Here is a 48,913-nt window from a genome sequence, read left to right on the forward strand (position 1 = left end):
CGTTGCGGAGGGGCGGGTCGGCTACGGGCCGATCTATGTGAGCCATTGACCGGTGGTGCGCGGCGTCAGCCCCAGAAGCTGCTGGGCGCTGTTGTGCGCACTGATGATCTTTCCGGCACAGTGGCGAGGCCCTCGTACAGTGCGGTCAGCGCAGCCGCTCCTGCGTCTCCGGCGGCGGGGAAGGAGCGGGCCGGTGCGCCACCGGCACTGGGTGAGGTGTCAGCGGGTGTGCGGGTCCGGCAGAGTGATGGGCTCGCCCTGGGTGGGCCAGTGCAGCGGGACGCCGGCGGCGTCGAAGACTTGCTGGACGTGGCTGCGGTCTTCGGTGTAGTGCGCCCAGCCCTCGGCGTGCACGGCCACCACGAGGGGGTCGCCGAGCAGGCGGCGGGCCTCGACGGCCTGGGTCGCGGTCAACGACAGTCGTATGTCACCGAATGCCTCGAAGCCGGCCGCGCCCAGGTGCAGCAGCGCCACGTCGATGCGGTACCGGTCGGACAGGGCGCTCATCGCGTCCAGGTCGACGGTGTCACCGGAGACGTACACCGTCGGTGCCGAGCCGTCGTCGGTGTGCAGGAGGAAGCCGGTGACCGGACCGGTGAGGTCCTCGGTGCCGACGGGACCGTGGCGGGCGGGGACCGCGGTGATGTTCAGCGGCGTGCGGCCCGGCGGCTTCGACAGGATCCGGGTCTGCCAGGGCTCCAGGCCGACGGCTGCGCCCCCGAGATCCTCGGCGCCGGCGACGGTGGTGAACACCTCCGAGGCACCGGACAGCACCGTACGCCCGGTGGCGTCGAGGTTGTCCTGATGCCCGGTGTGGCTGACCACGACGGCGTCGAGAGCGGGCAGTTCCCCGGGCTTCAGCGCCGGGTCGGCGGTCTTGCGCACCATGACCGGGCCGTCCTGGTACTCGGTGCCGGCGGCGTCGAAGGTCGGGTCGGTCAGCAGCGTCCAGCCGGCCAGGCGGATCAGCACGGTGGGGCCGCCCAGCACCGTCACGGTGTTCGCGGCGCGGGTCACGGCAACGTCGGTTACCACAAGTACTCCTTGACGATCAGGGGTTGGCTCACTCACTCTGACCGAGTTACTTTCTCCTGGGAAGTACATACCTTTAGGTGAGGTGAGCACGTGCAGGAAAGCGCGCGGGGCAACGTCCGTAATCCGGCCTGCCCCGGCAGGCAGCTGTTCGACCTGGTCACCGCCCGGTGGGCCGCCCTGGTCCTGGTCGACCTCATGGACGGCCCGCAACGCTGGTCCGAGCTGCGCCGGCGGGCCGGCGGCGTCAGCGACAAGATGCTCGCGCAGACCCTGCGCGACCTCGAAGCCGGTGGACTGATCACCCGCACCGTGCACACCAGCCGCCCACCGACGGTGCAGTACGCCCTGACCGACCTCGCCCGCGGCGCCACCGCCGCACTGCAACACCTGCAGGACTGGGCCGAACAACACACCAGCGACTACGCCCACCACCGACACACCCACACCACCGACCCGAAGCCCTGAAAAGGCAGGCTCGGTGTGCACACGTCACCGTGCTTCCGCCGTATCGAGCGCTCTGACCAGCATGAACTGCGTGCAGAGCTCAGGGCTCGACAACGGCTCGCCGTCACTCACGGTAAATGCGCAACGGCTTCTGACGGCTACGACAAGCACCGCGGCCACGGCGACACCAGGACCCTGGCCCGCCGCGTCGATGGAGCCTTCGATGCCATCCCGGCGAGCCTTGCCTTGGATCTGCACTCCACCCCAGCGCCGCAATAACCGTGCCCCACCAGGTGGTCATCCGCGTTGGTTCAGGGCCCGGGTCAGCTCACGGTTCGCGCTGCGGGCTGCCTTCTCGCTCCAGAGAACTGGCCATGGCCCGTATCGAAGGAGCTGGCGTCCCTCGCACACCCGCGCACAGCAGCTCGGTTCATGTGCGCCTGTGCGAGACCAGCCACGCAGCGCCGGCTACTGCTGCGCCGATGGCAACGGCCACGCCGAGCTGGTGGATGGGCAGGTCTGCGCTCTTCCCGTCGGTTTTGCTGCTGGCCCTCATGGTCACCACGAACAGGTAAGTGCTCGCCGCGGCCAGCCCACAGGCGAGCGCGACAAGCGACCTGGTGGTGGTCAGGGCCGACTTGGCTGACCGGATCGCCGCGAGCACACCGACGGCTTCCATGGCGAACGCCAGCATGTACAGGCCGAGTGCGGTGGAGGGAGAGGTGAAGCCGTCGGCCGTGCCGTCGAGGGTGAAGTGCGTTGCCATCCGGGCAGGCAGCGAGTCCCGGAGCAACAGGAAGGCGACGGCTGTGGCGAACGCTCCTGCGGCAAAGGGCACGGTCACCAAGGCAGTGCGCCGTAAGTGGACCATTGCTGCTCCGCGGTTGGCCGGCATGGAAACTCCTTCGTCAGGTGCTCAGTGGCCGCGCGGTTCACAGTCCCGTTCCGTTGTAGGGGCGTCGGTCCCGTCGGTTCCCGTGGTGACGCGGCGGTAGGCGGCGCGGGCGTGGAGGAGGCGGGCCAGAGTCATACCCAGGAGGATGGCGGTGCGAAGGCAGGTGAGCCAGAACGGGTCGCCGCCGGTCGTCTTGATATCGACGCTGCACAGTGGCCCGTCTGCCCAACTCGCCTGCGCATCGTCTCCGAGGCGGGCACCCTGTTCGCTCATGCCACCGGCGCGTGCCCACCACGGAAGCGCGACCTACCCGGCCGTCCGCAACCCCTACCTGCGAGGACCGGAGACAGCAAGGGGGGCGGCAGGGGCAGCCGGAACCGTAGGGATCAGCTGCGACGGATCACGGTGAGCCGCCCCATCGCGCTCCTCGGCAGCGTGCGGCGGGGCACCGGAACCGGCGAGGCCAGCGAGGACGCGAAAGCGGCGACCAGGTCGTAGGGGACGCTGGCGCTGAAGCTCGCACACCACAGGTACGGGGCACCGAGGACCGGCTGCGCCCACGCCTGCCAGCCCAACAGGTCAGGGCGCGGATCGGCGTCCTGGATGAGGGGCGGCACCATCTCCAGGGAGACGCTGGAGCAGAAGCGGGGTCCGTGACCGTTGTCCTGGGCCGGTCGCGGTCAGCACTGCCTCTGGCCCCATGACACCGGCATCGGGCATGTCCCGTGCATCGAGCGCCACCAGGAGATCGGTGACCGCCTCATGTGGCACGCCGGTGGTGAAGTACGCGTTCCACTCCGTCATCGCGGAGGCCGCGTGCGTGCGGGCGCTCAGCTGCAGGGCGACAGGCAGTCCGCCGAGCTCGAACGGGCAGCTGGCGAGGATCCACTCTGCGCCACGCAGCTCGTCCCGGCTCACGTACAGCAGCGTGTGGCGGGACGTCGGCCACACGCGCCAGCCGAGGCCGGTGAGGGTGTCGCCGATCCGCTCGGTGAGCTCGCCGTCGTCACCGGCAAGGTGGCGTGGGGTGACCCAGTACACCGGGTCGGGCTGGGAGGGATGGCTGGCATGGTGCGGGGACAGGGGCGCCTCCAGAGGCTTGGGAATGGGGCATTCGTTGTCGAGATGACTGGCTCCCACCGCGGTGAGACCCTGGTGCCGCGGCGACTGCAGCTCCTTGGGGAAACGGCTGGTCATCCAACGGGCGATGCGTGAGCGATGCGTGAGCGGACGGTGCGGCACAAGGTGGATTCAGCGGCAGGCACCGACGAGCCCGCAAGTCGCTGATCAGGGGAAACGGGATCCAATGTGATGATGCGGCACCGGCCGCCACGACCCCGCGAGCCCTCGTAATGCGTAGGTCTCGGGTTCGAATCCCGAAGGCGGCTCTGTGGTGAACCCCAGGTCGGGCCTCTGACCTGGGGTTTCTCTGCTTCGTTGACCTTGGAATTCTGGCTAATCGAACACTCGTGGCCTACGCATCGCAATGCGTAGGCCTGAGGTTGACGGCCCGTGACTGTTTCGGTTTGCAGGGCTGTGAACTGGCCTTTTGTTCATTGCGGCCGTCTGCTCGGCGCGACGCGGTGGCCATTTGGTGGCCAAGCGTGCAGCGACCGTGCAGATGGGCCCCCAGCCCGCCTTGCAGCCGCAGGTGCGCATGCACCGCGTGGTGATGCCATCCGGACAATCCCACGATCAGTCTGTGGTCTCCCCTGGGGCCTGATGGAGTCGGGTCGCTGGAGAAATGACCGTCCAGTAGTCATCGGAGGGCGTCATGCCCAGAACGCGACAACGCGCCCGACCGGCAGCAGGCGCCGCCGTTGCGCATTCGGCGTGAGGAGTATCAAAGGGCTGATCTCGGACTGCCGATAAAGGTGCTGATCACGGCCCGGCAGGTGCGCTCGTCAGGTGTGCTGAGGGGCTGGCGTGAGCTGCGTAGACGGCCGCGTAGCTACCGTGCGCAATGTTGCATGAGATGCAATTCATCCCGTTTGACTTCGGCCGCGAGGGCCGGCCTCAGCTCCAAGCCGCGGAACGGCCTGGCGAGGTACACCCGGTCCAGGATCAGCAGGTCCCCGACCGGTGAATCGATCGCCTCCATGAAGGCGTCGCTGTACTCTCTGCCGGCCAGCCCGCTCTCGGCGATGCCCAGCAGCTCGGCAGACTAGCCGTCCGCGGCCTCGATCCGGCTGAAGCCGGTGTAGTCACGCAGTTGGAAAGGCTCAGCTCACTGGCTGTGGGACCGTCCTCATCACCGTCGCCCGGCTGCGCGCGACGGACACCGTCAACCTCCTCAGCGTGTCGTCGTAGCCATATCAGAGCCCGTGGGGTGCCGAAATGGCGCGTTGATTGGTTCGTTGGGGTACTTGTTCAACCGGCCGGAGCCACGGGCGGCGTTCGCGCAGTTCATTGTGGGGCTGCTGGCGGAGCTACCGAAGAAGAACGGCTTGACGTTTTCCGAAACGTGCCGGGCATGTGACCGCCGACCGGATGCAGTGGCTGCTCAACGGATCGGCGCGGGACGCCGATCGGCTGCGTGACGCGGTCCGCGACGATGTCATCACGCACCCGGGTGATCCGGACGCCTCACTCGTCACTGATTGCGTCAGCGCCGCACTGCCCACGCCGGGCGCTGGCCGTGCGCGGCGGCTGCCGCGGTTTCGACGAGGTTTCGCTGGCCCGGCGTGGCCTGGCGGGTTCGCGCCTGGCCCACGAAACGGCCCAGCTCTGCCCGGATGGTGGCGGAGTCCAGATTCCGGATCGTGGGCAGGAGCGCCTCGATGGCGTGACACGCCTGATCGAGGTGATCGATACCGACCATGGCCGTAGCCTGCCGGATCGTGAAGCGGGTGCGGGAGTTGCTGTCGGGCGGGAGTGTGGGGTGGCGCTCGAGTTCGACGGCGAAAAGGGCGGCGGCCTGCTCGAAACGCCGGAGGCTAATCAGACATGACGCTTCGATGAGGCGCGGGTTTCCGTTCTCGATGCGTGGGCCCCAGCGGGTTTCGTGTCTGTTGTCCTGGTGGGCGTGGTCTCGCGAGCGCTCCAGTGCTTCGTGGCAGGACCTGTAGTCGCCGATGGACGCGTGCCCCTGGGCTTCGCGCCGCGCGGCGTGGGCACGGATCAGTGGCGTGGCCGCGGGATGGCCTTCCGCCTGGCCGGCCAGTCTGATCGCAGTAGCGGCGTCGCCGCGGTGCTCGGCTATGAATGCTCTGCGGACGAGAGCGTAAGCGGCTATCGCTTCGTCGCCGCCGTTCGCGCCCCAGCGGACCGCGAGATCGGTCCAGCGCAGCGCCTCGGCGGAGTTCCCGGTCTCTTGCGCCATCCAACCTGTGTACTCGGCAAATCTCGATGCCAGCAGCCAGATTTCGTCGCGCCGGTCGGCTTCGGCATGGGGAGCGGTATCGGTCAGGATCCGCGCGATGGACCGCAGCGAGGCGTCCACGAATCGGGGACCGGAGGATCTGCCGATGTCCTTCAGTTCCTCCAGGATCCGCCCGTATCCGGCAATGAGTGAATCGACCTCGACGGGGCTGTCAGCCGGTGCGCTGCGGCGTTCGGTTCCGGCGAGTTCGATCAGCATGCCGTCGGCGCCGAACGCCGCGTCGCATGCCGCGGCTACAGCGGACGTCGGGTTGCGACGACCGCTTTCCAGATTGCAAATCTGCCCCTCGGAGACACTCGTGCGCCGCGCGAGCTCACGCACGGTCCACCCCCGCCGTGCTCGGAGCCTCGCCAGTTCGACGCCGAAGTCGCCCATAGGAGCCAGGGTATGGAGTGGCGCGGGTGGGAGGCAACGCAGCGAGGACGTCCCGATCGCTATTCAGTTCAGGATGAATATGCGTCAAACCCCGCGGCCGGTCGATACCGTACGTGCGAACTGTTGTCAGGGTGGTCCGGAAAGGGGCGATCATGCCGCGTGTCTTCCTGAGCTTCCGCAAAGTGGATTCCCGGTGGATGCGAGACCGTGTCTACCAAGGCTTGATCGGCCGGTTCGGGGCCGGCGAGGTCTTCAAGTCGGGCGAGTCGATCCCGGCGGGTGCCGACTTCGCCGAGATCCTGCGGCGGCAGGCCGCCGAGTGTGAGCTGATGCTCGTACTCATCGGGCCGGCGTGGCTCGAGGCCCGTGGCGACGACGGGATGCGGCTCATCGATCGGGCCGACGACTGGGTCCGCGTGGAGATCGAGACGGCCCTGAAGGCGGGAAACCGTGTCGTCCCCGTCCTGCTGGGCGACGCGACGATGCTTCCCGAGGCATCGGCGTTGCCGCACGAGATCGCCCATCTCGCGCGGCTGCAGTTTCTCCGCGTTCCCGAGACTCACCTGGCCGAGGAGCTCGAGCGACTGTGTGCAGCCGTGGCAGACCTTATGCCCGATATCGGGCACGGGTCGGCGTCGCCGACGGCCCCTGCGGCGCCGGCCGCTGAACCGACGGTGACCATGACGGCGCAGGTGTCCGGTGGCGGCAGCGCGTACCAGGCGGCAGGCGATCAGACAATCAGGCTGGCTTAGGGGTGGGGGCGTTGGAGAGTCTCGAAGCGGGCGATCCTCAGCAGGTCGGGCCGTATTCCCTGATCGGAAGACTGGGCACGTCCAGTGCGGGAGAGGTCTTCGCGGGGTGCTCGGCTGACGGGCGGGCCGTCGCGGTCACGGTGGTACGGCCTGAGGTGGCTGCGGCACCGGGGTTTCGGGAGCGGTTCCGAGCTGGTGTCGGGGCTGCCCGGGCGGTGTCCGGGGACTTCATCATGCCGGTCGTGGACGCCGACCCGGACGCGCCGTCCCCCTGGTCGGCGACCGCGTTCGTTCGGGGAATGCCGCTTCGGCGGGCCGTGGAGCGGTACGGCCAACTGCCGGAGCCGGCGCTGCAGCGGCTCGCCGTCGGCCTCGCCGGGGCAATGACCCGAATCCATGCGGCCGGGCTGATCCACGGCGATGTGGGGCCGGACGCAGTGCTGCTGACGGTGGACAGACCCTATATATACGCATTGGGCACCACCGGGATCACCGAAGCCGCGGGGTCACCGATGGACGACATGTTCGACCTGGGCGCAACGGTGCTGTTCGCGGCTTCGGGAAGCGAGCCGATGTGGGAAGGCGCGTCCGAGGACGCGAGGACCCGTATCGCCGAACTGGAAACGGTGACCAGCGTCCTGCCGTCGTCGCTGCGCGAGGTGATCGGCGGCTGTCTGTACCCGGATCCCTCGACACGGCCCACCGCGGAACAGCTCATCGACTACCTCGATCGTCAGGGTCTGGCGGCCCCCACCGGCAACTGGCTGCCATCGGGGCTGAGCGCCGACATCGAGACACTCGCCGCGGCAATGCCGTCGAGCGCGGTCGCGTCGGGAACGGTCGGCGGTGGGGTCAGCCGCCGGAATCTGATCTTAGGCCTGGCGGGAGGCGGGCTCCTGATGGGTGGCGTGGCCGCAACCGCGGTCTTCTCCTCCAATGGCTCGTCACCGGCGCCCGCTGGTCGGCCTGGTGGATCCACACCCTCAACGCGGCCGACTTCACCATCGGGCGTGTCTCCCAAACCGTCATCGACGGACGGACCAGCCCTGATCACCCTGGACGCACCGGATGCGACCAAGGCATGGACGAGTGACGGGCGCAGCGCTCCGGAGTATCTGGGAGCCTCCGACAAGGTGGTCATGCTGGTCACGGAGAAGGTCACGGCCTTCTTGAGCGCCTCGACGGGCAAGAAGGCACTGCCCTCGCTGAACACCACGAGTATGTTCGTGTCGGACAGCATGACCGTCCCGACGACGTACGCAGCCGGGGTCTTCTACTACCTCGGTGACGCGCCGGACACGTACAACCTGCTGGCCGCGGTCGACGGCACCACCGGGAAGGTGAAGTGGGCGACCTCCATGGCCCGGGCCGGATCCGACGGCGGTGCCGATTCCTCGACATACTTCGCGCAATATGTGGCGGTCAACGGGAACACCGTGTACGTGTGCGGGCGCGTGAGCACCCGCTCGTCCTCGAATTCGGATACGACGACCGGTTACATCCGCGCGTTCGACAGCGCGACCGGTAAGGGACTGTGGAAGGTCGAAGGCACGGACATCAACAACGTGCTGGTGCCGCCGTCGGGCTCCTACCTGCTCGCGGCTTCAAGCACCCCAAAAGGCGGAGCCGGCCGGGTCCAGATGATCGACGCCGGCAAGCAGGGTGCCCGCGGCTGGAAGATACCCGTTCCAAAAGCTCGCTACTTCTTCCAGGCCGGCTGGCCGATGACGTGCTACGCCGCCGGGCTGTTTGTCTTTGCCGGCGGCTCCGGCGACACGCTTTTCGCCGTCGACGCGGCGACCGGCGCCGTGAAGTGGCATCAGCGCTTCCATGCGAAGAGCGGGGACCAAGTCCAACTCGGCAACCCTTTCGCGAGCCTGGACGGCACGACGGTCTACGTCCCGGTGGGCAGCGATCTCGTTTCTCTCAGCTCCGCCGACGGGAGATCCAAGTGGGTAGCGAGGCTCACCGGAGCCAGCGACATAGGCACGCAAAACATGTTCAACGCCTCCATCAGGGTTACTGGCAACAGCGCACGGTGTTCGGCCGACACCGTATTCGTCACCGACACGGCCAAAAATCTGTGGGCCATCGACGCAGCCACCGGTAAAGCCCGGTGGAAGTACAACGACCCGGGACAGCCGGACGCCGGGTTCAAGTGGACTGTCGGTGGTGACCACGTGTTCATCGCCTCAAATCTGACGTTGACCGCGATCTCGGCCCACGGACAGTAGGCGGCAAGGGGAGGGCAAGCATGGAAACGACTCCGGACATGGCCGGGGGGCTGGCATCGGCCGCCGCGGCGCGCTTGATCGACCTGCTGGCCACGGACGGCTGGGCCGCGATCAAGGCCTCGGTCCTGTCGCTGTGGCGGCATTCGCATCCTGAACGCGTGGAAGCCGAACTCGCCGAAGCCCGCGGCGAACTGGTGCAGGCCACGCAGGCCGGCGACAGCGTGGCACTCCAAGGGCTGCTGGTCGCCGAGTGGCAGGCGCGTCTCGCCAGGCTGATCGCCGCGCGACCGGACATCACCGATGAACTGCGTGCGCTGCTCCTCGATGTGCCGCGTGACGCGGGATCAACAGGGCAGCAGGCCACGGCCTCCATGACGCTGGAGGCACAAGTCTCCGGCGGCGGCGACGCCTATATGGCGGGCCGGGACATGACCATCACCAAGGGCGGGGCGGGGTGACCGAAGAGGACGAAGGCACGCGATCGAGCGGAATACCGCCCTGGCAGCCGATAAAGCTCGAGGGTTCTGCGACCGACGGCGGCAGTGTCTACCTAGCCGGCCGGGACCTGACCATCATCCGCAAGCCCGACGGCCCGCGCCGCACCCGGCCCGGCCCTGATGCTCGCGAAATGCAGTGCCCGTATCCCGGGTTGATGCCGTTCGGGGCAGAACACAAAGGCTGGTTCTACGGCCGGGACCAGATGATCCACACGGTCTTGGAGCGGATGGACGCCCGGATACTCGAGGGCGGCCCACTGGTGCTGATCGGTCCGTCAGGGGCGGGGAAGTCCTCGCTCCTCGCGGCCGGGGTGCTGCCGGCCCTGGGCGACGGTCGGCTGCCGGTTGTGGGATCGAGCAAGTGGCCGCGGTTGATGCTGACCCCGACGGCGTCCCCGGCCCTGGCGCTGGCCGCAGCCGCCGGGCTCGATGCCGACGATGCCCGGCACCTGGCCGAGTCCTGGCCGTCCGATCCCTCACGGTGTGTGGCGGATCTGCGCGAGATGACCAGCGCCGACGCCGCGGCGGAGGCCGGGGAGAGCCACGCGGCCGGCCTGATCGTGGTGGTCGACCAGTTCGAGGAGGTCTTCACGGCATGCGCCGATGAGGCCGAGCGGGAGTGGTTCGTCGAGGTACTGGACCTTCTGGCCAAGGATGCGGGCGGTGCGGTGGTACTGAGCCTGCGTGCCGACTTCTACGCCGCGTGCACGTCCTATCCGCAGCTTCGGGCGGCGTTGCAGGCCGGACCTGTGGTGCTGGGCCCGATGACCGAGAGCGAGCTCAAAGAGGCGATCCGCCTTCCTGCCGAGGACGTGGCGCTCGAGGTCGAAGACGGCCTGGTCGAGGTGTTGCTGGCCGACCTCGGGGCGGTCGGGGGCCTGGAGGGTACGGGCTCCGCGGGCCGGTTGCCGCTGCTGGCACACGCGTTGCGGGCAACCTGGCAGCAACGCAGCGGCCACAGGCTGACCGTGGACGGATACCGGGTCACCGGCGGCATCCAGCGCGCCCTCGCCAACACGGCGGAGAGGCTGTTCGACGTGCTCCGGCCGCCGAGTCGCGACATCGCGCGGTGGGTGTTCCTGCGGCTCGTCACAGTGGGACGCGATGCCGACGACACCCGCCGCCGCGCCAGATACGACGATCTGCTCAGACACGCGCCGGATCCGGAGTCGGCCAAGGCGGTCGTGGACGACTTCACCCGCGGTCGACTCCTGACCCGTGACCAGGACGCCGTGACGATCACGCACGAGGTGCTGATCCGCGCCTGGCCGCGGCTGCGGGAATGGATCGAGCAGGACCGGGACGGCAACCTGGTCCGGCAGGATCTGGAAGAGGCCGCCGCCGCCTGGGACCATGCCGGCCGGGAGCCAGGCGCGTTGTATCGCGGCAACCGCCTGGAGATCGCTCAGGCTTGGGCCGAAAAGCACACACCGGACCTCAGCACCACGGCCCGCGCGTTCCTGGCCACCGCCCGGCGCCATCAGCGCCGCGGGCAGCGGCTCCGGCGGTCAGCCGTCGCCGTCATCACGGCGCTCGCGGTGATCGCCTCTACGGCCGCGGGGTTCGCTTTCTGGCAGAACGGCCGTGCCCTGGAAGCCCGCGATCAGGCCATCAGCGCCGCTGTCGCCTCAGAGTCTTTGCGGCTGGCACCCACCGATCCCTCACTGTCCGCCCAACTCGCCCTGACCGCCTACCACATGAACCCGACCCCGCGGGCGGCATCCCGGCTGATCACCACCGAGAACACACCGCTGAACATCCGACTGCCCGGCTCGAAAGGCTCGGTCTACACCGCGGACTACAGCCCCGACGGGCACACACTCGCCGTCGGATACGTGTACCAGAACATCGTCCGGCTCTGGGACGTCTCCGACCCCAGCCACCCGGTCGCGCTGGGCCGGCCCCTTCCCGAAGATGCCTCCGTCGACTCGATCCTGTCCGTCAAGTTCAGCCCGGACGGGCGCACGCTGGCTGTCGGCGGCCATGCCAACCACGTCGGCAACGGCGGCTCCGGCGGCTTCGTCGACCTGTGGGACCTGACCAGCCCCAGCCACCCGGTCCTGCTGGGCCGGCCGGCGAGCACCGGCGTGAGTGCCTGGGACTCCTTGAGCTCCATCGACTCGCTGGCATTCAGCCCGGACGGCCGCACCCTGGCCGCCGGACGGCACGGCGGAATCGTCAGCCTGTGGAATGTCACCCACCCCGACGATGTCACCTCGGACGGCGAGGCGTACAACGCCTGCTCGCCCTCTCATTATCTTTCCTCCCTGGCATTCAGCCCCGACGGCCGCACACTCGCGACCGCCTGCGGCACCGGCACCGGCACCGGCACCATCGGCCTGTGGAACACCACCGAGCCGAGCCAGCCGACGCGCCGAGGCCGGCCTCTGAACGCCGGCAGCAAGGTCATTTCGGTCGCGTTCAGCCCCGACGGACACACACTCGCCGCGGGAGCCGCCGACAACGACGTCCACCTGTGGAACCTCACCGACCCGGAGCACCCAGCCCCGTTGGGCAAGCCGCTGAAAGGACCCGCCCAGGCGGTCATGTCGGTCGCGTTCAGCCCGGACGGCCACATTCTGGCCGCCGGCAGCGCCGATCGCACCGTTCACCTGTGGAACGTCACCGACGTCAGAGTCATCACCCCGCTGGGCCGAACGCTGAGCAGCCCCGGCGCTGGGGTCAACGCCGTAGCGTTCAGCCCCGACAGCCGCACCCTGGCAGCGGGGAACAGCGATGGCAACGTGGATCTCTGGAACCTGCCACCGACCCAGCTGATCGGCGCCGGCGGCAATGTCGCATCGGTCGCGTTCAGCCCGGACGGCGACACCCTGGCCGCCGGGAACCAGAACGGCACCGTCAGCCTGTGGAACACCGCCGATCCCGGCCATCCCGCCCCCAGGGGCACGCCCCTGACCGGGCCCACCAAACCGGTCAATGCCGTAGCGTTCAGCCCCGACGGCCACACCCTGGCCGCAGGCGACAGCGGCGGCACCGTCACCTTGTGGAACACCACCGACCCCGACCACCCTGTGACCCTCGGCCGGCCGCTCACCGGAACCAACGGGCTGATCTTCTCGCTTGCGTTCAGCCCCGACGGCCGCACTCTGGCCGCGGCCGGAGACGACATTGACAAGTCCTTTGGTATCGCCTTCTGGGACGTCAGCGACCCCGCGCAACCCACCCGCAATGGCAACATCAATACGGATCATACGAAATCCGTCCAATCCATTGCGTTCAGCCCCGACGGGCACACCCTGGCCACCGGCGGCGACACCAGCACCCACGAGGTCGGGCTGTGGAGCACAACCGACCTCGGCGTCCGCATCGGCAGACCGCTACCCCAACCCACCGGCATCAGCACCTGGGTAGCGTTCAGTCCGGACGGCCACACCCTGGCTACCGGAAACAGCAATGGCATCATCACCCTCTGGGACAGCACCGACCTCAATCACCTCACGCGAAGAGGCCGGCCCCTGACCATCCCCGGTGGCAGTCTCTGGTCGATCGCGTTCAGCCCCGACGGCAAAACCCTGGCCGCGGCGGGCCACACCAGCGTGGGCACCATCGCGCTGTGGAACGTCACAGACCCCGACCACCCGACCGCGATCGGCGAACCGTTGACCGTCGCCACCGGGCCTGTCTCCGTGCTGGCGTTCAGCCCGGATGGCCACACCCTGGCCGCCACCACCGGCGACGGCGTCGCCACCGTCTGGGACCTGAATGTCGAGGCCGCGATCCACAATGTCTGCGCCAACAGCGCCGGCTCCCTGGGAAGCAAGAATTGGAGGACGTACGTTCCGACCATCGGCTATAAGCCACCATGCCCTCAGACATGATCGGCGCAGATCACGCGAGCCGAGGCCGCACCCGATCCGAGCAGGGCGGGCACTGTACGGGAGCTGCGCTGCTGCGCATGGTGTTCGGCCCGGACAGCGCGTTCCAGGTGACGGCATCGAAGGGTGCCCTGGGCTAGAACTCTTTCGAGCAGAGCCCTTGGCAGCGGGACTGGTTAGCGGGCGGGCGCGAACCGCGGATTGTGATCACTCCCCGGCGTGGAGGTCCCGGTGGCCGGCCGGTGGCCGGACGCCTTTGGACGACGTAATACGAGGTGGCACAGACCAACCAGCCGCACGTGCTCTGATCAGGAAGAACGTCACTCGGCAGCACGACCAGGCAGGGTAGGCGTCCCAGGTCTGCTTGACCTCGGCGAGGGCGAGCACCGATGCGCAGCCGGCCTGCCCGGCGGCGGCGCGCAGCAGCGCGGCGCGCTCGGCACCGGCGCCCTTGAGCCGCTCCCAGCTCAGGCCCCGCTGGGTGTACTCGTGGTTGAGCAGATACACCAGCCGGTTCGGCGGGTCGAGGTCCCGCCTCACGTAGCGCTGCCTGGCGGGGGTGCTGAAGTGCTGCTCCAGGCAGTGCGCCAGCTCGGTGAACGGACCGGTATCCGGCGCCGAAGCACCGGCCTTGGCAAGCAGGTTGAAGGTGAGGGTCACCCGGTACCCGGATCGGACCGGGGTGACCTCGTGCCGGCAGTCGGCGTAGAAGGCGACGAGGGTCAGCTCCGTCTTCGAGGCGCGGTAGATGCTGCGCTGCCCGGCATGCTCGATGACCAGTTCTCCGCCGGTGTGCGCCGAGGGCAGGGAGAGCACCAGCGTGCCCACCATGGCGTCGTCCTTCTCCGAATCCTGATGGGGGAGGAAGAACTGGCCCTTGCCGTACACCAGCATCGCGTGCGGCTCTGCCCGCAGCCGGGCCGTCGCCGGGAGCCCGAGCGCGTCTCGGAAATGCTCCAGTGCGTCACTCAGCAGCGTCGGCCAGGAGGGGCCGGTCAGGGTGATCTGATCCGGCGAGATGTGCCAGGTGTCGCGCACATGGGTGTCGCTCAGCTTTTCCTCGCCCCGGCCGAACAACGCCGGGCGCGCCACCGCGATCAGCTTCTTGGCCTGGGGCGCGCGCAGCGGAAGACTCACCGGCCCGACACCGGCCACCTCGAGCCCGAGACCGTGCGCGGGCGCCTCCAGCCGGGCGCTGAAGATCCCCGCTGACGTCGCCCCACCGAGCAGCTCAGCCAGCCGTTCCCTGGCATTCCCCGCCACGCGTGCTCTCCCGACCCGTACGGCGTGCCGCCCTCGGCCCGATCCAGCGCTCGGAGAGATCGGAGACGGCGGGCCGCAGAGGCCTCTGCAAGATGAGGCCCCTGGCTCCAGGGTGCGGTCACATCCACAGGGCGCAGGGCTCACGCGGCAGGGGGTACGAGTCTGGTACAGATCGTCACGTGTCGGCTTCGCGACACCGGTGTTCCAGCTCGTCCTTCAGATCTCGTCGATAGCATTGCGGGACCGGCGAGTTGGGGGAGTCCAGAGTGGAACTATTGATGGGCATGGCGCTTTCGGCTGTCAGTACGGTCGCTTCGGGCGCTCTTTCCGGAGCGGGTGGCGAGACGGGCAGGCGGATCTCCGAGAGGCTCTGCGACCTGCTGAGCCGTGACCGTGCCGGGGGTGGGGAAGCCGACACCGGGGCTGAAGGGGGCGGTCTGCGCCAACTCGCCCTGCCCGTCACCGAACCCGAGCGCATGGCCGCCACGTTACGGCTGATGGAAATCGCCCGTAGTTCCCCGGAGTCCGCGCGCGCGGTGACGGAGTGGGTCCGTGAGGCCTCGTGGCTGGCGCCGAGGGCCGTGGCGCACGGTGCCTCTCGTCCGCAGATGCTGCCGCCTGCGAGTGCGGTGTTCACCGACCGCGCGGATGTGCTGGCGTGGATCACGGCATTGCTGGACGAGGAGGGCCGGCCGCCGGGTGCGCCCACGATCGCCGTTCTCACCGGGCCGGGGGGAATCGGCAAGACCGCTGCCGCTGTCCAGTGCGCGTTCGAATTGGGTGAGCGGTTTGCTGACGGTGCCCTGTTCGTCGATCTCAACAGCGCCTCGGGCACGGCTCTTTCGCCTTCCGAGGTGCTCGTGCGGTTCTTGGAGGGGCTCGGGGTTCCGACCGCCACGGTGCCGGGCGACGAGGCACGGCAGCGGGATCTGTACCGCGACTGCATGGCCGACCGGCGCATGATCGTCGTCCTGGACAACGCTCGTGACGACGCCCAGGTCGTTCCGTTTCTTCCTGCCTCGCCGGGGTGTCTCGTGCTGGTGACCAGCCGGTATCGGCTGGGGCGCCTCGTGGGCGAGTACGGGGCTCGGCCGTTGTCCCTGGGGCCGCTGTCGACCGAGGACTCCGTCAGTTTGATCAGGCGTGTCGTCGGAGACAATCGTCCGCCCGCTGCGGACGCGATCGTCCGTGCCGTGGTGGAGGCTACGGGTGGGATTCCCCTCGCAGTGTGCACTGCGGGCGCCAGCTTGGCCGTCCGGGAGCACCTCACTTGGGAGCGTGTCGCGCGGCAGCTGTCCGACCGGATCCGCGGTCACGATCAGGAAGGCGCCGCCGTGCGAGAGGGAAGATCTGACGGTTCGGGGACTCCGGCGGATCCCGTCCGTCTCGCCCAGGATGTCTCCTACAGCGAACTGACGCCCGACTGTGCTGCCTTCTACCGAGCGATCGCGGTGTGGGCATGGCCGACCGTGAGCGTCATGTGTGCCGCGCACGCCGCCGGCGTCGGAGAGGCCGAAGCACGGGCGCTCCTTGAGCAACTGGCCCGCGTGCATCTGCTGGAGGAGGTCGGGGAGGAGCGTTACCGGTTCCACGACCTGACCCGGGCGCACGCCCGTGAGCTCGCGGATGCTGAGGACGGCCACGGCCGTATGGCCGCGGCGGTCCGCCGGGTGGCGGTCGCGCATCTGCGCTTCGCGGCGGGCGCGGATTTCCGGGTCATGCCGCTGCGGTGGCGTCTCGGCCCCGCCTACCAGCGGCTCGTCCTTCCGGAACACCGCGACCGGGCGGACGGCAAACGCGCGCTGGCGGAACTGCGCCGTGAGCGGGAGAACCTCGCGGCCGTCATCGAGGCCGCCGCGCACCACGGCTTCGACGACCTCGTATGGCAACTGTGCGAGGCCATGTGGGGCCTGCATCTGAAGCTTGGTTTCCACGCGCAGTGGATCGACACGCATCTGCTCGGAGTCGAGGCCGCGCGGCGCAGTGCGGAGGAGTTCGGTGATCCGCGTGCCGTGGGCCGCATGTGGACGCAACTCGCCTTCGGCTACATGGGACTCGGCCAGGTGGGCGACGCCGAGGACGCCCTCAAGGAGGCCAGGGCCGCGGACCGGGCATGCGGCCACCACCGCGGGGAGGCAACCGCCGTCGAGGCGCTGGGGCTGCTCCGCCTGAGGCAGTGGGAGTCCGTGGCGGCCCAGCGGTGCTTCGAGGAGGCGCAGCAGATTCTGGAGCGTATCGGCCGGGGTGAAGACGGATGGGACGACCTGCCCCGTGCCACAGCCCTGCTGGAGCACCACATCGGCCGTGCCCAGACCAAGCAGCGGCACTTCACCACCGCCATCGCCCGGCTGAACGACGCCCTCGCGCGGTTCCGTGACCTGCCGGGCGGCGACCCCTACAACGAGGGCCGTGTCTACATGAGTCTGGGCGACGCACACCTGGACTCGGGAGACACGGAGCTCGCGCGTGTGTGCCTGGACAACGCCGTCAAGGCCATGACCGAGGCGGGCGCGGGACTGCAACTCGCCGACGCCCTCGTGGCGAGGGCCGAGTCCCATCGCAGCGCCGGCCGCCCGGCACAGGAAGCGGAAGATCTGCGCACCGCCGCCGCGTGCTTCGAGGAGAACGAGGACCCGGTCGGCCTCGAACGGGTGCGGGCGCGGCTGGCCGAGGCGGAGGCATGAGGGGGCGACTCACGGTGTGAACGCAGAGAGCGGCTCGACGGCGACGCGGTGCGCCGTCGTGCCCGTGCGCACGGTGATCACGGGAGTGGCCGGCGCCAGGGACCTGCCGCCGGCCACCCAGGCGTAGAACGCGGAGGCGTAGACGGCGGGATCGCACAGGTCGGGCCGCCCCTCGGGATCCGCCACAGCGGACAGCCGCACGAGGTCTCCCTCGCGGGTGCGCACGACACAGCGGTCCGGGCCGTCAACATAGGCGACCAACCCGCAGTACGGATAGCGGTCGAGCGCCTCCGACGTCCAGGCGGCCGGCGGGCCGAGCCGTGGGTCGTCCCCGGCCGCGCGCTGTACGACGACGTCGGCGACGCGCAGTCGGCCGGTCTCCCGTGTTTCCTCGTCCACCACTGTATGTGCGGTGTCGACCCGCACCGCCGGGTCTTCCAATGGATCGGGCTCGTCGCCGACGACTGCGTACCGGACGAGGGCGAGTTCCGGCGGATCCGTACTGATCTGCCGCACGAGGACGCGGATCGGCGCGGTGATGCGGGCGGGAATGTACGGCGGCAGCGGCAGCGGGTCGAGCAGCGCCGCGTGCCCTTCGGGCTCGGGTATGCCCATGAGGCCGTAGAACAGGCGGCGCAGCAGGGCAGCCGACTCTCCTGGTGACGAACTGGTCTGCTCCGCCAGTTCCTTGTAGCGGCCGGGGTTGTGGGAGGTGATCGCCCGGTCGATCTGTGCGCGGAGGCTGCCGCGGCGGAGGAGACGGGGAGCCGTGCGTCCGAGGGCGGCCACCGGAGAAAGCGGGTCGAGGTCTTCCTGGGGAAACGCTCCGAGGAGGACGGGGATGCCTATGGACGCCGCGTAGTAGGTGACGCTCGAGTGGTCCCCAAGGACGCAGTCGGCGGCGATCAGGGCCTGTCTCCACCCGTCGAGCGGCGGGATCGCCTCGAGGCCGGCTCGCCGCGCGTTGTCCAGCCACGCGCGGATCTGGCCAGGACCGTGGCCGTACCAGATATTCGGATGCAGAACAGCAGCTGTCCGGTACTCATCGGCCGGCAACTCCGTCGCCAGACGCGACAGCAGCCAGGGCAGCAGATCATCCGCACCCGGCTCGCCGGCTCCTCCTGCCTCGGCGCCGCCGAAGAGGGAACGCGGCGCCCAGGTCGAGCTGACGACGACCAGCCGTTGGCCAGGCCCCACGCCCAGTGCACGGCGGAAACGGTCCCGTTGAGGGAGAGCGGCGAGGATACGGTCGTAGCAAGGGTCCCCGGCGAGTACCGCCGTGGGCACCGCCTCAGGGCAGGCCGAGCGTAGCCTCTCCAGCTGTTCGGGGTGGGACAGCACCGTGGCGGTCGCGAGCGGACGCCCGTCCTCCAGGAGCCAGTCCGGCGACAGGCCAAAGACCGGTGTCCGGTGTCCGGTGTCCGGTGTCCGCAGCCTCTTATTGTATCCCATCCCGTGGGACAAAATGGCCAACTTGCCGCGTATCGATCCCAGTTCGCCGCCATAGCTCGCGGCCACCGCCAGATCGAACGCCGTGTCCTTGGCCTGTCCCCAAGGGAGGACAGGAAGCCCCGCCTGAGCCAACAACTCGGGCACTCCGGCGAGGAATGGAGATGAACCCGTGCAGGTGGCGAACATCTGCACGCGAATGTCGCTGTGGAAAAGCGGAAGTACGTCCAGCAGGCGAGTCGCGGACGTCACGTTGTGCACGATGAACAGGATGCGACGACAGCCCGCACGCGTGACCCACCGCTCCGCGTCCTCGCCCACCGGTACTCGCAACTGCGCCGTCCCACCTGTCACGCCGGTTCGTTCCCCTGACTTGATCGAGTGTGTTCTTCCCCTTGGTCACTGGATGCTATCGGGGTACAAACTTTGGAAATCGGGAGGCAGCAAACGCCCCTGCGGACTTCACTCAGGGCGAAGCGGTCCCTGGTCGATCCGATCCAACTCGGCCCGAAGACGTTCGGCCTCGGCTTCGGCCTTTCGCAGCGGTGCGCTCGTAGGCCAAGATCATCCGAACTTGGGGGCAGGAATAACAGAGCTGCTCAGGCTCCGGTGTCGGCCAGGCGTCCTCGAACTCGGCGGACATCTGCTGGACTCGTTCCGGAGCAGCACGACGAGGCCCAGAAGCAGGCACCCAATCCATCCGCGCCTGCGGGGCCGGCATCCACGCGAGTGGTGCTACACCATCCCGTGACCAGAACGGCGCTCACCCAGGTGGCCCGCGCCGCCCTGCGAGTCCGCGCCGTGACGACGCTGGACCGCCTGCGTCCGGACGACGTCGACGCCGCGACGATCACGGTCCTGGACGCGACGGTCGACGGGCGGGCCCTCAGGGAGGTGGGCCGGGCCCTGGACGGCCTGGGACCCGCAAGCCATGTCTGGCGTCAGGTGCACTCGTTCAAGCAGGCGGCGCCGCCGTATCGGCGTCCCCCGGCGACAGCCCCAGCCAGGAAGTCCGGAGCAAAGCCGCCCCACTGCCGCGGGAGTTGGTCCGGCATCCGGTCCGCGAAGGCTGACACTCGCCCGGTGGTGGGCTGTTGTTCCTCGGCCCGGGTGGTGTGTCGCGGTTCGGCGATAGCGTGGCGGGGCAAGCGGGGCTGCGGACAGGTTGGGCGGGCGGTTTCATGCGGATGCTGTTCGAAGCCGGGGCCGAGGAGGAGTTCGAGGCGGGATGCGGGTTGCTGGTCGACCGGCTGGTTCGTTGGGCGGGGGAACGGGGGCTGCCTGTGGACGGTTTCCTGGCCGAGGCGGCGCTGGAGTACCGGCACCGGGCGACTGTCGACGGCCGGTTGGGGCTGTGGGAGCCGAGGCATGTGAAGGAGCTGCTGCTGGTCTGGTTGCCGGAGCAGGTCACCGGACTTCCCGGGGCGGAACGTGGCGATGCGCCGGGCACGTTGCGTACGTTGCTGCGTTTTCTGCATGCCGCGCAGTTGGCGGATCCGCGCGGTCCCGCACTGGAGGACTCCCTTGCCGCGGTCGATGCGGTCGCGGAGGAGCATCCGGCGGCGATGGCGGACCGTACCCGGTGGGGTCTGGCGAAGTTCTGGATGATGACGGCCGCCGAGCAGGGCGTGGACGTCCTGGACGGGGCGGCGTTGCAGCGGTTCGCGGATCGGGCGCAGCGCGGGGAGGTCGCCTACGACCAGCAGGCCCTCGACGCGATCATGGAACGGCGGCTGACCGGCCGTGCACTGGCCGGCGTGGTCCGGGCCGAGCCGCAACTGCCCGTGGTGCTGCCCCCGGACGACGAACTGCGCCGACGGGCTGAGGCGTCTGCGGTCGTGGCGCAGTTGCGCGGGCTCGCCGAGTGGGTGGGGCGAGAGGGTCGTGCAGTGACGGCGGCGGGTCGGCTGCGGATCGCTGACGCGCGTGAGCTGGTGGATGTACTGGGCACTGGCGACAAGGTCGAGGGCGTGCGTTCTTCGGCCGACCTGCCGCGGTTGGGGCTGCTGGTGGAGTGGGCGAAGAAGGCGCGGCTGGTCCGGGTGGCCAAGGGACGGCTGTATGCGGTGGTCAAGGCCCGGCCGGTGCTCGCCGACCCGCTTCAGCTGTGGCTGCGTGCCTTCGACGCGTGCTTCGAACTGCGGCAGGCACTCATCGGGGCGCGCAGCGGATGGCACGTCGAGTCGATGCTGTTCGATGCCTACGAGGAGGTGCTGGAGGATGTACTGAACACGCTCTACAGCCTGCCGTACTCGATGCCCTGGCCACACCTGCGAGACTCCGTGCACCTGGCCTACAGCCCTCGGTTCCGGTTCGACGACGGGGCGGACCTCGAGCACAGGATGTGGTTCGAGCACGCCGACCGGGATCTGCGCACGGTGCTCGACGCGCTGGTGGACCTGGGCGCGATCGAGCGTGACAGGCGTATGGCCGAGCCGGTGTTCCTGGAGGTCGACCTCTCCGGTGCCGGAGACGAACTGCCCGCGGACATGCCGCCGGAGCTCGCGGAGCTGCTGGGCATCGCGGGAGCGCCCGAGGACGCGGACGCGGCGGCGCAGGAGCGCGCCCGCGTCCGGCGCGAGGAGCTGACGGCCGGGCCGGTCGAACTCATCCGTCTCACCGAGCTCGGCACCCGGGCCGTACGGCAGCGCCTGCTGGCGGTCGGCCGGGACGCGCCGCTGGTCGGCGAACTGGCCCAAGCGCCGGCGGCCGGCCTGCTGGGGGTGATCGCCGAGGAGTACGACCCGGATGGCGCCCGTGCGGAGCTGGCCGGCTGGATCTCGGCTCACGGCGAGCGGGATGCACTGCGGCAACTCACCGATGCCGTACGGAACACGGCCTTCCGTACGAGAGCGCAGGCGATGCTCGACGTGCTGCTGACGGCGTTGCCCGACGCCGAGGGCGAACGGCTGCTGCGTGCGCTGCGTGACGATGCCGGGCTGGCGCCGCTCGCGCTGAGCGTGCTGGTGCACCGTGAACTGCTGTCCCCCGAGGACATGACCGACGCGGAGCATCTGCTGGTGCTCGCCGAGAGCCTGCTGCAGTTCGTGGAGCTGGCGGGTGGCGGGGATGGCGCCGTGGATGCGCTGCGCGGCCAGGGTCCCGAGGCCAGGGACGCGGTGGCCGCCGCGCTGGACTCCGCGCACCCGGACCGGGCGGGGCTGGAAGAACTCAGGCAGCTGGCGGCCCGGGCCCTGCGCACTCCGGCCGCCCGCCTCGGACGCGGCCGGAAGCGCGGGCGCCGTGTCGGCAAGCATGGTCGTAAGCGCCACCGTTGACCAGGGCAGCACCGCCCGCACCTGCGGGCGCGGGTGGCACTGGCACGGAGCCGGGAGGCCGGTGGCCTTCGGCGATGTCCAACGCGACAGTTCTGACCTTGCAGCCTGCCGAACATGCCTGACCTGCCTGGTGCGGGCAGGACGCGCGTGCTGAGGCGGCAGGGAGTCATGTCAGTGCCCCGGTCCGGTTGCCGGCGCCGGAAGGGATGAGCCCGGGCTTCGAAGTGCCCCTGCTGTCCGTGCAGATCGGGCTGGCCCACGATGAGGAGGCACGTGGTGAGCCGCCGCGGCTGTGGCTGTCGGCCGCCGAGGGCACCGCCGAGCTGGACAGCGCAGGCCTGGACGTCCTTGTCGACGCTCTGGAGCACTTCGCGATGCTTCTGCGCGGGCTGAGGCACCGCCATGACACCGTCATCCGCGGCGGCGTTCCGGAAAGCGTCGATCACTACCCGTCGGCCACTCATCCTCTCGAACTCGTCGCTCCCTGCCCGCCCTGGTGTCAGTACCGGGACGAGGACGAGCACACCCCGGACAGACTGCTGGTCGACCATTTCCATGCCACGCACGAGCACACCATGGAGCTGAAACTGCAGCCCGTCGCCCGCACCAAGGACGGGCCCGACCCCGAAACCCTTGAAGTCGTCATGGAACACATGGCGCACGCCCGGTGGCCGCAGATCGACCTGACCGTTGGCGGCCTGTGGGGCTCGAAGTACGTCGCGCTCACCTTCGAGGAGGCCGACGAACTGCGCGCCAGGCTGAACGAGTTCATCGCACTGGGGCGGGAGTACGCGCAGCCCGAGACGGTCGCGTCGCTGCAGGAGCTGATCGACTACTGCGGGGTGCGGATCACCGAGAGCGAATTCGACACGAGCGCTTCTGGGGGCATGCCGTGGGCGACACGGTGCAAGGCGGGCCGGTCTGGGTGACCGTGCCCTGCGACACGGCCGGTGCGCGCCTGGAGGACCTGGTGATGTCGTTGCTGGCGAGCCTCCACGAGGAGGACGCGAAACTGATCGCTCAGACGGTGCGGAGGTCCGCCAGACGGGCCGGGTGCCGGGCGCCCACCTGGCCGGCGATGCCGGCCGCCGCGTGACGGACAGGTGCCAGACAGAGGCTGCTCCCTGCGGCGCGTGCCGCAGGGAGCAGCCGTCCTGCGCTGGGAAGGAGGGAGACGCGGCTGGGCTTGGGCTCCGGGCAGCGTCTAATAAGAGCAGATATAATAAATGCACCTATCCAAGAGAGGGTCCGTGGACAAGCCTGCTGAGATGTTCGACCGGCACTTCGAATGGGCCGAGCTGACCCGGTTCGCCGCCTTGCCCGGCCCTCGGGCCACGCTCGGCGTGGTTTCCGGCCGCCGTCGTCAGGGCAAGACCTTCCTGCTCGACGCGGTCGCCCGTGCCAGTGGCGGCTTCATGTTCACCGCCACCGAGACCACCGAGGCGGACGCCCTGCGTCAGTTCGGTGAGGCGCTGGCCCGGTATCGGGGCCAGCCCACCCCGTTCCGCTTCGCGCACTGGGACGAGGCGGTCACCGAACTCATGCGCATTGCCGACGGCGGCGACCCCACCGTGGCGGTCATCGACGAGTTCCCCTTCCTCGCCAAGGCATCTCCGTCCCTGCCCTCGATCATCCAGCGCGCGCTCGACCCCGCCGCTCAGCACACCAACACTCCGGTACGCCTGCTGCTGTGCGGCTCTGCGCTGTCCTTCATGGGCAGGCTGCTGTCCGGGAATGCTCCGCTGCGCGGTCGTGCCGGCCTCGAACTGGTCGTTCCCACCCTGGACTTCCGCCTCGCGGCGGACTTCTGGCAGATCTCCGACCCTCGTACCGCGCTGCTGACCAACGCCATTGTCGGCGGCACACCGGCCTACCGCCGTGAGTTCACCCAAGGGGACACTCCGGCCGGGCCGGACGACTTCGACGCCTGGGTGACCCGTGCCGTGCTCAACCCGGCGCGCCCGCTCTTCCGCGAGGCCCGGTACCTGCTTGCCGAAGAGCCCGAACTCCACGACACCGGGCTGTACCACTCCGTGCTGGCGGCCATCGCTGCGGGCAACGCCGCTCGTGGCGGCATCGCCGACTACCTTGGCCGTAAATCCACGGACCTCGCCCATCCGCTGAGCGTCCTCCAGGACGTCGGCATGATCACCCACGAGGCGGACGCCTTCCGCCGCAACCGCTCCGCCTACCGCATCGCCGAGCCGCTCGTCACCTTCTACCACGCGGTCATGCGCCCGGCCTGGGGCGACCTGGAACGCCCCGGGCGGGCGCCCGCCGTATGGCAGCGTGCTCAGTCCACCTTCCGCAGCAAGGTCGTCGGACCGCACTTCGAGCAGATCTGCCGGGAGTGGGCCCGTTGGCACGCAGCGTCCGGCACTCACGGCGGGCAGGTCACGAGGGTCGCCAGCGGCACGGTCAGCGATCCGGCCGCCAGGACCAGTCACGAAGTCGACGTCGCCGTCCATGGCGAGACCGACAACGGTCGCGAAGCGCTGCTCGGCATCGGTGAGGCGAAATGGAACGACGTCATGGGGGCCGGCCACCTGGAACGCCTCCGGCGCATCCGTACTCTGCTCACCACACGCGGCACCGCGACCGAGGCAACCCGGCTGCACTGCTTCAGCGGCGCGGGCTTCACCGACGAACTGCACCACCTCGCCAAGAACGACCCCACCATCCAGCTGGTCGACCTGACCCGCCTTTACCACGGCGAGTGACTGGTGATCCGCGGTCGCGGCCCTACGAGCCCAGGGCCGGGACGCCGAGTAGGACGACGGGATACGCCCTCGCCAAGCGGGGGGAATAGCCGTGCACGGTCCTCCGTCTGGGCAACACGTACCGGGTCGTCACCGTCGAGTTCCTCAAGCTGCTGCATGTTGACGTACCTGAGCTTCCGAGCACTGATCCGTCGGCCGCCGAAGCATCGTCGTCTGTGACGCGAGAAGAGGCCTCGCCCCGTTCCTGTCCAGGGCGCTGTGGCTGCTGCGCCTTGCGGTTGACTGGACACCCTCTGCTGCACGCTGATCGGAAGTCGATAGTGTGAGTGGGCTGGAGTCTGGTCGTTCAAGGGGGCTGAGTGGAAGCGGAGTTGATGTGGCTGGCCGCGTCCGTCGCGACGACCGTGGCAGGGGCGATCAGTACCGACGCATATACCGCGTTCAAGGCCCGGGTGGGAGCACTCTTCAGGCGAGGCAGGCAGGAACGGGCGGATTCCTTCCTCAGCGAACTGGAGGAACGGCGTAGCGATCTGGCCCTGGCTCGTGACAGGGGCGACGAGGCCCGTGTGGCGGATCTGGTGCCGAAGATCGAGGAGCTGCTGCGCAGCGAACTGTGTCGACTGCTGGAGGAACAGCCGTCTCTGGCGGGCGAGTTGAGGGATCTGCACACCGAGGTGAGGAACGTTGTCACCAACGGCACCTTGGTGGTGGGCGGTCAGACTCACGTGTCGAATGTGTACAACCACTACTACGACGGGGCCATGGCGATCCCACGACAGGCCCTCCCGAGCGCCTCGGTGCCGCTGCCCCGAATCACTCTGTGGCCGGTGGACCACTACGAGAACAATGCCGGTCTGCTACGGCGAATGGACGCCGTGTGGGCAAAAGGCCAGGCCGCCGGGGTTGCCGCCACCATGTATATGCAGGGCGTGCCGGGTAGTGGGACGTCCGCCGTCGCGCGTGAATGGCTGCGCAGACACCGGGACGAACTGACGGGGCCTCAACTAGAGGCGTCGCTGGGCAGAGATCCCTGGGGAAACCTGCCGGAGCCCACAGCGATCCTGGAGCGCTGGTTCCGCGAGCTGGGCATCCCAACGGGAGACGTGCCTGCTGACCCCCGTGACCGGTCGATGCACTTCCGCAGTGTCGCTGCTGAACGTGGTCCGATCGTCGTGCTGCTTGAGGATGTCGTAGTCGCCTCCCAGGTCGAACCGCTACTGCCGGGCACTCCGGGCAGCGTGGCTCTCATCACCAGCCACTCCCGCATGCCACAACTGGTCCGCACCGTCGGCGCGGAGCCGTTCGAGATGAAGCCGCTGGGTCGGGTGCACAGCCGGAAGCTGCTCGTCAAGGTCGGCAGGATCAAAGACGACGCGACGGCGTACGAGAAGGAACTGGATCTGATCGCCGACGGGTGTGGCGATCTTCCCCTCGCGCTGTGCATCGCCGGAGCGCAGCTGGCACTCGGCCATGCCGGCAGGGTGCGGGAGCTGGCGGCGGACCTGTCCGACCGAACGACCAGACTGGAAGCGCTCAACGTGGATGACGAGATCTCCGCCGCTCTGGACCCCGGTTATCGCGGTCTAGCCCCGGATGCTGCGCGTCTCTACCGTTGCATCGGCCTGCATCCCGCCGGAACGTTCGAGGCGGATGCCGTACGGGCCATGCTCCCGGACATGGACACCGCCGCCCGGAACAAGGCCCTGCGACAGCTCACCGCCGCGAACCTGATAGAGCCGGACGGGGACAGCTACCGGGTGCGTCACCACCTCATCCACGACCACGCGCGCGCGTGCGCTCTCGCCGACGAACCGGCCGAGGTCCGTGAAGCGGTGCTGGACCGGATCATCGCGCACTACGTGGAGTTCGCCGAACGCGCGGAGGCCGCTCTGTCCTCCCGCTACCGGCATGATCCGTCGGGTGCGTACGAGGCGTACGCACCCACAGGGAGCGTTGACGCACCAGGGGTGATCGCGAGCCTGGAGCGACGCCGGGAGAGCCTGGAGAACGTGGTACGCCTGGCTCACGAGAAGGCCCGGCATGACCAGACCTGGCGGCTGGCCCAGGGGCTGCACACGTTCCACCTCAAATGCGGCCTGCACAGTCCCTGGATCACGACGCACGAACTGGCACTTGAATCGGCCCACGAATGCCGTGACCAGATGGCCATCGCCCGTATGTACTTCGAACTCGGCTTCGCTCATCTTGAGCGGTGGAGCACACGCCAGGGTGACCCGCAGACCGCCCGCGAGCACTTCGAGAGTGCGCTTGAACTCGTACGCCCGGCCGACGGCAACGCCACCGAAGGTCAGCGGCGGACGGAGTCCAGCGCGCTGGAAGGCCTCGGCCTGCTGGAACGCAAGCTGGGCAATCCTGCCGCCGCTCTGGAGTACTACGAGTTGGGGCTGGACGCACTGAACGGCATCGACCACAAGCGTGGCCGAGCCCTGTTCGCCCTCCACCGGGGAGTGGCCTGCACCGATCTGCGACGTCATGACGAGGCGGCCCGGGAACTGCTCTCCGCCCGCGATCAGTTCGCCAACTTGCCGGTGCCCGACCCCTACAACGAGGCTCGTGCCCTGACCCGGTACGCAGAGGACCGGCGCGCTGCCGAGCAGCCGGGCGAGGCCGTGCGGGCGCTCGACGAGGCGATCGAGATCATGACCGTGAACGGTCCGCCCTACCAGCGGGCCGGGATCCTTCTGCTCAGGGGTGATCTGCTGAGTGCACAGGGCGACCATGCACGGGCGACGCTGGACTGGGTCACGGCGGGCGATCTGTTCCGCGAGGCGAACAGTCTGCGGGCGCAGGAGGCGGAGCAGCGCCTCGCGGATGCCACGGGGGCGGGTGACGAGGACGGCTCACAGGGCGTCGACGACGAGTAGGCCGGTCTCGGCCTCTGCGCCGATCGCTACCTGAACGCACGACGGGCCGGGGCTGCCCAGGGTGGACGTCGCGTGGTCGTGGATCACCGACGCCGCGATGGCGGCTGATGTCCACGAGGGGCGCCTGCCATCCCAGTGGGCGCGCAGGCGCACGCCGTCCCGTAGCAACGCCAGGCATCCGCCGTCGGGTTCTTCGAGGGCGAGCAGGGCGCAGCCGGGGTAGAGGGCGGCGATGGCCTCCCAGCTCACCATCCCGGAGACGTGACGCCGTCGGCCGAGCGGCATAAGCAGTACGTCCGCGGAGTGGGGCCAGCCGGCGTCTGGATCGTCGATGTCGGCCACCAGGTGGGTTCCCGACAGATGCCGTTCCATGGTGCGGCGCTGCATGGGCGCGGGATAGCGCCGCACCGTGGCCCGGCCCTCTTCGGAGGCGACGGACACGTAGACCGGCCGCTGGACGGGGGAGGAGTATCCAACCGGCACGGTGGGGGGAACCGGCACCAATCGCGACCTGGCGGGTGTCACGGGCTCGGGAAGTTCAAGCCGTTCATAGAACAGGCGCCGTAGCAGGACGGCCGATTCCCCGGGCCGTGACGTTACAGTCGCACGCAACTGGCGCAGTTCGGCGCTGTCCTGCTGGACCGCGGCTGCTTCCTCGATCTGCGGCAGGAAAGGCCGGTGAGCAGAGAAGCGGGGAAGTATCTTGCCGAGACGAGCCATGGGAGACTGAGGGGCCACCTTCGATTCTGCGAAAGAACCCAAAATAGCGGGGATTCCCAATGCGATTCCGTACATCGTCAAAGAGCCATGGTCGCCAAGAATTCCATCCGCTGCCAGAAGTGCGGCTTTCCAGGTTTCCGTGTCCGGCACCGGAAGTAGTAGTCCGTGCTCCGTAAGTGGCGCCAACCAGCTCTGTAGCTGCCAGGCGCCATGGCCGTACCAGGCATTGCAATGGACGGCCGCCAGGACACGGTATTCATCGACCGGTAGCTCCGCCAGGACACGGCGAATCAAATCCGTTTCATTCTCGTCCGACGCCAAAATCGACCCGCGTCCCCACGTGGACGAGACCACAATGAGCTTCTGGTCCGGACGGATACCCAGAGCCCGCCGGTAATTCTCGCGGAACGGACTGCTCGCCTGTAGCTGATCGAAGCAGGGGTCCCCGGCCACCACGCTCACGGGGACAGCTTCGGGGCAACTAACGGCGAGCCGCTGGCGTTGCTCATCATGAGAGAGAATGATCGCCGACGGGACAACCCGCCCTTCATGCGTCAACCATTCCGGCGACAAGCCAAAGGCTTCCCGCTTCCCGCTTCCCGCTTCCCGCTTCCCGCTTCCCGCTTCCCGCTTCCCGCTTCCCGCTTCCTTCCCGCTTCCCGCTTCCCGCTTCCCGCTTCCCGCTTCAGTAGTTTATTGTACCCCGCGCCATGTGGTGCGCCGATCAATGGAGTTCGCAGATTGTGCAGCTCGCCGCCACGACTTGTGGCAATTGCCATGTCAAATTTGTGAACAGTTGCTTCTTCCCACGGTATGTGCAGCATTCCCCGGGAATCGAAGAATTCAAGGGTCCCCTCGTCAAGAGCCGAGGATTCAGTACAGGTGAAGACCGTCTGGACGCGCCGGTCGCCCTCGAACACGCTGAGCAGGTCGAGCAGCCGCGTCGCGGATGTGATGTTGTGGACCACGCCCAGAACGGTCCGCTTCGCCGCCACACTCACCCAGCGCCCACTGTCCGACGCTATCGGCAACGGCAGCCGCCCTGCACCGCGCATGTATCGCTCCCCACTGCACCCCGTGTGACCTCGTCAGACGATAACGTGTCACCGGACAGGCGGGACTTTGCCTGCAGTTCACGGGCTGGAGCCTTGTGGCGGTCGGCTCACGCTGCCGTACCGGCCTATGACCTTCCGCGTGCGTGCGCAGGCGATGCTCGACGTGTTATAGGCGCCGACGCCGCTCGTGCTGAGCGCGTTGACCGATGCGGAGCATCTGGTGGTGCTCGCCGAGAGTCTGCTGCAGTTCGTGGAGCTGGCGGGTGGCGGGGAACGCGCTGTGGATGCGCTGCGTGCTCAGGGTCCCGAGGCCAGGGACGCGGTGGCCGCCGCGCTGGACTCCGCGCACCCGGACCGGCCCGGGCACTGCACACTCAGGCCGTCCGTCCTGGCCGCGGCCGGAAGCACGGGCGTCGCGTGGGCAAGAGCGGCCGCAGGCGGCATCGTTGACCAGGGCAGCACCCTCGGCGTCATACGTCCTCGGTGGCGCGCGTTACCGTCGGGGCGTGGCCGAGGGATGGGACGAGGACGGGCTGCTGGCCGTGCGCGGCGCTCCACGAACAGGACTGGGCGGCGCTGCTCGCCGCGTTGAGCCGTGGCCCGGTACGTGAGGTGCTGCAACTGGCCGGCGATGGTGTGGCCGGGGCCGCAGTGCAAGGGCTGCCCGGGGCAGCGGAGAGGGGGCCGCGTTTTTCTGCGCGCTCCAGGCACGGGGTTTCCGGGGCGATCAGGGGCTGGCGGACCGGTTGCGCACGGCCACGGGACACGCGGCGATCTCCCTCCTGCGCCCGCTGGCAGTCGATCTGGAGATGCTTGCCATGCTGTTGGAGGGAGATCCGGCTGAGTCCGGTGGTCTGCTCGATCTGTCCACCGGGGAGTACCGGCCGGCGTTCACCGAGGAACTGGATGCCGGGTCCGAGGCCGAGGAGGCGGACGATCCCGAGCGATGGCTGCATGTGCCGGCTTTGGGATCCCGTGCCGGCTACCGGGATATGGAGCTGTTCATCGAAGGGCTCGCCGACGCTGCCCTTGCCGACCGACTGCGGATCGCCGTCGGTGGGCGGGGCGCCTTCCGGCGCTTCAAGGACGTCCTCGCGCGTGACGAGCGCGCCTGGCGCCGGTACCACCGGGTTCTGCGATGAGCGACAGCGTGGCCGGGCCCGGGCCTGGCTGGCCTGAACGCCGAGCGCCACAGCGCGAGGCCGAGAACGTGGGCGCAGGTCCTGGTGACATGGTTCAAAGGCTCCATTGGACGGCCCCTGGACCTTCGGCTGGTGATGGATGCGGCGCCGCCCGGTTGCGTGTGACTGCCCCTCTCCGAAGATGACCCGATCACTGATTGTCAGACCCTGGTGTCACAGTGTGAAGCACAGTGAACGCAGGGGAGGTTCATCGTGGCGGGTGCGACGGCAAAACACCTCACGCTCGAAGCGGCACGCCGGGAACTCGGCTTGCACAAGGACGAGTTCGCCCTGGGGATCGAACACGGCGTGATCCGTACGTGCTGGAGCGGGGACGAACTGTGCGTCAGAGCGGGCGAGGTGGCCCGGTGGCGCGCGAGCCCCGGTGAACTCGCCGAAGTTACCCGACTGGTGCATGCGGCAGAGGCTGCCGAGCTCGCGGGGATCAGCAAGCACCGCTTCGACCAGTTGACGCACGCCGGTGTCATCCGCCCGGTCCGGTCGTACATCAACCGCTACCACGCCGAGGTCTGGCAGTACTCGGCCGCTGACGCCCGCCAGCTGTCCGAGCGGCATCCCGAGTTGTGTGGTACCCGGCTGCCCGGTCCCTTCCTGGCCGAACTGGCGTCCGGCGTCGACCGCCGGGCCGAGGGCTACCGTTCGCGGCTCCGTGCCCAGGCGTTGCTCACGTTGCGTGATCCCTGGGCGAAGGCTGCCGCGTGGTCGCACTGGCTGCGATCCGCGCAGTCGTCCGTCGACAGCGCGCGGATCAGTCAGGCCGAGGCCGCCCATCTCGTGAGGCGTGCGGTGGAGGAGAGGCTGGAGGATGTGCTGGGCTCGCACACGAATCCCGTCACCTCTGAGGAACAGGCGGAAGCCGGCCGGGAGTTCACGGCCGCCCTGCGCAGAGCCAGGCGCAGCCGCCCGGCGCCCGAGCTGGTCGCGCCCGCCGACGCGGCGGCACGGCTGGGCTGCGCCGTGGAGCGGATTCCGGACGAGTACCGCGACCGCGGCGTTCCCGCGGACCTGCTTGAGCAAAGCGCGGCCGACGGCCTGGCTACGGTACCCACCCCCGCGCAGGTCGCGGCGGTGCGTGCACGGCGGGCCGCGCAGCGCCGGAAGGGCGAGCGGCAGGCGGCCCGGGAAGCCGAACGGGCTGCGAATCGGCTGCGCGAGCAGCGCGAGCGCGAAGCCGCTGCACGTGCCCGCGCCCACATCCCGGAACGGAAAACCGTCCCCGAAGTGACCCTCCACCTGGGCCCCACCAACTCCGGCAAGACGCATGACGCCATTGCTCTACTGGCCGCTCACGCCGAGGCCGGCCGGAGCGGCGTGTACGCGGCGCCGCTACGCATGCTCGCCTTCGAGGTCTACGAACGGCTGCGTACCCGGCTCGGTGCGGAGCGGGTCGGTCTGCGCACAGGTGAGGAGCTCCTCAACCCGGACGCGCCGGTGCTGTGCTGCACGGCCGAGGCGGCGCCGACCGTCGGCGACTTCCTGGTCGTCGACGAAGCGCACTGGCTGGCCGACGAAGACCGCGGCCACGCCTGGACCGGCCTGCTGTTGGGCGGGGCGCACACAGCCGTGCATGTCTGTGCCGCGCCGGAAGCCGAAGACCTGCTGCGCAAGTTCTTCGCCCCCGGCACGGACATCACTGTGGTCCGCCACGCTCGGCAAGGCACACTGAGCCGGACGGAGGAGTTCCGGGCTGCGACCCTCCCGTCGGCAAGCGCGGTGGTGGCCTTCTCCCGCAAAGCCGTCCTCGCTCTGCACCGCGAACTGCTCGGGGCGGGCCGATCAGCGACTGTCCTCTACGGAGCGATGCCGCCCACGGCCCGTCGCGAGCAGATCCGGCGCCTGTCCGAGGGCGAGGTCGATGTGATCGTCACCACGGATGTGATCGGTCACGGCGTCAACCTTCCGCTGCGCGCCGTGGCGTTCGCGGAAACGGGCAAGTACGACGGCAAATCCCGCAGGGAACTGCTGATCTGGGAAGCGGCCCAGATCGCCGGCCGGGCCGGCCGACAGGGCCATGACGCGGGGGAGGGGCTCGTGGGCGCCTACCGCAGCCGACTGCCTGGCCTCACCGCCAGGGCCAAGCTTCTCGACCGTGCTGTCCAGGCAGCCAATGAAGCGCGGCCCGGTGACCTGCACGTCACGACGGCCCGGCTGCGCCCCACTTGGGCCGACCTCGGGCAACCGGAGCCCGGAGAGATTCCGCATGCTCTGGCCGGCTGGACAGCTGCCGCCCGTACGGTCGCACAGGGGCGCTCATGGCTGCGGCCGATGCCCGTGGACGAGGTTCATACCAAATTACTGGCGGCACGCCAGGCCGTCGCGGCACCGCGGGGCATCGATGCTTGCTGGCCACGCGACGGCCACACCGTCTGGCGTTTGATCACCCTGCCCATCGACGCTGACCGCCCGGCCTACCCGCTCATCTGCCGAGCGGTTCTGCGTGGCGCGACCCTGCACCACCTGATCCGTCCGCTCACAGGCATCGAACGAATGACCTTGCCTCAAGCCGAGGAGTACGCTGCGACCATGCGGGACCTGCGTATCGCTGTCCTGGCCTTCGGCCGTGAATGTGGCGGCCTGAGCACCGAGGAAGTGGCCGCCGGCGAGCAGGCGGCTGCTAAACGGATCAACCAACTGGTCGCTGCCTCCCGGCCACTGGCCACGCATGGCAGTTGCGCCTCCTGCGGCCAACCCTGTGCTCCCTGGTACACACACTGCGATGCCTGCCACTCCGCCCGCTTCTCCTGCGATGACACCGAGTGGCTCGACTGGTGAGAGCGGTATGGCTCCGGCTGCCCCCGGTTTCTTCCACACCTCGCGAGCGGGTTGGGGATGCGTGGTCAGATTTTGATCACGCGGACGCCGGGGCCGCACAGCATCAGGAGGTCTTCGGGGTCTGACGTCAGGACGGTCACGGGGGAGGGCAAGGCCAGTGCGGTGGCAGCCACGAGGGCGTCGAGGGCGTATTTGTGGCCGTGCAGGCCGGCTGCGGCGAGGAGCTTGCCGGCGTGGCGGGCGATGGCTTCGGTGGGCGGGACGATGTTGACGCGGGAGACGGCGTAGTCGAAGCGGGCCTGGTTGGTCTTGGGGTCGCGGGCTTCGACGAGGGTGACGGAGCTGGTGATGACGCGGATGTCCTCTGCCTCGGCTGCAGCGAGCCACTCGGTGAGCTCGGGTGTGCGGCGTACGAGTTTGGACAGGCCCTCGCAGTCCAGGACGAGGGTGCCGCTCACGCGGCGTCCGCCGAACCCGCGGCGTCACCGCGCAGAATCGCCCGCTTGGCTTCGACCGCTGCCTGATCCACCGGGCCGTGTTCGGCTTCGGCGTCCTCGATGAGTTCGCGCAGCCGTTCGCGCTCCAGCTGGCGCTGGATGAGGGCCTCGACGTAGGCGGACATGCCGCGCTTGCCGGTGCGTGCCTTGAGGGCGGCGATGGTGCCTTCGTGGAGGGAGACGGAGACCGGGCGGACGGGACCTTCGCCGGGACCGGGGTCGGGAGTAGTGGCCATGGAGCCATTTTAACAAAACTCTTGTTATTCGAGTGGGGCGTTTCTCACCAAACGCGAGGACGCGTCCAGTCGCTGACCTGGGGTTTTCTGTTGCTCAGGAACGGCGGCGCGCGTGGCCGGGGTGCTGTGCGGCGGCTTGCGTTGTACCGGCGCGTCCTACAGCACGTTTACGGCGTGCAGCGCCGCGTAGGCCGGGATGATCACGGCGCAGGCGAGCCATCGGGAGAGCAGGCGGTGGCCGACCAGCAGGCGGAAACCGGCGATGGCGACGGTTCCCCACGCCAGTGACATCAACAGGGAGGGAATCGAGTCCTGGAACCTTTCCGCGGCCGTCCGCTCACCGAACCCCCACCCGGCGAAACTCGCCGCGACCACCGACGCGATCAGGAACAAGCACAGGAAGGCCAGTCCCAGCACCCAGCGAATGATCCGTATCGCGACCGTCTGCTGCTCGTTCATGTCATCTTTCCTGTGGTGGTGACCGGCCGTGGACCGGCACGGAAGCCTCGGCCGAAGCCGCAGGACCGCGCCGCTCCACGGCGTGTTCGGTGTTTGTCTCAGCGGGTGTACTGGTACTGGTGCGCTGAGCAGCCGCCCATCCAGCCCGCGAGGCACTTCGGGTCTTCCAGTGGGTGATCGAAGACCAGTTTCAGGTAATAGGTCCCGTCGGAGTACTGGTCGTAACGGTAGAACTGGTGATTCGGCATCTTGTCGTGGGCGCCGTAGATCCAGTGCGAACCGTTCTGATAGAGGTCCTGCTGGTTGTCGTAGCTGATATCGGCGATCCCGGTGCAGTACGGGTTGCCGACATTGTGCTCGATCACCGTGCGGGCATACCGGCCGTCGTTCTGCAGCGGCCGGATGATGAAACCGTCACCGCCGGCCGTGCGCTGGGAGTCGTAGTAGTACGTGCTCCCCACCTTCCGGTAGCGCTTGGTGGGGCTGATGCCCTTCGACGTCCAGGTCGAGGCGCTGGTCCAGTAGTGGTTGGACGCGGCCTTGGTGCGGTACTTCCCGGTGTCGTAGCCGGTGCTCCGGCCGTCACCGGAGAACCAGGGGGCGTTGTCGTCGGCCGACTCGCAGGGGAAGCCGAAGCTCCAGCTCTCGCCCTGCAGGTAGCTCATGGGGATGTACGTCTCGTACGTCGTACGGGACGTCGTCAGGGTGCGGACGTTCGCGGGCAGTGTGTCGCCGGGCTGGGCGTCGCTCGGGGTCTGTGAGACGTCCGTGGTGGCCGGGGTCACCTCGACGCCGTAGGTGGAGCGGGTGACGGTGTCCGCGGTGATCTCCTCGGCGGGCAGGTCCAGCTCGGCGTCGATCGTGTACTCGGTGGTCTCGCCCAGCGCCGTGTCGGTCGGCACCTGGACGGCGGCGGTCGTGGTGAGGTGCGTGCCGTCGGCCGTGATCTCGTAGTCGGCCGCGTCCGGCAGGGCGCCCCAGCCGAGGGTGGTGCCGGTGGGGGTGGTGACGGCGGTGAGCGGGGTCAGGCCCGAGGCCGCGTCGGGGATGGTGGCCAGCGTCTTGGCGACCAGGCGCGGGCCCTGCTCGGTCAGTGCGACGACGAGGACGGAGACGGAGGTCGGGGCCTGGACGGGGAGCGTGGCGGCGGTCTGCTCGCCGCGCCAGAGCACTTCGTGTGCCCGGTCGTCGATGACGAGGTAGGCGGTGGCGCCGGAGACGGCGGACCAGCTGAGACTGACGCTGTCGTCGGTGACGGAGACGGCCGCCGGGGCCGCCGCTGTGGCGGCGTGCGTCGGCATCGTGCCGCCGAGCAGCAGGCCGGCGGCGAGCATCGACGGGAGGAGGGCCCGGCGCAGGCGCCGGGCGGGGTGGGATCTCATGGTGTCGCTTTTCTCGCTTTCGTTCAGGCCGTGGTGCGGGAGAGGACCTCGCCGGTGCGGGCGTCGATCTCGACTCGGTCCACGTCCGGGACGTGGGCCTCGGACCAGCCCGTCAGGCCACGGTCGAAGGTGACCGTCCAGCGGCCGGCGTTCCAGGTGTCGGCCACCGCTGTGGCGGCCGTGGTGCGGTCGCCGGTCAGCTCGCGGGCCGTGGCCTCGGCCTGCTCGGCGGTCACCGGGAAGGCGGCGCTGTCGGCCGTGCCCCGGGCGGCGGAGAAGTAGACGACCGCGCCGGTGCGCCGGTCCAGCTCCACCGTCACCTCACGGGCGGCGTCCCGGCCGTCGGCGACGGTCCGCCAGCGCAGCAGCCGCACCGCGTCGCCCTCGATGTGGCTGACGGTGTCGTCGGTGACCAGCCGCCAGTCCGGGCCGAAGCCGGGGACGTTGGCCTGCGCGAAGTCCTGGGCGGCGGTACGGGCCTCGGCAGCGGAGAGGGTCATCTCGCCGTCGGTCGACGGGGTGCCCACGGCGTCCAGGACGGTGCCGTCCTGCCGTTGCCGGTACTGGACGCCCTGGGCGGTCGTCACATCCGTCAGCTCGGCGCCGTCCGGGCCGTCGGTGGTGGTGGACGCGGTGGGGGTGAGCTGGCTGAAGGTGGTGAAGGGGAGGGTGGCGAGCGGCTGGCTGTTCAGCGGTTCACCGCTCCCGGCGGGCTTGAGACGGACGCCGGCCGGGTTGCTGACGGCGCCCTGGATCACGTAGTTGTTCCAGCCACCGGCGCTGCCCTCCTTGGCCACCAGGTCGGTACGGGCCCGGGACAGAGCGGTGCCGATCGTCACGCCGGCCTTGGCGTGATAGCCGAAGCGGTCCCAGAAGTAGTTGCCCGAGTAGTTGGTCGAGCCGATCGACGTTCCGGAGGAGGTCGCCGGGAAGTAGACCAGGCCGCTGAAGCTGATGACCGAGTCGACGCCCCGGGACACGGCGGCGTCGTTGAAGTTGCCCCACGAGCCGTTCAGCGAGGTGTAGCAGCCCGCCAGCACCATCAGCCGCATGTCGTCGACCTCGGCGTAAGGGAAGTACTCGGAGACGAAGCGGAGGTTGGCGTACGGGCTGACCACGTCGGCGGCCGTACCGGCGGCCAGGATCTCGTCCTGGGGGTCGGTGGGGCCCTCGTCGGTCTGGAAGATCCCGGCGTTGGCGTGGCCGAACAGGCCGAGGACGGCGGCCCCGGCGCCGTCGTTGAATGTGTTGGTCGCGCTGCGGCCGCCCGTGTGGCCGAGGGTGTCGTAGCCCATCGTGTTCGCGGCGCTGGTGAAGCTGGTGACGCTGTAGCGGCTGTCCAGGCCGTCGTTGTAGCGCTGCCCGATGTTCACGCCGGAGGCGGCCTGGGACGGGGACGACAGCAGGGTCGCCGACGCCGCTCCGGCCAGCGCGAGGGCGAGCCCGCCGCGCAGGGCGCGGGTTGCGCCGCCGCCCCCTCCGTTTCTGCTTCGAGCCACTGAGTGACCTCTCCTTCGCAGCTGTTGCCACTGCTGGTGGCACTGTCAGCCGCTCTACGGGGAGAGGCGGGGCTTGCGTCGCACGGATTCGCGATTTTTTTCGGTGCCTATTCGACGGCCGAGGGAGGGGTGGTGGGAAGGGTGGTGCCGGTGGCCTCGGCGGACGCCGCCTCCCAGGCGCCCAGAAGGTCCGGCTCCGGCAGAGCGGGCCCCGCGACCTGCGGCAGCGTGGGCGTACCCGGCAACGCCGGACCGGTCACCTCCGGCAGCATGGGCGTACCCGGCAACGCCGGGCCGGCCACTTCCGGCAGCCCCGGCGCCCCCGGCAACCCCGTGCCGCCCGGCTCCCCTTGCGTCCCCGGTACCTCCGGGGTGCCCGTCCCGCTGTCGCCCTGACCCGGTAGCGCGCCGCTGCGGGGCAGCCCCGCACCGGGGTCGCCGCCCGGGGCGGCCGGCCCCTTCGGCGCGTCCGGCTCCGGGATCGCCTGTGCCACCGGGCTGCCCGGCACCGGGCGCCCCGGACCGCTCCCCGGCGCGGGGTCGGCCGCACCCGGGGCGAGCAGGGTCAGCCCGGCGAGCGTCAGCGTCACGGCGGCCGTCACCAGCGGCGCCGCTCCGGCCGGTACGCCACCGCCCACCCCGGTCGAACGGCTGCCCCGCCACGGCCACAGCAGGAGGGCCAGGGTCCCGGCCAGCACGCCGCGCAGCGTCTTGCGGGCGCGGGCCAGCAGCGACTGAACCGCCCGGTAGCTGAGCCCCATCCGCTGCGCGATCTGCCCCAGCTCCAGGCCCTGCGCCTGCAGCCCGAGCGCCTCGGCCTGCCGCCCGGGCAGCTCCTCCCGGCCGCGCCGGGAGAGCCAGTGCGCCTCGGCCCGGTCGCACACCCGGTCCTCGACGGTGACGTACCCCGGCAGCCCCCGCGCCGCCTGCCGGTGCACCTCCGTCTCGCGGACGACCTGACGGTGCCGGTCGACGCACAGCCGCATCGTCACCGTGGTCAGCCAGCCGCCGAGCCGTTCGTCATCCAGCTCCGGCCGCTCCATGGCCCGCACCATCGCCTCGTGCACGGCGTCCTCGGCGTCCTCCAGGCTCGCCGACCGCCGCCGGGCCACGCGTAGCAGCGCCTCCCGGTGCCCCCAGATCCGCTGCCACCGATCGGCCCGCTCCCGTTCTCCCGCGGCCCCCGCCTCGCCGTACGTGCTCACCGCCCCGCTCCCTTCCGCCGTGCGTCGGCGGTCGACCGTCGGTACTTCCGCACGGAACCTAACCAACCCGAAGTCGATCAGAAGGGGCGGGGCCCGGTGAGCGCCGTCCGGATGGCGGCGGGCGGCTGAGGCGCTTCTTTCTGAGTGAGCGTCGCTCCTGCGAGAGCCGGACAAGCCTTTGTCCTGGCAGGACAGGACCGGGCGTGATGACCGGGCAGGACGCGTCATGATCTTGCGCACGTAGGCGGACATGCCGCGTTTGCCGGTGCGTGCCTTGAGGGCGGCGATGGTGACTTCGTGGAGGGAGACGGAGACCGGGCGGACAGCGCTCGGCGTCCGTGCGACGGGCGCGCTTGGCAGGAGGCGGGTTCACCGAAGGGCCGCTGGGATCAAGGAACCGATCCCGGCGGCCCTTCGCGCTGTTCTACGGCCTACCGGCTTCGTGCACGGCTACCTCACGGGTTCACCACGATGTGGGACTCGTTGTTGGTGAGATTCGGGTCGAAGGCGCGGACGGGCGGCTCGTAGGCGTCGTTCCAGATGGCCGAGGCGGCGCTGGAGCCGGGGATCACCTCGTTGATGCGGAGGTCGAAGATGAAGCGGTGGGTGGATTCCGCACCGGCCTCGGTCAGATAGATGGGAGAGAAGCAGCGGTAGCGCGGCGCGCCCAGCTGTTCGTCGCGGTAGCCGCCGGAGGCGGTCCGGGCCTCGCAGTTCTCCGGCTTGGCGGTGACCGTGGTCCCGGCAGGGATGTTCACGTCGACCGTCGCGGCCGGGTCACCGGCCGACAGGGAGGCGACCCATGCCGGTCCGTGGTTCCGCACGGTCACCGACGCCTGCACGACCTCGCCCGCGGCGCCGGAGACCTGCGAGCCGGTCAGCCGGTAGTCGGCGGTGTTCGTCGCCCGCACGGAGAGGATCCGGTACGAGTTGGTCTCCTCGTCCGTCGGGGATGCCGGGGAGAGGTTCAGTTCGGCGCCGGTTCCGGAGGTGAAGACCTGCCCGTGGCGCTGATCGGCCAGGGCCTGCTCGGAGTAGGGCTGCACCGAGTAGTCGATGCGGTCGAAGAGAGCGTTGTCCTTGGCGCGGAAGCTGAGCGGAAGCGTCTGGTACGAGCCGGGCGCCGCCTTCTCGTCCAGGACGCAGAGCAGGGTGCGGCCGGTGGAGGCGTCGTTGAACTCGCAGTTGGACGGCACCGGGTCGCGCAGCTTCACCCCGCGGGAGGTGAACAGGGTGAGGAGAGTGCGGTCCGCGGTGCGGTTGCCCTTGTTGGCGAGGGTGACCGGGGCAGCGAAGGCCGCTCCAGGGGCCAGGCCGGTGACGGACGCGGCCTGGGTCAGGCCGAGCGCGGGGCCGTTGCCGACGGCGACCCGGGTCTCGCCCGGCCAGGCCGTCATGCCGCCGGCCTCGGCGGAGTACCGCACGTACCCCTCACTCGCGTCCGGTGCGTCCGCCTTCGCGGTCAGCCCGATCGCGGCGGCCGACGCGTAGCCGCCACCGGGCAGCTCAGGGGTGTCGCAGACGGCGGTGGTAGCCGTCTCGGGACGGCAGTTCGCGGGCCAGTTGACGTCGGCGAACGCGGCGATCTCGGAGACATCGACGGAGAGCGTGCCGGCGGGCACGGTGGTGCTGGTGTTGTCATGGCTGACCAGGATCGTCAGCGTCTGCGGCGGCCCCGCCGAGCCGTCCTCGTACGGGCCGGACAGCGTCATCTCGTAGGGGTCGGAGTAGACCCACAGCATGTCGGACGCGGCCGCTGCGTGCAGCGCGCCGGGACCGAGCACCGCAGCGAAGGCCGCAGTGGAGGCCAGCACGGGCGCGAGCAGCATGCGACCGGTGCGGCGAGAGACGAACATTTTCTTCATGCGGACATGACATCTGTATCAGGCGAAAGGTTGCACGGAGCGAAGTGCAGGTCGAGGGTCTGGTGCGGCGAGGCGAGCAGGCGGGACACATCCCAGCCGAGGCCGGAGAACGCGTTGCCGAGAAGACGCTTCTGCTGTTCCGGGTTGTGGCGGTCGTACGACAACTTGGGCGCGGCGAATCCGAAGAACGCGCCTGCCTGTGTCGGGTCCCGGTGGACGGCGCCGACGGAGGCGAGGCGCCCCGGCGCGTTGTGGCCGACCGAGTCTTTCCCCGGCCAGGTTGTTGGGCAGCTGCCAGGCGCGGCGTAGTGGCCGAGGCGGCTGACATGGTCGTCCGACGTGCAGGACCAGGCATGGGAGTTCGGCCTGCAGCGCATCCTTGACGGCTTGGCCGTACTCATCGATCAGCGCGCGCGGTGACTGCGGCCGATCTGGGCATCACCCGTCACGATCTTGCAGGCCCTCGTAACGCGTAGGTCTCGGGTTCGAATCCCGAAGGCGGCTCCAGTAAAGGCCAGGTCACATAGTCCTTGACCTGGCCTTTTGCGTGCTCCGGGCTTGACGCGTCACATGGTCGACCAAGGCCGGCCCCGTCCTCACCGTTTCCGAGTCAGGCAGGCATCAACTCGTCGCCAACTGCTGTACATCTCAAGGATGTTGACCCGATCCATCCGTACCAGCAGAATAAGCGCCCATTCGTGAGAGCGCTCTCAAGACCGAGGGAGACCCATGACCGGCATGAGCGGCATCACCAGCATGACCGGCAAGCAGGGCCCGGCGCTGCCCCGTCGCACGCTCATCGGTGCAGGTCTGGGTCTCGGTGTCGCGGGCTTCACGGCGGCCGGTGCCGGTGCCGCTCGGGCCGCCGCAGGTGACGCCTCCGCCGCCCCCGCCCAGCGCCGCGCCCGGGCCTTCCTCGCCGCCGCCATGGACGCCTACCCGGAGCACGGCAGCATCCGGCTCACGCAGAGCTACAGCGACCAGGCCGGCCTGTTCAGCACCGCCTTCACGTACGACAACGCCCTCGCGGTCCTTGCCCTCCTGGCCACCCGCACCACCGACGGACGGGCGCGGGCCGTCGTACTCGGGGACGCGCTGCTGTACGCCCAGGAGCATGACCCGGTCCATGCCGACGGGCGGCTTCGGCAGGCCTACAACGTCGGGCCGTACACCTTCTACGACGGCTCGCGGCAGCCGGACGGGTTCGTGCGGGCGGACGGGAGCGCCAACGTCGGGACGCAGTTCGGGTTTACGGGGACGGCCGTGGGTGACATGGCCTGGGCCGGGATCGCGCTCAGTGCGCTCGCGCGGCGGACCGGGGAGCGGCGGTTCCTCTACGGTGCCGTGCGGATCGGGGAGTGGATCGAGCGGAACGGGCGTACCGAGGAACCGCTCGGGGGGTACAAGTTCGGGGTCAACGGGGCCAACGAGAAGCTTCCCTTCACCTCCACCGAGCACAACACCGATCTTGTCTGCCTCTTCGGGCGGCTCGCCCGGCTCACGGGAGACGCGGTGTGGCTGGAGCGGCGTGCTCGTGCCCGGGGCTTTGTCGTGAAGATGTGGGACGTGGACGGTGGCTTCTTCTACACCGGGACCAATGACGGGGTGACGATCAACACCTCGCCCGTCCCCGAGGACACCCAGACCTGGACCCACCTCGCCCTCGACTCCCGTGTCCACGCCCGGTCGTTGGACTGGGCCGCGCGTGAGCTGGCCGTTCTCGACCATGCCGAGCGGCGTAACAGCACGGTGCCGGCGGGGCAGTCGTACGAAGGTGTCACCTTCAGTTCGGCCAGTCTCCTCGCGAACGAGGACGCACCGATCGCCGACTCCCAGCCCAGGCCGGACCGCAACGGTGTGTGGTTCGAGGGGACCGCACATCTCGCGCTGGCCCTGCGGGCGCGGCACGGGCGGGGTGACGAGGCGCAGGCCAGGCGGCTGATCGACTCCATCGAGCGGGCCCAGGATCTGCTCGGGGGCGGGCAGACCGTCGGTGGGCAGGCCCTTCCCGGACGTTCCGGTGTCGTCGCGGCGAGCAGTCCGCTCGACACCGGCTTCGGGTTCGGCTACTACCCGTACCGGCATACGGGGGCGACCGCCTGGTACCTGATGGCGGCGACGCGCTCCAATCCGCTCGGGGTCTGAAGGGGCGGTCGCGCCGGTCCGGCAGGGGACGAGTTGGGCGGAGTTCGACTCCTGGAGCTTCGACTGGACGGCCGAGCAGGGCGGCGGCTCCGCCCACGAAGTCCCCGCCTGGAACGTGGCGTTCGCCTCTCCGGACGGCTCAGCCCGCACACCGCCGACGGCTCAGCCCCCGCACACTGCCCGCGGTGAGCCCGCCGACGATGAAACGTTGGAACAGGGCGAACACGCAGACCACCGGCACGCTGATGAGGGTGGCCGTCGCCATCAGGGCGCCCCAGGCCGTGCCGTGCCGGCCGGTGAAGGCGTTCAGTAGGACGGTGACGGGCTGGACGTCCGGATGCTCGGCCAGGGTGAGGCCGAACAGGAACTCGCTCCAGCCGATCAGGAAGCACAGCCCTGCCGTGGCGACCAGGCTCGGCGCCATGAGGGGCAGGACGACCCGCAGGAGTACGCCGGGCAGCCCGCAGCCGTCGACCAGCGCGGCCTCGCCTCCTCCAACTCCGGCGGGATAGACCGCAGCACGGGGCGCAGCACGATCACCGCGAAGGGGAGGTGAGGGTCGTGTCGGCGGCGATCAGGCCGAGGTAGGTAGGTGTCGTCGAGACCGGCCCGGCGTTCGAGGATGAACAGCGGTGCCGCCAGCACGATGGCGGGCGGGAGTTGGGCGACCAGCAGGGCGAGCACCATCGTGCCCGAGCCGCGCATGCGGACGCGGGCGAGGGCGTGGGCGAGCGGGACGCCGAGCAGGAGCGTGAGGGCCACGACTCCGCTGGAGATCACCACGCTGTTGAGGAGGGCCCGGGTCAGCCCTTCGTAGTCCAGCGCCGTCCGGTAGTTCTCGCCGGTGAGCGGGGCGGGCAGCCACTGCGGGGTCGGGGTGAGGATCCGGTCATGGCGGGTCAGGCTGGTCTTGGCCATCCAGTACACCGGCAGCAGGAACGCCGCGGTGATCAGCACGGCGAACGCCGTGAGCAGCCAGGGGCGTTGGGGATGTTTCACGTGGAACATCCCACCGCGTCCTCGCGGCGCAGTCGTCGTACGTGCGACGACGGCCCAGTCGAAGTCGGCCTCCTTCAGCGTGGGGATCTGCCAGGGACCGTTGATCTGCAGGGCGGCGGCTGGTTAAGAAACCGGGTGTTGACGTCCTGCTGCGTCCAGCCCACGCACTGCTCGGACAGGGAGCCCTTGGCGATCAGGTCGTCCAGGAACGACAGGGCGGTGGCGCCGTCCGTGGCGAAGGTGTCCAGGTCGCCGCCCGCCTGCCACAGGAACGGCAGGAACTGGAAGACGCCCTCCTCCGTCCTGATCGCGCTCAGCGCAAGCCCGAACCGGTCCCCGCTGGTCAGCCGCTCGGCCGCGGAGGCCAGCTCGTCCCAGGTGGTGGGCGGTCGAACGCCGGCGTCCTGGAGCATCCAGATGTTGTAGTAGAGGGCCAGGCAGTCGCTCTGGTTGGGGATGCCCAGGGCCTCGCAGTCGACCTGGCAGCCGTCCCAGGGGCCCTTGTAGTACTGGTCGGCCTGGCCCCACAGCACGTCGTAGCCGTACGGCGTCGCTGCCTCGGCGACGCCGCCGATGAACGCGAGCTGCATCGTGGTGTGGACCCGGCCCCGGCCGGCCGGAGGGTAGAGCAGCCCGAGCGTGTGCGTGGCGCCCCCGGCCGGTGGTGCCGTCGCCTTGCCCGTGCGCTCGGTCATGGTCAGCCGACGGGGAGGGGCTGTTCGGCCCAGATCGTCTTGCCGGTGGGGGTCTGGCGGGTGCCCCAGCCCTGGGTGAGCTGGGCGACCATGTGCAACCCGCGGCCGCCCTCGTCGTACGTCCGGGCCCGGCGCAGATGGGGGGCCGTACTGCTGGCGTCGGACACCTCGCAGATCAGGGTGCGGTCCCGGATCAGACGCAGCCCGATCGGTACGTCGCCGTAGCGGATGGCGTTGGTGACCAGCTCGCTCACCACAAGCTCGGTGACGAACGCCGCCTCCTGAAGGCCCCAGGCGGCGAGCTGCCGGGACGCCTGCGCGCGGGCGTCGGCCACGATCGCGGGATCGGACGGCAGGGCCCAGGCCGCGACCTGGTCGGCGTGCAGGGCGCGGGTGCGGGCCAGCAGGAGGGCCACGTCGTCGGCGGGGCTCTCGGGGAGCAGGGCCTTGAGGATGGCGTCGCAGGTGATCTCCAGCGACGGCACCGGGGAGGCCAGGGCCGCGCAGAGCCGTTCCAGACCGACGCCGACATCGCGCTCGCGGGCGATCAGGCCGTCGGTGTAGAAGGCGAGCAGGCTGCCCTCGGGCAGCTCCAGCTCGGTCGCCTCGAAGGGCAGCCCGCCGACGCCGAGCAGCGGACCGGGCGTGAGGTGGACGACGCTGACCGACCCGTCCGGCAGCAGCACGGCGGGCGGGACATGGCCGGCGCTGGCGAGGGTGCAGATCCGGGAGACCGGGTCGTAGACGGCGTACAGGCAGGTCGCGCCGATCCCACCGGTGTACGGCAGCTCCCGGAGAGTGCCGTCGTCGTCCGAGGTGAGGTGGGTGACCAGGTCGTCGAGGTGGGTGAGCAGCTCGTCCGGAGGCAGGTCCACGTCGGCGAGGGTGCGCACTGCGGTGCGCAGCCGGCCCATGGTGGCGGAGGCGTGGATGCCGTGCCCGACGACATCGCCGACCACCAGGGCGACGCGGGTGCCCGACAGCGGGACGACGTCGAACCAGTCGCCGCCCACGCCGGCGCCGGTGCCGGCGGGCAGATAGCGGTACGCCACCTCGACGGCCGCCTGCTTCGGCAGGTCGCGGGGGAGCAGGCTGCGCTGGAGCGTGAGGGCGTTGGTGCGCTCGCGGGTGTAGCGGCGGGCGTTGTCCACGCCGACGGCGGCCCGGCCCGCGAGCTCCTCGGCGAGGATCAGGTCGTCCTGCTGGAAGGGCGGCGAGCCCTTGCCGCGGACGAAGACCGCGACGCCGAGGGTGATGCCGCGGGCCCGCAGCGGGGCGGCCATGACCGAGTGGAAGCCGTACTCCCGGACACTGGCGGCCCGCGCCTCGTGCTGGGTGACCCACCGGATGAAGTCGGGGTCCCCCTTGCCGCTGAGGACCGGCCGTCCGCTGGTCAGGGAGCGGGCGGGCGGCGAGAACGGGGGATAGGTGTCGATCTCGCCGACGTCGACGGCGGCCTCCGGCACGCCGCCGCCCTCGGCGGCCGACTGGTGGGCGACCCGGCGCAGCACCACGGCGGTGTCGACCGGCCCCTGCACCGGCTCCTCCCCGCGGATCACGGAGTCGAGCAGGTCCACGCTGGCGAAGTCGGCGAGCCGCGGAACGGCCAGATCGGCGAGTTCCTGGGCGGTGCGGGTGACGTTCAGGGTGGTGCCGATGCGGGTGCCCGCCTCGTTCAGCAGGGCCAGCCGCTGCCGGGCGGCGTGCTGCTCGCTGCTGTCGAAGGCGGCGGTGCCGACCCCGGCCACCTCGCCGGACCCGGGGTCGCGCACGGGCCACAGCTCGACGATCCAGGAGCGCTCCCGGGCAGCCGCGGACGGGGCCGGGGCGAACCCCTCGTACCGCATCGGCATGGCCTCCTCGGCGACCCGCCGGACACACCGGAGGAACCCCTCGTCGGAGCGGGCCTCCCCGAGCGGGTCGGCCTCCGCGCCCGCGTTCAGCCGCCACGATCCCGACGCGGCGCTGTAGGTGGACAGGGCGATCGAGGACTGGGCGAAGGCCCACTCCACCATCCGCCGGTCACGCTGGGACGCAGGGGTACCGGTGGTCGCGGTGACGACGAACGCCTGGGGCGCACCGGCGCCGTCCAGGGAGGGCTGGCCGTGCAGGGTCAGTTCGACGCGGTGGCCGTCGCGGTGCCGCAGCGCCGCCGTGCCGCTCCATTCCTGGGAGCCGACCGAGGAGAAGCCGGTCGCGCCCCGATCCACGAGGAGGCCGGCCGCGGCCCGTCCCACGACCTCGGAGGCCCGGTACCCGAGCAGTCGCCGGGCACCCTCGCTCCACCCCGAGACGATGCCCTCCAGACTGATGGTGGCTGTCGCGGCATCCGGTGACCACCCGTAGTGACCACGGTTCTGATCAAAAGTGGTCATTATTGCTCAATTCGCAGTGGTGATGTTACTCACGGTTCCAGCGTGCGCGTTGCGCGAGAATCGGACAAGTCGGATTCCCGTGCATGGACTCCCGCGCCTGAGGACGGTGCGGAGGCGGCGCGGAGATGGCGCGGAGATGGGTGGAGGGGTTCGCCATGGGGTACTCCGGTACGCCGCTCGCCAGGAAGATCGGCATCAAGCCGGGCCACCGGGTCCGCCTCCGTCACGCGCCCGCACGCTGGGACATCCCCGGGCTGCCGGAGGGCTGCGACGTGGCCGAGGGGACCCCGCGGGGCGCGGACGTCGCCGTCGCGTTCTATCGGTCGTACGGAGATCTCGTCGCCGAAGGCCCGGGGCTGGCCGGCGATCTCGCCGACGATGCCATGCTCTGGATCGCCTGGCCCCGGCGGGCGGCAGGCCACGTCAGCGACATCACCGAGAACGCGCTGCGCGACCTCTTCCTCCCACTCGGTGTGGTCGACGTGAAGGTCGCGGCGCTGGGGGAGGACTGGTCGGGCCTGAAGTTCGTAAGGCGCAGGGAGAACCGCGGCGCATGACCTGCCGAGAAGAGGGCTGAGGAAAGAGCCGGGAAGAGGGAGAGGAGGGGGGAGAGGAAGAGGGAGGGGAGGGGGGAGAGGGGGAGAGGGACGTGGGTCCCGGTCGCTCACCTCCGCCGACCGGGACCCACATGAGTCCCCGGATCCGGCCGCGGCGGCGACACTCCCCCGAGTTGCGCGTTGTACGCGCGCGCCGTCGGGCCAGATCCGATGAAGTGATCACATCAGGTCGCGCCAACGGATCGCTAACATGTGGCCAACGGCGCTCCGTTTCGATGCCGTTCGGGTGGCGTGAAGTCGACGGACGGTATCGGGAAACGGCCTGGAAGGGAACGGTTTTCCCGCTGAGGACGTCGAGAAGGGTGGCGGGAAACCGTCGTACAGGGGGCGGATCTCCGCCAGGCGTGGCGTTTTCGCCGCGTCGTGTGGATGTTCGTCGTGGAGCGCGAGTGCGGGTACGAGGGCGGGTGCGCATGCGGGCCCGCCGCGCGGGAAGGCAGTGGGCGGCGTGAAGCGGTGCGGGCTGCGGTTCGGACTGCTGGGGCCGCCGGTTGTGTACGAGGTCGACGGCGGTTCCTGCGACGGCCAGGGCCCTGACGGCCAGGAACTCGAAGTCCCGGCCTCCGACGTGCACGGTTCCGGCGTCCAGGCCTCCGACAGTGACTCGCCGGCCGCGACCGACCGCGCTGTCCGGACCATCCGCAGCCCCAAGGTGCGTGCCCTGCTCGCCGCGCTGCTCCTCGAAGGCGGCCGGGTCGTCTCCGTGGAATCGCTGATGGACGTGCTGTGGGGCGGGGCGCCGCCCGCGTCCGCGCGTGCCTCGCTGCACAACCATGTGGCCCGGCTGCGGCGGCTGCTCGACGACCCCGAACGGCTGCGGGCGGTGCCGCCCGGCTATGTGCTGCGCGTTGACGAGGGCGAGCTGGACGTCGACGTCTTCGTGAGCCGCGTCGCCGCGGCCCGCGCCGCGCATGCCGCGCGGGACTGGGAGCGCACGGTGCGCGAGTGCACGGCAGCGCTCGCGCTGTGGCGGGGCACACCCCTGTCCGGCCTGCCCGCCGAGGTAGGCGGCTACGCCCTAGTGCAGCGCCTGAAGGAGGCGCGGCTGCTGCTCCTGGAGTGGAGCTACGACGCCGAACTGACCGTCGCCGGCCCGCGACTCGACGCCCTCGTACCCGAACTGGCGGCCCTCGCCGCCGAGCACCCCCTGCGGGAGTCCTTCCACCGCCACCTGATGCTCGCCCTGCACCGCACGGGTCGGCGCGCCGAGGCCCTGGCCGTCCACCGCGATCTGCGCACACGCCTGGTCGAGGAGCTCGGAGTGGAGCCGGGGGCGGGGGTGCGGGAAGCGCATGTGGAGGTGTTGCGGGGGGAGGGAGATGTCGGTGGTGCGGGGCGTGGAGCAGGGCCGGGTGCGGGGCCAGGTGCGGCGGGGGGGGGGCGGGGGGGGGGGGGGGGGGGGGGGGGGGGGGGCGGGGGGGGGGGGGGGGGGGGGGGGGGGGGGGGGGGGGGGGGGGGGGG

At 69.8% G+C, this 48,913-nt stretch carries 37 protein-coding genes and 1 pseudogene; 16 read left to right on the top strand and 22 right to left on the bottom strand.

Annotated features, from left to right (window positions below; translation table 11 throughout):
- Positions 1-219: 219 nt before the first annotated feature.
- Entirely contained in the window at positions 220-1,035 is an 816-nt protein-coding gene (locus tag ADL12_RS04220; RefSeq protein ID WP_062698602.1) for an MBL fold metallo-hydrolase, read from the bottom strand.
- A 90-nt stretch (positions 1,036-1,125) separates the two neighbouring features.
- Between ADL12_RS04220 and ADL12_RS04225 the strand changes: the two genes are divergently transcribed.
- Positions 1,126-1,500, top strand: a complete 375-nt coding sequence (locus tag ADL12_RS04225; RefSeq protein ID WP_062698604.1) for a winged helix-turn-helix transcriptional regulator — start codon at positions 1,126-1,128, stop codon at positions 1,498-1,500.
- A 409-nt stretch (positions 1,501-1,909) separates the two neighbouring features.
- On the opposite strand, the gene ADL12_RS04230 is transcribed toward ADL12_RS04225, so the two are convergent.
- The 5 genes from ADL12_RS04230 to ADL12_RS04245 all read right to left on the bottom strand — a co-directional run bounded on the left by ADL12_RS04230 (position 1,910) and on the right by ADL12_RS04245 (position 6,131).
- A complete protein-coding gene (locus ADL12_RS04230; RefSeq protein ID WP_079051825.1) occupies positions 1,910-2,374 on the bottom strand; it encodes a DUF1648 domain-containing protein in 465 nt (154 codons plus the stop codon).
- A 21-nt stretch (positions 2,375-2,395) separates the two neighbouring features.
- Positions 2,396-2,647, bottom strand: a complete 252-nt coding sequence (locus tag ADL12_RS04235; protein WP_062698608.1) for a hypothetical protein — start codon at positions 2,645-2,647, stop codon at positions 2,396-2,398.
- Positions 2,648-2,760: 113 nt separating this feature from the next.
- A complete protein-coding gene (locus tag ADL12_RS58010) occupies positions 2,761-2,994 on the bottom strand; it encodes an SPDY domain-containing protein (protein WP_341846333.1) in 234 nt (77 codons plus the stop codon).
- Positions 2,954-3,571, bottom strand: a complete 618-nt coding sequence (locus ADL12_RS58015) for an SPDY domain-containing protein (RefSeq protein ID WP_341846334.1) — start codon at positions 3,569-3,571, stop codon at positions 2,954-2,956. The genes ADL12_RS58010 and ADL12_RS58015 overlap by 41 nt, the downstream gene beginning before the upstream one ends.
- 1,408 nt (positions 3,572-4,979) lie before the next feature.
- The gene (locus ADL12_RS04245; protein ID WP_062698609.1) at positions 4,980-6,131 is read right to left on the bottom strand and encodes a helix-turn-helix domain-containing protein; all 1,152 of its coding nucleotides are present in this window, start codon (positions 6,129-6,131) and stop codon (positions 4,980-4,982) included.
- 152 nt (positions 6,132-6,283) lie between these two features.
- Here ADL12_RS04245 and ADL12_RS04250 point away from each other — a divergent pair, with 152 nt between their 5' ends.
- The 4 genes from ADL12_RS04250 (at position 6,284) to ADL12_RS04265 (ending at position 13,453) form a co-directional block, all read left to right on the top strand.
- Positions 6,284-6,883 carry a toll/interleukin-1 receptor domain-containing protein gene (locus ADL12_RS04250; RefSeq protein ID WP_062698611.1) on the top strand — a complete coding sequence of 200 codons (600 nt, stop codon included), beginning with the start codon at positions 6,284-6,286 and terminating at the stop codon, positions 6,881-6,883.
- A gap of 233 nt (positions 6,884-7,116) precedes the next feature.
- Positions 7,117-9,117: an outer membrane protein assembly factor BamB family protein gene (locus tag ADL12_RS04255; protein WP_244187757.1), complete on the top strand. Its 2,001-nt coding sequence runs from the start codon at positions 7,117-7,119 to the stop codon at positions 9,115-9,117.
- Between the two features lie 20 nt (positions 9,118-9,137).
- Positions 9,138-9,575, top strand: coding sequence for a hypothetical protein (locus tag ADL12_RS04260; RefSeq protein WP_062698615.1), 438 nt, complete (start codon positions 9,138-9,140; stop codon positions 9,573-9,575).
- Positions 9,576-9,745: 170 nt separating this feature from the next.
- On the top strand, positions 9,746-13,453 hold the full coding sequence (locus tag ADL12_RS04265) for an nSTAND1 domain-containing NTPase (RefSeq protein WP_079051826.1): 3,708 nt from the start codon (positions 9,746-9,748) through the stop codon (positions 13,451-13,453).
- Positions 13,454-13,657: 204 nt separating this feature from the next.
- On the opposite strand, the gene ADL12_RS04270 is transcribed toward ADL12_RS04265, so the two are convergent.
- Positions 13,658-14,713 (bottom strand): 2OG-Fe(II) oxygenase, encoded by a 1,056-nt coding sequence (locus tag ADL12_RS04270; protein WP_079051827.1) that lies wholly within the window; start codon positions 14,711-14,713, stop codon positions 13,658-13,660.
- A gap of 284 nt (positions 14,714-14,997) precedes the next feature.
- Here ADL12_RS04270 and ADL12_RS04275 point away from each other — a divergent pair, with 284 nt between their 5' ends.
- Positions 14,998-17,397, top strand: a complete 2,400-nt coding sequence (locus ADL12_RS04275) for an NB-ARC domain-containing protein (RefSeq protein ID WP_244187758.1) — start codon at positions 14,998-15,000, stop codon at positions 17,395-17,397.
- 9 nt (positions 17,398-17,406) lie between these two features.
- Here ADL12_RS04275 and ADL12_RS04280 read toward each other — a convergent pair whose 3' ends face one another.
- Positions 17,407-18,849: a hypothetical protein gene (locus tag ADL12_RS04280; RefSeq protein WP_341846335.1), complete on the bottom strand. Its 1,443-nt coding sequence runs from the start codon at positions 18,847-18,849 to the stop codon at positions 17,407-17,409.
- A 1,178-nt stretch (positions 18,850-20,027) separates the two neighbouring features.
- Here ADL12_RS04280 and ADL12_RS04290 point away from each other — a divergent pair.
- The 5 genes and pseudogenes from ADL12_RS04290 (at position 20,028) to ADL12_RS04310 (ending at position 27,729) form a co-directional block, all read left to right on the top strand.
- Positions 20,028-22,124, top strand: a complete 2,097-nt coding sequence (locus ADL12_RS04290) for a hypothetical protein (protein ID WP_244187759.1) — start codon at positions 20,028-20,030, stop codon at positions 22,122-22,124.
- Positions 22,125-22,258: 134 nt separating this feature from the next.
- Positions 22,259-23,053: pseudogene (locus tag ADL12_RS04295) on the top strand (DUF6907 domain-containing protein); the annotation flags it as partial.
- Complete coding sequence (locus ADL12_RS04300) at positions 23,050-23,220, top strand: hypothetical protein (RefSeq protein ID WP_159053072.1); 171 nt, start codon at positions 23,050-23,052, stop codon at positions 23,218-23,220. The pseudogene ADL12_RS04295 and the gene ADL12_RS04300, both read left to right, overlap by 4 nt.
- Before the next feature lie 172 nt (positions 23,221-23,392).
- Positions 23,393-24,844, top strand: a complete 1,452-nt coding sequence (locus tag ADL12_RS04305) for an AAA family ATPase (protein WP_208614468.1) — start codon at positions 23,393-23,395, stop codon at positions 24,842-24,844.
- A gap of 359 nt (positions 24,845-25,203) precedes the next feature.
- A complete protein-coding gene (locus ADL12_RS04310) occupies positions 25,204-27,729 on the top strand; it encodes a tetratricopeptide repeat protein (RefSeq protein ID WP_159053073.1) in 2,526 nt (841 codons plus the stop codon).
- Here ADL12_RS04310 and ADL12_RS53700 read toward each other — a convergent pair.
- Together ADL12_RS53700 and ADL12_RS53705 are read right to left on the bottom strand one after the other, a co-directional pair.
- On the bottom strand, positions 27,706-28,911 hold the full coding sequence (locus ADL12_RS53700; protein ID WP_159053074.1) for a hypothetical protein: 1,206 nt from the start codon (positions 28,909-28,911) through the stop codon (positions 27,706-27,708). The two genes, ADL12_RS04310 and ADL12_RS53700, sit on opposite strands and share 24 nt — an antisense overlap.
- A 92-nt stretch (positions 28,912-29,003) precedes the next feature.
- Entirely contained in the window at positions 29,004-29,417 is a 414-nt protein-coding gene (locus ADL12_RS53705) for a hypothetical protein (RefSeq protein ID WP_159053075.1), read from the bottom strand.
- An 833-nt stretch (positions 29,418-30,250) separates the two neighbouring features.
- Here ADL12_RS53705 and ADL12_RS04325 point away from each other — a divergent pair.
- Positions 30,251-30,646, top strand: coding sequence for a hypothetical protein (locus tag ADL12_RS04325; RefSeq protein WP_244187760.1), 396 nt, complete (start codon positions 30,251-30,253; stop codon positions 30,644-30,646).
- Between the two features lie 252 nt (positions 30,647-30,898).
- On the top strand, positions 30,899-33,478 hold the full coding sequence (locus ADL12_RS04330) for a DUF6397 family protein (protein ID WP_062698637.1): 2,580 nt from the start codon (positions 30,899-30,901) through the stop codon (positions 33,476-33,478).
- 65 nt (positions 33,479-33,543) lie between these two features.
- Here ADL12_RS04330 and ADL12_RS04335 read toward each other — a convergent pair whose 3' ends face one another.
- The 8 genes from ADL12_RS04335 to ADL12_RS55390 form a co-directional block, all read right to left on the bottom strand.
- Entirely contained in the window at positions 33,544-33,936 is a 393-nt protein-coding gene (locus ADL12_RS04335; protein ID WP_062698639.1) for a type II toxin-antitoxin system VapC family toxin, read from the bottom strand.
- Positions 33,933-34,211 (bottom strand): hypothetical protein, encoded by a 279-nt coding sequence (locus ADL12_RS04340; protein ID WP_062698644.1) that lies wholly within the window; start codon positions 34,209-34,211, stop codon positions 33,933-33,935. Before ADL12_RS04340 ends, ADL12_RS04335 begins: the two co-directional genes overlap by 4 nt.
- A gap of 156 nt (positions 34,212-34,367) precedes the next feature.
- A complete protein-coding gene (locus tag ADL12_RS04345) occupies positions 34,368-34,670 on the bottom strand; it encodes a hypothetical protein (protein ID WP_062698649.1) in 303 nt (100 codons plus the stop codon).
- 98 nt (positions 34,671-34,768) lie between these two features.
- Entirely contained in the window at positions 34,769-36,052 is a 1,284-nt protein-coding gene (locus ADL12_RS04350) for a hypothetical protein (RefSeq protein ID WP_062698655.1), read from the bottom strand.
- Positions 36,053-36,075: 23 nt separating this feature from the next.
- The gene (locus ADL12_RS04355; protein WP_062698657.1) at positions 36,076-37,551 is read right to left on the bottom strand and encodes a PepSY domain-containing protein; all 1,476 of its coding nucleotides are present in this window, start codon (positions 37,549-37,551) and stop codon (positions 36,076-36,078) included.
- 107 nt (positions 37,552-37,658) lie between these two features.
- Entirely contained in the window at positions 37,659-38,756 is a 1,098-nt protein-coding gene (locus ADL12_RS04360; RefSeq protein WP_063806610.1) for an RNA polymerase sigma factor, read from the bottom strand.
- Between the two features lie 455 nt (positions 38,757-39,211).
- On the bottom strand, positions 39,212-40,621 hold the full coding sequence (locus ADL12_RS04365; RefSeq protein ID WP_244187761.1) for a hypothetical protein: 1,410 nt from the start codon (positions 40,619-40,621) through the stop codon (positions 39,212-39,214).
- The gene (locus ADL12_RS55390; RefSeq protein WP_062698661.1) at positions 40,618-40,998 is read right to left on the bottom strand and encodes a hypothetical protein; all 381 of its coding nucleotides are present in this window, start codon (positions 40,996-40,998) and stop codon (positions 40,618-40,620) included. The genes ADL12_RS04365 and ADL12_RS55390 overlap by 4 nt, the downstream gene beginning before the upstream one ends.
- 352 nt (positions 40,999-41,350) lie before the next feature.
- Between ADL12_RS55390 and ADL12_RS04375 the strand changes: the two genes are divergently transcribed.
- Entirely contained in the window at positions 41,351-42,766 is a 1,416-nt protein-coding gene (locus ADL12_RS04375; protein ID WP_062698663.1) for a hypothetical protein, read from the top strand.
- Positions 42,767-42,905: 139 nt separating this feature from the next.
- Here the strand turns inward: ADL12_RS04375 and ADL12_RS56030 are convergent, their stop codons facing one another.
- From ADL12_RS56030 to ADL12_RS04390, 4 genes are all read right to left on the bottom strand, one after another.
- Positions 42,906-43,244 (bottom strand): ABC transporter permease subunit, encoded by a 339-nt coding sequence (locus ADL12_RS56030; RefSeq protein ID WP_341846336.1) that lies wholly within the window; start codon positions 43,242-43,244, stop codon positions 42,906-42,908.
- Complete coding sequence (locus ADL12_RS04380) at positions 43,148-43,765, bottom strand: carbohydrate ABC transporter permease (protein ID WP_244187762.1); 618 nt, start codon at positions 43,763-43,765, stop codon at positions 43,148-43,150. Before ADL12_RS04380 ends, ADL12_RS56030 begins: the two co-directional genes overlap by 97 nt.
- A 74-nt stretch (positions 43,766-43,839) precedes the next feature.
- Entirely contained in the window at positions 43,840-44,460 is a 621-nt protein-coding gene (locus ADL12_RS04385) for an extracellular solute-binding protein (protein WP_062698665.1), read from the bottom strand.
- Between the two features lie 2 nt (positions 44,461-44,462).
- Positions 44,463-46,835, bottom strand: a complete 2,373-nt coding sequence (locus tag ADL12_RS04390) for an ATP-binding SpoIIE family protein phosphatase (protein WP_062698667.1) — start codon at positions 46,833-46,835, stop codon at positions 44,463-44,465.
- A gap of 155 nt (positions 46,836-46,990) precedes the next feature.
- Between ADL12_RS04390 and ADL12_RS04395 the strand changes: the two genes are divergently transcribed.
- Both ADL12_RS04395 and ADL12_RS04400 read left to right on the top strand, forming a co-directional pair.
- The gene (locus ADL12_RS04395) at positions 46,991-47,392 is read left to right on the top strand and encodes a DUF3052 domain-containing protein (RefSeq protein ID WP_244187763.1); all 402 of its coding nucleotides are present in this window, start codon (positions 46,991-46,993) and stop codon (positions 47,390-47,392) included.
- 508 nt (positions 47,393-47,900) lie between these two features.
- On the top strand, positions 47,901-48,913 hold a 1,013-nt coding region (locus tag ADL12_RS04400), incomplete at its 3' end, for an AfsR/SARP family transcriptional regulator (RefSeq protein ID WP_208614470.1).

Source organism: Streptomyces regalis, from assembly GCF_001509475.1.
In the GTDB taxonomy this organism is placed as follows: domain Bacteria; phylum Actinomycetota; class Actinomycetes; order Streptomycetales; family Streptomycetaceae; genus Streptomyces; species Streptomyces regalis.

Bases quoted from the DNA above. Each gene is read 5' to 3' on its own strand.
- ADL12_RS04230 (WP_079051825.1), bottom strand. From the start codon at position 2,374: ATGCCGGCCAACCGCGGAGCAGCAATGGTCCACTTACGGCGCACTGCC.
- ADL12_RS04235 (WP_062698608.1), bottom strand. From the start codon at position 2,647: ATGAGCGAACAGGGTGCCCGCCTCGGAGACGATGCGCAGGCGAGTTGG.
- ADL12_RS58010 (WP_341846333.1), bottom strand. From the start codon at position 2,994: ATGGTGCCGCCCCTCATCCAGGACGCCGATCCGCGCCCTGACCTGTTG.
- ADL12_RS58015 (WP_341846334.1), bottom strand. From the start codon at position 3,571: ATGACCAGCCGTTTCCCCAAGGAGCTGCAGTCGCCGCGGCACCAGGGT.
- ADL12_RS04245 (WP_062698609.1), bottom strand. From the start codon at position 6,131: ATGGGCGACTTCGGCGTCGAACTGGCGAGGCTCCGAGCACGGCGGGGG.
- ADL12_RS04250 (WP_062698611.1), top strand. From the start codon at position 6,284: ATGCCGCGTGTCTTCCTGAGCTTCCGCAAAGTGGATTCCCGGTGGATG.
- ADL12_RS04255 (WP_244187757.1), top strand. From the start codon at position 7,117: ATGCCGGTCGTGGACGCCGACCCGGACGCGCCGTCCCCCTGGTCGGCG.
- ADL12_RS04260 (WP_062698615.1), top strand. From the start codon at position 9,138: ATGGAAACGACTCCGGACATGGCCGGGGGGCTGGCATCGGCCGCCGCG.
- ADL12_RS04265 (WP_079051826.1), top strand. From the start codon at position 9,746: ATGCAGTGCCCGTATCCCGGGTTGATGCCGTTCGGGGCAGAACACAAA.
- ADL12_RS04275 (WP_244187758.1), top strand. From the start codon at position 14,998: ATGGCGCTTTCGGCTGTCAGTACGGTCGCTTCGGGCGCTCTTTCCGGA.
- ADL12_RS04280 (WP_341846335.1), bottom strand. From the start codon at position 18,849: ATGGGATACAATAAGAGGCTGCGGACACCGGACACCGGACACCGGACA.
- ADL12_RS04290 (WP_244187759.1), top strand. From the start codon at position 20,028: ATGCGGATGCTGTTCGAAGCCGGGGCCGAGGAGGAGTTCGAGGCGGGA.
- ADL12_RS04305 (WP_208614468.1), top strand. From the start codon at position 23,393: ATGTTCGACCGGCACTTCGAATGGGCCGAGCTGACCCGGTTCGCCGCC.
- ADL12_RS04340 (WP_062698644.1), bottom strand. From the start codon at position 34,211: ATGGCCACTACTCCCGACCCCGGTCCCGGCGAAGGTCCCGTCCGCCCG.
- ADL12_RS04345 (WP_062698649.1), bottom strand. From the start codon at position 34,670: ATGAACGAGCAGCAGACGGTCGCGATACGGATCATTCGCTGGGTGCTG.
- ADL12_RS04350 (WP_062698655.1), bottom strand. From the start codon at position 36,052: ATGAGATCCCACCCCGCCCGGCGCCTGCGCCGGGCCCTCCTCCCGTCG.
- ADL12_RS04365 (WP_244187761.1), bottom strand. From the start codon at position 40,621: ATGAAGAAAATGTTCGTCTCTCGCCGCACCGGTCGCATGCTGCTCGCG.
- ADL12_RS55390 (WP_062698661.1), bottom strand. From the start codon at position 40,998: ATGCGCTGCAGGCCGAACTCCCATGCCTGGTCCTGCACGTCGGACGAC.
- ADL12_RS04375 (WP_062698663.1), top strand. From the start codon at position 41,351: ATGACCGGCATGAGCGGCATCACCAGCATGACCGGCAAGCAGGGCCCG.
- ADL12_RS04385 (WP_062698665.1), bottom strand. From the start codon at position 44,460: ATGACCGAGCGCACGGGCAAGGCGACGGCACCACCGGCCGGGGGCGCC.
- ADL12_RS04390 (WP_062698667.1), bottom strand. From the start codon at position 46,835: ATGACCACTTTTGATCAGAACCGTGGTCACTACGGGTGGTCACCGGAT.
- ADL12_RS04395 (WP_244187763.1), top strand. From the start codon at position 46,991: ATGGGGTACTCCGGTACGCCGCTCGCCAGGAAGATCGGCATCAAGCCG.